Origin of the sequence: Granulicella arctica (genome assembly GCF_025685605.1) — a bacterium.
Classification (GTDB): Bacteria; Acidobacteriota; Terriglobia; order Terriglobales; family Acidobacteriaceae; genus Edaphobacter; species Edaphobacter arcticus.
Window position 1 is genome coordinate 1729299 of the sequence record NZ_JAGTUT010000001.1, and the last position, 57671, is coordinate 1786969.

General features: G+C 60.9%; 52 protein-coding genes (2 of these 52 cut by a window edge). 30 read left to right on the top strand and 22 right to left on the bottom strand.

Annotated features, from left to right (window positions below; genetic code table 11):
- The 3 genes in view from OHL20_RS07025 to OHL20_RS07035 are tightly spaced (at most 60 nt apart) and all read right to left on the bottom strand, a layout consistent with a single transcriptional unit that may run on beyond the window.
- On the bottom strand, positions 1–40 hold the 5' end (the start) of the coding sequence (locus OHL20_RS07025) for a S1C family serine protease (protein WP_263382486.1). It extends 1175 nt beyond the left edge of the window; 40 of the gene's 1215 nt are visible here — the first part of the coding sequence; its start codon is at positions 38–40; the stop codon falls past the left edge of the window.
- Between the two features lie 60 nt (positions 41–100).
- The gene (gene coaE / locus OHL20_RS07030) at positions 101–742 is read right to left on the bottom strand and encodes a dephospho-CoA kinase (protein ID WP_263382487.1); all 642 of its coding nucleotides are present in this window, start codon (positions 740–742) and stop codon (positions 101–103) included.
- Between the two features lie 4 nt (positions 743–746).
- Positions 747–1703 (bottom strand): bifunctional 5,10-methylenetetrahydrofolate dehydrogenase/5,10-methenyltetrahydrofolate cyclohydrolase, encoded by a 957-nt coding sequence (locus tag OHL20_RS07035; RefSeq protein WP_263382488.1) that lies wholly within the window; start codon positions 1701–1703, stop codon positions 747–749.
- A gap of 51 nt (positions 1704–1754) precedes the next feature.
- Here OHL20_RS07035 and OHL20_RS25190 point away from each other — a divergent pair, with 51 nt between their 5' ends.
- The 4 genes from OHL20_RS25190 to OHL20_RS07050 all read left to right on the top strand — a co-directional run bounded on the left by OHL20_RS25190 (position 1755) and on the right by OHL20_RS07050 (position 5571).
- Positions 1755–1919, top strand: coding sequence for a Trm112 family protein (locus tag OHL20_RS25190; protein ID WP_396272543.1), 165 nt, complete (start codon positions 1755–1757; stop codon positions 1917–1919).
- Positions 1920–2238: 319 nt separating this feature from the next.
- Complete coding sequence (locus tag OHL20_RS07040) at positions 2239–2481, top strand: hypothetical protein (protein WP_263382489.1); 243 nt, start codon at positions 2239–2241, stop codon at positions 2479–2481.
- Between the two features lie 89 nt (positions 2482–2570).
- On the top strand, positions 2571–5036 hold the full coding sequence (locus tag OHL20_RS07045; protein ID WP_263382490.1) for a patatin-like phospholipase family protein: 2466 nt from the start codon (positions 2571–2573) through the stop codon (positions 5034–5036).
- A gap of 64 nt (positions 5037–5100) precedes the next feature.
- Entirely contained in the window at positions 5101–5571 is a 471-nt protein-coding gene (locus tag OHL20_RS07050; protein ID WP_263382491.1) for a nuclear transport factor 2 family protein, read from the top strand.
- Here the strand turns inward: OHL20_RS07050 and OHL20_RS07055 are convergent.
- The 3 genes from OHL20_RS07055 to OHL20_RS07065 all read right to left on the bottom strand — a co-directional run bounded on the left by OHL20_RS07055 (position 5568) and on the right by OHL20_RS07065 (position 7818).
- On the bottom strand, positions 5568–6617 hold the full coding sequence (locus tag OHL20_RS07055; RefSeq protein WP_263382492.1) for a DUF2235 domain-containing protein: 1050 nt from the start codon (positions 6615–6617) through the stop codon (positions 5568–5570). The genes OHL20_RS07050 and OHL20_RS07055 overlap by 4 nt on opposite strands.
- A gap of 215 nt (positions 6618–6832) precedes the next feature.
- Positions 6833–7564, bottom strand: coding sequence for a DUF5995 family protein (locus tag OHL20_RS07060; RefSeq protein ID WP_263382493.1), 732 nt, complete (start codon positions 7562–7564; stop codon positions 6833–6835).
- A gap of 32 nt (positions 7565–7596) precedes the next feature.
- On the bottom strand, positions 7597–7818 hold the full coding sequence (locus OHL20_RS07065; RefSeq protein ID WP_263382494.1) for a hypothetical protein: 222 nt from the start codon (positions 7816–7818) through the stop codon (positions 7597–7599).
- 85 nt (positions 7819–7903) lie between these two features.
- On the opposite strand from OHL20_RS07065, the gene OHL20_RS07070 reads away from it, so the two are divergent.
- The 4 genes from OHL20_RS07070 to OHL20_RS07085 all read left to right on the top strand — a co-directional run bounded on the left by OHL20_RS07070 (position 7904) and on the right by OHL20_RS07085 (position 14649).
- Complete coding sequence (locus tag OHL20_RS07070; RefSeq protein WP_263382495.1) at positions 7904–8530, top strand: hypothetical protein; 627 nt, start codon at positions 7904–7906, stop codon at positions 8528–8530.
- Positions 8531–8652: 122 nt separating this feature from the next.
- On the top strand, positions 8653–11502 hold the full coding sequence (ppc, locus tag OHL20_RS07075; protein ID WP_263382496.1) for a phosphoenolpyruvate carboxylase: 2850 nt from the start codon (positions 8653–8655) through the stop codon (positions 11500–11502).
- A gap of 222 nt (positions 11503–11724) precedes the next feature.
- A complete protein-coding gene (locus OHL20_RS07080; protein ID WP_263382497.1) occupies positions 11725–12552 on the top strand; it encodes an energy transducer TonB in 828 nt (275 codons plus the stop codon).
- Between the two features lie 93 nt (positions 12553–12645).
- Complete coding sequence (locus tag OHL20_RS07085) at positions 12646–14649, top strand: CocE/NonD family hydrolase (RefSeq protein ID WP_263382498.1); 2004 nt, start codon at positions 12646–12648, stop codon at positions 14647–14649.
- Between the two features lie 45 nt (positions 14650–14694).
- Here the strand turns inward: OHL20_RS07085 and OHL20_RS07090 are convergent, their stop codons facing one another.
- Genes OHL20_RS07090 through OHL20_RS07100 form a run of 3 tightly spaced genes read right to left on the bottom strand, consistent with a single transcriptional unit; the run spans position 14695 to position 18215 of the window.
- Complete coding sequence (locus OHL20_RS07090; protein ID WP_263382499.1) at positions 14695–16035, bottom strand: amidohydrolase family protein; 1341 nt, start codon at positions 16033–16035, stop codon at positions 14695–14697.
- A gap of 46 nt (positions 16036–16081) precedes the next feature.
- Positions 16082–16819: a hypothetical protein gene (locus OHL20_RS07095; RefSeq protein WP_263382500.1), complete on the bottom strand. Its 738-nt coding sequence runs from the start codon at positions 16817–16819 to the stop codon at positions 16082–16084.
- 58 nt (positions 16820–16877) lie between these two features.
- Positions 16878–18215, bottom strand: a complete 1338-nt coding sequence (locus tag OHL20_RS07100) for an MFS transporter (protein WP_263382501.1) — start codon at positions 18213–18215, stop codon at positions 16878–16880.
- 5 nt (positions 18216–18220) lie between these two features.
- Here OHL20_RS07100 and OHL20_RS07105 point away from each other — a divergent pair, with 5 nt between their 5' ends.
- Entirely contained in the window at positions 18221–18778 is a 558-nt protein-coding gene (locus OHL20_RS07105) for a hypothetical protein (RefSeq protein ID WP_263382502.1), read from the top strand.
- 68 nt (positions 18779–18846) lie between these two features.
- Here OHL20_RS07105 and OHL20_RS07110 read toward each other — a convergent pair whose 3' ends face one another.
- Entirely contained in the window at positions 18847–20307 is a 1461-nt protein-coding gene (locus OHL20_RS07110; RefSeq protein ID WP_263382503.1) for a TolC family protein, read from the bottom strand.
- Between the two features lie 123 nt (positions 20308–20430).
- Between OHL20_RS07110 and OHL20_RS07115 the strand changes: the two genes are divergently transcribed.
- Positions 20431–21093, top strand: coding sequence for a DsbA family protein (locus tag OHL20_RS07115; RefSeq protein WP_263382504.1), 663 nt, complete (start codon positions 20431–20433; stop codon positions 21091–21093).
- A gap of 23 nt (positions 21094–21116) precedes the next feature.
- Here the strand turns inward: OHL20_RS07115 and OHL20_RS07120 are convergent, their stop codons facing one another.
- The 3 genes from OHL20_RS07120 to OHL20_RS07130 all read right to left on the bottom strand — a co-directional run bounded on the left by OHL20_RS07120 (position 21117) and on the right by OHL20_RS07130 (position 23186).
- Positions 21117–21740 (bottom strand): hypothetical protein, encoded by a 624-nt coding sequence (locus OHL20_RS07120; protein WP_263382505.1) that lies wholly within the window; start codon positions 21738–21740, stop codon positions 21117–21119.
- Positions 21741–21755: 15 nt separating this feature from the next.
- Positions 21756–22424: a class I SAM-dependent methyltransferase gene (locus OHL20_RS07125; protein WP_263382506.1), complete on the bottom strand. Its 669-nt coding sequence runs from the start codon at positions 22422–22424 to the stop codon at positions 21756–21758.
- 84 nt (positions 22425–22508) lie between these two features.
- Complete coding sequence (locus tag OHL20_RS07130) at positions 22509–23186, bottom strand: hypothetical protein (protein ID WP_263382507.1); 678 nt, start codon at positions 23184–23186, stop codon at positions 22509–22511.
- 381 nt (positions 23187–23567) lie between these two features.
- Here OHL20_RS07130 and poxB point away from each other — a divergent pair, with 381 nt between their 5' ends.
- The gene (gene poxB, locus OHL20_RS07135; RefSeq protein WP_263382508.1) at positions 23568–25304 is read left to right on the top strand and encodes a ubiquinone-dependent pyruvate dehydrogenase; all 1737 of its coding nucleotides are present in this window, start codon (positions 23568–23570) and stop codon (positions 25302–25304) included.
- Positions 25305–25387: 83 nt separating this feature from the next.
- On the opposite strand, the gene OHL20_RS07140 is transcribed toward poxB, so the two are convergent.
- The 4 genes from OHL20_RS07140 to OHL20_RS07155 form a co-directional block, all read right to left on the bottom strand.
- Entirely contained in the window at positions 25388–26458 is a 1071-nt protein-coding gene (locus OHL20_RS07140; RefSeq protein WP_263382509.1) for a radical SAM protein, read from the bottom strand.
- Between the two features lie 42 nt (positions 26459–26500).
- Complete coding sequence (locus OHL20_RS07145) at positions 26501–27514, bottom strand: PDZ domain-containing protein (RefSeq protein ID WP_263382510.1); 1014 nt, start codon at positions 27512–27514, stop codon at positions 26501–26503.
- Between the two features lie 42 nt (positions 27515–27556).
- A complete protein-coding gene (locus OHL20_RS07150; RefSeq protein WP_263382511.1) occupies positions 27557–28510 on the bottom strand; it encodes a HEAT repeat domain-containing protein in 954 nt (317 codons plus the stop codon).
- Positions 28511–28618: 108 nt separating this feature from the next.
- A complete protein-coding gene (locus OHL20_RS07155) occupies positions 28619–29353 on the bottom strand; it encodes an RNA polymerase sigma factor (RefSeq protein WP_263382512.1) in 735 nt (244 codons plus the stop codon).
- 145 nt (positions 29354–29498) lie between these two features.
- Between OHL20_RS07155 and OHL20_RS07160 the strand changes: the two genes are divergently transcribed.
- On the top strand, positions 29499–30227 hold the full coding sequence (locus OHL20_RS07160) for a ribonuclease HI family protein (protein WP_263382513.1): 729 nt from the start codon (positions 29499–29501) through the stop codon (positions 30225–30227).
- A 213-nt stretch (positions 30228–30440) separates the two neighbouring features.
- Here OHL20_RS07160 and OHL20_RS07165 read toward each other — a convergent pair whose 3' ends face one another.
- Positions 30441–32033, bottom strand: a complete 1593-nt coding sequence (locus OHL20_RS07165; RefSeq protein WP_263382514.1) for an AsmA-like C-terminal region-containing protein — start codon at positions 32031–32033, stop codon at positions 30441–30443.
- A 182-nt stretch (positions 32034–32215) separates the two neighbouring features.
- On the opposite strand from OHL20_RS07165, the gene OHL20_RS07170 reads away from it, so the two are divergent.
- A complete protein-coding gene (locus tag OHL20_RS07170) occupies positions 32216–33034 on the top strand; it encodes a hypothetical protein (RefSeq protein ID WP_263382515.1) in 819 nt (272 codons plus the stop codon).
- 11 nt (positions 33035–33045) lie between these two features.
- Here the strand turns inward: OHL20_RS07170 and OHL20_RS07175 are convergent, their stop codons facing one another.
- On the bottom strand, positions 33046–33513 hold the full coding sequence (locus tag OHL20_RS07175; protein WP_263382516.1) for a GatB/YqeY domain-containing protein: 468 nt from the start codon (positions 33511–33513) through the stop codon (positions 33046–33048).
- A 172-nt stretch (positions 33514–33685) separates the two neighbouring features.
- On the opposite strand from OHL20_RS07175, the gene OHL20_RS07180 reads away from it, so the two are divergent.
- The 9 genes from OHL20_RS07180 to OHL20_RS07220 all read left to right on the top strand — a co-directional run bounded on the left by OHL20_RS07180 (position 33686) and on the right by OHL20_RS07220 (position 42514).
- Entirely contained in the window at positions 33686–34621 is a 936-nt protein-coding gene (locus tag OHL20_RS07180) for a ferritin-like domain-containing protein (protein ID WP_263382517.1), read from the top strand.
- Positions 34622–34633: 12 nt separating this feature from the next.
- Positions 34634–35650, top strand: coding sequence for a ferritin-like domain-containing protein (locus OHL20_RS07185; RefSeq protein WP_263382518.1), 1017 nt, complete (start codon positions 34634–34636; stop codon positions 35648–35650).
- Between the two features lie 281 nt (positions 35651–35931).
- On the top strand, positions 35932–37206 hold the full coding sequence (locus tag OHL20_RS07190; protein WP_263382519.1) for a pyridoxal-phosphate-dependent aminotransferase family protein: 1275 nt from the start codon (positions 35932–35934) through the stop codon (positions 37204–37206).
- A gap of 263 nt (positions 37207–37469) precedes the next feature.
- Positions 37470–37805: a PadR family transcriptional regulator gene (locus tag OHL20_RS07195; RefSeq protein WP_263382520.1), complete on the top strand. Its 336-nt coding sequence runs from the start codon at positions 37470–37472 to the stop codon at positions 37803–37805.
- Positions 37798–38520, top strand: a complete 723-nt coding sequence (locus OHL20_RS07200) for a hypothetical protein (protein ID WP_263382521.1) — start codon at positions 37798–37800, stop codon at positions 38518–38520. The genes OHL20_RS07195 and OHL20_RS07200 overlap by 8 nt, the downstream gene beginning before the upstream one ends.
- A gap of 216 nt (positions 38521–38736) precedes the next feature.
- The gene (locus OHL20_RS07205) at positions 38737–39090 is read left to right on the top strand and encodes a hypothetical protein (protein WP_263382522.1); all 354 of its coding nucleotides are present in this window, start codon (positions 38737–38739) and stop codon (positions 39088–39090) included.
- Positions 39090–40328 (top strand): glutathionylspermidine synthase family protein, encoded by a 1239-nt coding sequence (locus tag OHL20_RS07210; protein WP_263382523.1) that lies wholly within the window; start codon positions 39090–39092, stop codon positions 40326–40328. Before OHL20_RS07205 ends, OHL20_RS07210 begins: the two co-directional genes overlap by 1 nt.
- 132 nt (positions 40329–40460) lie before the next feature.
- Positions 40461–42077, top strand: coding sequence for a phosphoglycerate dehydrogenase (gene serA, locus OHL20_RS07215; RefSeq protein ID WP_263382524.1), 1617 nt, complete (start codon positions 40461–40463; stop codon positions 42075–42077).
- Positions 42078–42175: 98 nt separating this feature from the next.
- Positions 42176–42514 carry an FmdB family zinc ribbon protein gene (locus OHL20_RS07220; RefSeq protein ID WP_263382525.1) on the top strand — a complete coding sequence of 113 codons (339 nt, stop codon included), beginning with the start codon at positions 42176–42178 and terminating at the stop codon, positions 42512–42514.
- Between the two features lie 24 nt (positions 42515–42538).
- Here OHL20_RS07220 and OHL20_RS07225 read toward each other — a convergent pair whose 3' ends face one another.
- The 3 genes from OHL20_RS07225 to gatB form a co-directional block, all read right to left on the bottom strand.
- Positions 42539–42802 carry a DUF6496 domain-containing protein gene (locus OHL20_RS07225; protein ID WP_263382526.1) on the bottom strand — a complete coding sequence of 88 codons (264 nt, stop codon included), beginning with the start codon at positions 42800–42802 and terminating at the stop codon, positions 42539–42541.
- A 66-nt stretch (positions 42803–42868) separates the two neighbouring features.
- Entirely contained in the window at positions 42869–44437 is a 1569-nt protein-coding gene (locus OHL20_RS07230; RefSeq protein ID WP_263382527.1) for a hypothetical protein, read from the bottom strand.
- 29 nt (positions 44438–44466) lie between these two features.
- A complete protein-coding gene (gatB, locus tag OHL20_RS07235) occupies positions 44467–45945 on the bottom strand; it encodes an Asp-tRNA(Asn)/Glu-tRNA(Gln) amidotransferase subunit GatB (protein WP_263382528.1) in 1479 nt (492 codons plus the stop codon).
- A 50-nt stretch (positions 45946–45995) separates the two neighbouring features.
- Here gatB and OHL20_RS07240 point away from each other — a divergent pair, with 50 nt between their 5' ends.
- The 8 genes from OHL20_RS07240 to OHL20_RS07275 form a co-directional block, all read left to right on the top strand.
- Positions 45996–46877: a formate/nitrite transporter family protein gene (locus OHL20_RS07240; protein WP_263382529.1), complete on the top strand. Its 882-nt coding sequence runs from the start codon at positions 45996–45998 to the stop codon at positions 46875–46877.
- 123 nt (positions 46878–47000) lie between these two features.
- A complete protein-coding gene (locus OHL20_RS07245) occupies positions 47001–47960 on the top strand; it encodes a zinc-dependent alcohol dehydrogenase family protein (protein ID WP_263382530.1) in 960 nt (319 codons plus the stop codon).
- A 136-nt stretch (positions 47961–48096) separates the two neighbouring features.
- Positions 48097–49365, top strand: a complete 1269-nt coding sequence (locus OHL20_RS07250; RefSeq protein WP_263382531.1) for a glycoside hydrolase family 18 protein — start codon at positions 48097–48099, stop codon at positions 49363–49365.
- A gap of 12 nt (positions 49366–49377) precedes the next feature.
- A complete protein-coding gene (mfd, locus tag OHL20_RS07255; protein WP_263382532.1) occupies positions 49378–53112 on the top strand; it encodes a transcription-repair coupling factor in 3735 nt (1244 codons plus the stop codon).
- Positions 53113–53226: 114 nt separating this feature from the next.
- Positions 53227–53700: a cupin domain-containing protein gene (locus OHL20_RS07260; protein WP_263382533.1), complete on the top strand. Its 474-nt coding sequence runs from the start codon at positions 53227–53229 to the stop codon at positions 53698–53700.
- Between the two features lie 93 nt (positions 53701–53793).
- Entirely contained in the window at positions 53794–55551 is a 1758-nt protein-coding gene (locus OHL20_RS07265) for a DUF885 domain-containing protein (protein ID WP_263382534.1), read from the top strand.
- Between the two features lie 125 nt (positions 55552–55676).
- Entirely contained in the window at positions 55677–56555 is an 879-nt protein-coding gene (gene galU, locus OHL20_RS07270) for a UTP--glucose-1-phosphate uridylyltransferase GalU (RefSeq protein WP_263382535.1), read from the top strand.
- Positions 56556–56650: 95 nt separating this feature from the next.
- Positions 56651–57671 carry the 5' portion of an alkene reductase gene (locus OHL20_RS07275; RefSeq protein WP_263382536.1) on the top strand. The gene runs 35 nt beyond the window's last position, so the window shows 1021 of its 1056 coding nt (coding positions 1–1021); its start codon is at positions 56651–56653; its stop codon lies beyond the right edge, outside the window.

Below are 57671 nucleotides of genomic sequence, written 5' to 3' on the forward strand. Positions count from 1 at the left end.
AGAGCAGCAGCAGGACCAGCAACACAGGACGCAGCTTCATAGTTGAGACACTCACTTCTAATATTGAGCGGAAAGTAGCCGCTCGTGCTCTCTATTGTAGTCAGGAACCGGCTATCGTGGCCTTGACGAGCTCGCTCCAGACCTGTCGTACCTGTGCCTCCAGCGCCGCCAGATCGCCGTCATTTCTCAGCACGAAGTCACACTGCGGAGCCTTCACCTCATCGGTAATCTGGAGCGCAAGCCTGCGCTGCGCCTCGGCCTCGAACGCCTGTTTCGTCTCGGCAGAGGCCCCTGCTCGCTCCACAAACCGCACGACCTTCAGCGAGTCAGGAGCTGTCACCAGCACCAGCCGATCGAACCGCTCCCTCCACCCGGACGGCCCACCATACTTCGTCTCAAAGAGCAGCGCCGACTCAATCACGACAACGGAGTTGGCGGCCAAACCACGCATCAACTCCTCCTGCCGCGCGATCACCGCAGGATGAACGATCGCATTCAGCGCCTCCACGCCGCCCTCCGCGAACGCTGCACGGGCCAGTGCCGGTCTATCCAGACGGCCATCAGCCATCACAAAGGCGCTACCAAAGCGCTCCACAATCGCCCGATAGACAGCCTGACCCGGCTGCATCAGCTCTCGTCCAATCGCGTCCGACTGCAGCACCACCGCGCCACACTCGCCGAACATCTGCGCAGCCGTTGACTTCCCCGACCCCAATCCTCCGGTGAGCCCAACTCGCAGCATCGTTCTAGCCCACCATCGCGGCAACGAGCGGGCCAGTCTCCAACCCGCGCCGCAGCTTCGCAGCCATCACCGTGTTTGCCATCAGCATGGCAATCGTCAACGCGCCGACACCACCCGGAACCGGGGTATACGCCCCAGAGATCGCAAAGGCCGATGGGTGAAAGTCCCCCACAACAACCGAACCGCGCTTCGCGAAGGTAGCCGCCCGCGCAGCATCGCCTGGAAACAGCTCTTCAACGCGCGCAGCATCCGTGATCCGATTGATGCCTACATCGATCAGCGTAGCGCCCGGCTTCACCATGTCGGCCGTAATAAAGCCAGGCTGCCCAATCGCAACCACAAGCAGGTCCGCCTCCCTCGTGTAGCGGGGCAGGTTCTTCGTCAGATGGTGACAGACCGTTACCGTTGCCGAGGTATTCAGCAGCATCACCGCCGTAGGCTTGCCCACGATGTCCGACCGGCCAACCACAACAGCGTTCTTTCCAACAACTGAAATCTCGCTTCGCCTCAGGATCTGCATGATCCCCGCCGGCGTACACGGAGCCAATCCCGGCTGTCCACTCAGCAGGCGACCCGCATTAAGTGGGTGAAACCCGTCCACATCCTTATTCGGCATCACCGCCTCGAGCAGACGTCGCGTATCGACATGCTTCGGCAAGGGCAGCTGGATCAAAATGCCATCAATATCGTCGCGAGCGTTCAATCCCTCAACCAGCGACAGCATCTGCTCCGTCGTGATCGTCTCCGGAGGCGTCAGCATCTCGCTGTAAATACCAAGCTCGCCGCAGGTCTTCACCTTGCTCCGCACATAAATCTCGGAAGCGGGGACGTGGCCCACCAGGATGACCGCCAACCCGGGAATAATCCCCTGGGCCGCCAACTCCCTAACCTCTACCCCAACCTCTGCCTTGATCTCCGCAGCGATCAAAATTCCATCGAGAATCTTTGGACCTACACTCATACCCCCTATCGTACCGTGGAGACATTGAGAGCATTTGACTACACTGGCTATATGAGTGTTCGCGACTTCACCCAGGACGATCTCCACTGGCTCGCGTGCCCCCTGTGCCACGGATCACTGCATTTGGACCTGCTCGCTGCAGTTGTCCAGTGCGAGACATGTCGTTGTACGTACCGTGTGAAAGACCGCATTCCGGTATTAATCCTTAGCGCGTAAAGCAAGCGCAGGCACTCCCGCGTTGTTACTATAGTTACTCTAGTAACCAGATTAAGGTGACTATTAGGCATTTTGGTTGTGACTTTTGTCGCGCACTGTGTTCCAATTGGGGACAGTCGAGTTAGCCCTACAAATAAACTTGACTTTGTTGATCACTAAAGACGGGAAAGAAGAATTTTCGCTCTTGCAAGAAATTTTTTCTAGAAGCGAATCCAAACATCCCGTCCTCTCGTAACAGTGTTAGAACGTTACGGAAGACCTGCTACTCGAGCTTCATAACAGGTTCAAATCGATCGCACTTACCCTTAGGCGGATCTCAATGAGTCAACAGCTGAAGATTGAAAAGTTCGCCGCTACTGATCTCACCGACTTGCGCAGGGAACTTCAGCAGTCCGGCCTCGATTCCTGGCAGGCTGCCGAACTTGTAAGCGCTTTCCTTTCAGGCCGTGGCTATGGCGTCGCAAGTGATGAACTCCGCACCGCCACAACGCGTATCGACTGTTTTACCTGTTCCATTCAGCGCATTCAGGAAGAACTCGAAAAAGTCGCTCTGTTCATGTAGCTGAATATTGCATCACTGCTGCCCTGGCAAGCCCTCCCCTATGTCTGGTCCCCCAATAAACCGCACTGTTCCGCTGTAGAAGCGACCGAATGACCCCTCATCCGGTCGCTCGCTCCCGCTCTGGCTGTAGCTTTTCATGGCGATGCTGCATCCTTATGAATATGAGCATCATCCGGGCCGCCATCGTCGCCCCTCGCAACTTCTCCTCCATCGTTAGACTCACGACGCTCCTCCTTGTCGCCTCGACACTTGCTGCCCAATCGCCCGCCAGCAATCAGAGCCTGCCCGCCGCTGATAAGTCCGTGCTCCCCACTGCCTCCTCTCGCGCAGAGACGGACACCACCGGCCAGCGCGGAGCCACCTTCAATTCCATGGCTCCTTCCGTACCTCCCGCTCCGCCTGCGGGACGGCCAAGCATTGGCCTGGCTCTCGGCGGTGGGGGCGCTCTCGCCATGTCCGAGATAGGCGTCCTTCAATGGTTCGAAGAGCACCATATTCCAGTCGACATGATCGCCGGGACCAGCATGGGCTGCATGGTCAGCACCCTATACGCCTCCGGCAAGACCATCGACCAGCTCAAAGCGGTCATGAACGACGACGTCTTCAGCTCCGTCTTCTCCCTCGGCACCTCCTACAAGGCGCTCAACTATCGCCGCCGCGAAGATAATCGCGCCCTCCCCAACGCCATCACCGTCGGACTCAAGCATGGCGTCTCCTTCCGCAACAGCGTTCTCATCGATCAGGGTCTCAACGCCTTCCTCGACCGCCAGTTCCTGCCCTACAACGACCGCACCGACTTCAACACTCTCCCGATCCCGCTTCGCTGCAAGTCCACCGATCTTACCGCCGCAAAGTCCGTCACTTTCACACGCGGATCGCTTCCCGATGCCGTACGGGCCAGCGTCTCCATACCCGGGATCTATCGCCCGTACGCGATCGGCAATCACGAATTCGTCGACGGAGCCGTCCTCGAAAACCTCCCCACGCAGACGATCATCGGGATGAAGGCCGACGTCGTCCTCGCCATCAGCCTGCCGCTCTCCCCCGTAGGTGCAGGGGACCTCAACTCAATCCTCGGCGTACTCCAGCGCAGCTTCTCGGTCGCCATTGAGGCCAATGAGGAACAATCCCGCAAGCTAGCCGCCGTCGTCATTGAGCCGGACGTCAAGGGCTTCACCGCAACCGATTACCTCAAGACACCCGGCCTCTCTGAGCGCGGCTATCAGGCTGCCGAGGCGCATAAAGCCGAGCTTCTGAAATACGCAGTGGACGATCAGCAATGGGCCGCCTACCTCGCCCAGCGGGCCTCGCGCCTCCCCGGACCTCCCGGAACCGTCCTCCATGTCCATATCAAGTCTCCCAACCAGCAGGTCACCCGTGCCGTGCAGAAGTCCTTTCTTCCCATCGTCAACAAGCCGGTCGACGCGAAATCTATCGAAGCCCTCCTCGACCAGGTGCGCAGCGACGGTCGATACGACGCCGATTACACCGTGGGTTACGAAACCACGCCAGACACCGGGCAGGCCGAAGCCGTCACCAACCGGCCCGTCGTTACGGTCACCATCGAAGACAAGAAGACCGGACCACCCTTCCTCGAGGTCGGCGCCAACGTTGAAGCTCAGACCGGCGGCGTCACCCGCGCTACCCTCGAAGCCACCCTCGTCGATCAGGACCTTGGCGGCTATGGCTCCGAGCTCCGCGCTCACTTCGCGATCGGCTTTCTCACCGACCTTACCGGCGAGTACTACCGCCACATCACCTCGCTCGGCAAGACCCAGGGCGGCCTCTTCATCGCTCCCCAGGCCGTCCTCCACCGCGAGCCCTTCTATATCTACCAGGATCAGCACCGCATCTCCGAGCGGCAGTTGCAGCACGCCGGCGGTGGCGTCGATATCGGCTGGAGCGACCAGCGCATCCAGGAACTTCGCGTCGGCTGGCAGGGAGGCCAGGAGCGCTGGCAGACCGAGACCGGCTCCGACAATCTTGCACCCGCCAACCTTATCGGCACCATGCAACGCGCCCGCGTCCGCTACACCTTCGACAATCAGGACCGCGCCCTCGTTCCGCAGTTCGGCTTCCGCTTCACCACGGAGGCGGGCTACCTTTACAACTCGGTCGCCAGCCCCAACACCCCGCAGTTCACCACCCGCATCAGCTACTCCCACCAGATCGCCACCAATATCTTCGTGATGGCAGCCGAGGGCGGCACCATGCTGAACCGGAACGTCGCCCAGCCCTTCCGCTTCACGCTCGGCGGTCCGCTGCGCCTCACCGCCAGCGCCATCGACGAGTTTCGCGGCACCGACTACTTCCTCGTCGAACCCGCCTTCCTTCGACGCGTAGCCAAGCTTCCTTCACCGCTCGGCCAAAGCATCTATCTCGGAGCCGCTTACGAGGCTGGCCAGATGCGCTCTCCCGACGCCCGCACCATCACCCGCCAGGACGTCTACTTCGGCATCGTCGCTGAAACGCCTCTCGGCCTCATCACCATAGCCCCCGCCATCGGCGACGACGGCCACCGCAAGTTCGTCTTCACCCTCGGCAAGCTCTTCTAAGCGCGCAAGCTCGTCGTCTTTGCCTCGCCCATACCGCCGCGAAATGAGCGACAATCGCAGCACTATGTCCGAATCCAGACCACCATTTCCGCCCTTCACCCTTGAAACTGCCACCCAGAAAGTTCGCGGAGCCGAAGACGGCTGGAACTCCCGCGACCCCCGGAAGGTCTCCCTCGCCTACTCCGAGGACAGCCGCTGGCGCAATCGCCACGAGTTCGTCACCGGTCGCGAGCAGATCGTCGCCTTCCTCACTCGCAAATGGGCTGGCGAACTCGAATACCGCCTCATCAAGGAGCTCTGGGCCTTCACCGGCAACCGCATCGCCGTCCGCTTCGCCTACGAGTCCCACGACGCAGCCGGCCAGTGGCACCGCTCCTACGGTAATGAGAACTGGGAGTTCAACGAGGCGGGCCTGATGACCTACCGCCACGCCAGCATCAATGACCTCGCCATCGCCGAAACCGACCGCCTCTTCCACTGGCCCCAGGGCCGTCGCCCTGACGATCACCCTTCCCTCAGCGATCTCGCCCTCTAAAGCTCATTGGGCGGAATCACCAGAGCCTCGGCGTACTTCGCGATGTCCATGTCCATCGCTCCCGGCTTATACGTCGCCATCCCCGATAGACGCAGCCTCACCGTATTCGAAAGAACGGCGTTTGCCGGGATGGTGCGGTGCTTCGGCAGTCCCCAGGGAATCAATCTCCATTCATCATGTGCTGTGCTCAACGGCAAAAAGGGCTTTGGTGCAAGCGACGCCTCCACCGCCTTATCGTCAAAGACAAGCCCACACGCCCTCGCGTTATCGATCATCCAGCGAAGCGTGATGTTCGAAAGTCCACAGTCCGAGTAGCTGCCACCCACATCGCAGTGAACCCCCGGAAACCAGACCTGCGTCAACTGCGCATCGTTCGCCCGGGGACTCCCATCCGGATTCGTCCATAGCGTCGGCAGAAACGACGCGCGCCGCTCATCGATGGAGATCGCGTGATAAGCATTCTGGACGCATTTGCTCAACGTAGTGTCGAGAAAGCCGTACTTTGCCTGGTCGAAGTTGCCGAAGAGATGCCCTGGAACCCCGAGCGCTCCTACCGTATCCCACACCCCAACCATCCGAACGTCGACATCGGTAAGGCCATACTCCGCAACGAGGGGTTCCTTGGCTGCTTTTCTTTGATCATGGTCGCTGATCCGGTAGACATCGAAGATGCGCTTGACCATTCGGTTGTCGAGGTTTTTGGTAGGCACGCCAAAGAGAGCAATCATACCCGCAAGACTTCGCGCGGTGTACGCTCCCCGGCTGAACCCGAAGATGAAGATCTCATCCCCCGGGTCCCAGACATACGAAAGAAACGCGTACCCGTCTTGAACCTTCTCAAAGAGTCCTTCGCCCATCGTTCCGCCGAAAAAGTGTTCAAAGGCAGACCCGTCCGTACCCACGCCACTGTCGTAATACTTCAATTGAGACGCATCTTCGTTCAGCATCAGGTAGAGCTTCCGAACATTGGTATCGTTCGGCACGGCGAGCGGCCCATGTGGTGTATTCCACGTTCCATCGGCACACAATATGATCTTCTTGCTCATAGTCTCCTCGTACGGCTTGCATCTTCGGTTTTGCGACGATCCCTTGTAGGTCACGAAAACCCAAATTGCAATTAAATTCAGGGAGAACCAAATGCGCTTCAAGGGTCGCCCAAGTCTATAGGGAGACTCGCCACGCCGCTCATCGCCTCAACCAGAACCTCGCGATTAAGCCGCTGGTGCGAGTCATTGCCGAACAAAGCCTACGGCTTCAAACCTTAGGCAGCCATCAGGATCGCTCGTCCCAGCGCGCCCGTAAGCCCATCTTGCGCATCGAGAGCCGCATTCCGAACCGGGCCCGCAAGCCCGCGAAGATGGTCCGCGAAGTTCCACGCGAGATCGCGAGCCTGGCACATATTCCAGTACGCGAGCACACGACCAGCCTTCCCGGTGTCCTCCGCCAGAACACCCAGCGTATCAACTGCCAGCATCGTCAACGCCGCAGGCATCACCAGGTTCAACAGCGTATTCACGGATTCGTAGTCCGCGTACTCCGCGCTCGTCAGCGAAGGCACAATACCCATCTCGGCATCCGTAACCAGCAACGCAAGCGCAAGGTCATGGTTGATATGCGCGTTCATCCCTGCCAGCGCGAACTGAACGCGATCAATCCCCACCACGAAGCGTGCCTCGAACAGGGCCTTCCACGAAGAAGCAACGGTACCGCCCACGAGGTAGTCCGCGACAGCCGTAAAGTAAAGGTTCGCAAAGGTCACATCTAGTTGCGTAAGCCACACGGGACTCTTCCAGCCGCCACCCGGAGGTTGCAGATCAACCTGTTGCGTCACCATCAAGTAGAGTCGGTTGAACCACTTCAGCCCATCGCCATTCGCCAGCAGGTCGTCGATCGCCTGCATCTTCGCAATTACCTCGGCGATGGTCGCGGGCTTCTGCTCAGTCAGCACCGTGTAGAGCGCCAGCTCATCAGCGGAAAGGGTGGCTGTGGACATGTTGCCTCCTGACGTACTGGAAGAGCTCGGCCCTAGCTGTCTTTGCGGTAGAGCAGATTCTTCATCGCGTCCCTGCGAGCCTCATTCGCTTCACTCGCGGACTTGCGCTCTTCGGCATCCATCTTGCCTTTGCCTACGGCCTCGCTCGCCTCAGGCGAACTGCACTCCGGACAGCGATTGGCGAATCCCGGCTTATCCGGCTTCAGTTCGAACTCTTCAGAGCAAACGACGCAAACTTTGATCGGGAAAGACATACCCCATCATCTTAAACCGAGTTCGCCATTTGGCATAGCTGGCAGCTCTCGCACGCGCCGTGCGCCCAGGCAAATTGCAGTCGCGATGAAACGCCAATCGCCCCACCTTCACCATCCTTCCCGTAAGACCAGCGACAGCTCGCCTGCTATACGGGCAGCTCTCATTCGTAACCTCATGGAGGCCTTTGTGGCGAATCACCCAGCAAGAACAGAATCACCTGCCGTCGCCGAGTTGGCACGCGCCCTGCGAGGCGTTATCCCGGAGCTCGGCGGGAACGCCATCGGCACCGTCCGGGACGATGCCTCGCGGCACACCGCCGGTCTCGCGATCGACATCATGCTCAACAGCAAGGATCCCTACCAGAAGGGCATCGCCGACGACATCATCAGCGCCTTGATCGATATGCAAAGCAAGATCCGCTGGCACGACATCCTCTATACAGACTGGCCGGACACCACACCCGGGGTGCCCTTTCACTTCCATATTCCCGGCGGTGGCGGAGGCTACGGCGGTCATCTCCTCCAGAAGAATCCCAACCACAACGTAGCCCTTGGCCGCGCCCACGAGAACCATATTCATGTGGACTGGGTCGACTTCTCGCTGCGCATCCCCGGAGACAGCAAGTTCGTCTACGACTGGCCGTCCGATGCACGCACCATGGGCTTTGCTGACGGAATCCAGAGCCGCCTGATGCTAAGCTCGCGAACCTGACCGAATCTCGACGTCACTTACCTTCCCCAGTCAATCGACATCCGGGAATCGCCCTCGCCCCACACAGTGATTCCCGGCCTCGTTTGGTCCTGAACCGGGCGGCGAATGCCATAATCAAAATCATGCCGTCCCTCTGGACCCCTACCGCCTGGACCGAACGCCTCGCCGAACTCGAAGCCCGCTCCCCCGAACTCAAGGAAGCCCCCCTCCGTCGTGATGTCCGTTCCCTCGGCATGCTCCTGGGAGAGGTCCTTCGCGAGCAGGCCGGCGAGCCGCTCTACGACGCCGTGGAAGCTCTTCGCCGCATCGCCATCGCTCGCCGCGAAGCCGACGCCGCGAACGACACTGCCGCAGCCCGCAGCCATCTCCAGCAAGCTCTCTTCAGCGTTCACGCCCACGCCGAAGACGCCACACAGGCCTATCAGCTCGCCCGCGCCTTCAGCTTCTACTTCGAGCTGATCAACCTCGCCGAGACCAATCACCGCAAGCGTCGACGTCTCGCCGGTTCGCTCGATCAGCAGGCGAAGAACGTCCAGCGCGGCAGCCTTCGCGGAGCCCTGCGCCAGCTCAAGCTCGCGGGCATCGACGCCCCGGAGGCCCGCGCGCTTCTCGGCAAGGTCTGCATCTCGCCCGTGTTCACCGCGCACCCCACCGAGGTCGCCCGCCGCAGCGTCATGTTCAAGCGCCGCCGCATCTCCGACCTGCTCGAACAGCTCGACCGCATCCCCGTTCCCGCCACCGACCTCGAAGCCCTCGAGCGCGACCTCACCGCCGAGATCACCGCCCTCTGGCAGACCGACGACGTCCGCTCCGAGCGCCCCACCGTGCGCGACGAGATCCGCATGGCGCTCGACTACTACGAGTCCTCCCTCTTCGATACCCTGCCCGTCCTCTACGCCGAAGTAGCGCTCGCCCTCGCAGCCGAATACCCCGAAGCAGGCAAGCCCTGCCTCGCCGACCTTCCCCAGCTCGTCTCCTTCGGCTCATGGATCGGCGGTGACCGCGACGGCAATCCCTTCGTCACACCCGAAGCCACCCGTGAAGCTCTCGCGATGGCGCACGCCCTGCTCCTCAACCACTATCGCCGGCGCCTCCAGAACATCTTCGAGCAGCTCGGCAGCTCCACCCAGCAAGTCCCCATCACCCCCGAGCTGCGCGCCCTCCTCGACCAATATCTAGACCAGATGCGCGCCGCCGGCCAGCCCGCACTGGAGCAGCGCTTCCCGCACGAGCTCCTCCGTCTCCTCATCGCCTGTATCATGATGCGGCTCGGCGCCACACCGCAGTCGACCGTGCCACTCCCGGCAAGGCCTGCGCTCGCACCCTACACCCGCGCCGCCGACCTTCTCAGCGACCTTACCGTCCTCCGCAAATCCCTGATCGCCAACCGGGGCCGACGCCTCACCGAACTCCTCATCGACCCGCTTCTCCTCGAGGTCCGCACCTACGGCCTGCACCTCCAGACCCTCGACATCCGCCAGCATGCCAAGGTGCACGCCGCTGCCATCACCGAACTCGACGCCTTTCATCCCCAACAGAACAGCCTGGAACTCCCCCCCGCTCTCACCCCCCAGACCACTGAACTCCTCGACACCTTCCGCACCATCGCCGACCTCAAGCGCTCCAGCGCGCCCGAGTCCATCCGGCAGTACGTCATCAGCGGTGCCACTTCGGCCGAGGACATCCTCAACGTGCTCTGGCTCGCTCGCCTCGGCAGCGTCAAAGTCGAAGCCGAGGGAGACGACCCCGGCCTTCAGCCCGTACCCCTCTTCGAGTCCATCGAAGACCTCCAGAACGCTTCCGCCATCATGCGCGAACTCTGGTCGAGCGAAGCCTACCAGCCACTCCTCGCCTCGTGGAACCACCGCCAGGAGGTCATGCTCGGCTACTCCGACTCCAATAAAGACGGCGGCATGATCACCAGCACCTGGGAGATCTATCAGGCCCACCGCGCCCTCTACGACGTGGCGCGGGACTGCGGCGTCACCCTCCGTCTCTTCCACGGTCGCGGCGGTACCGTAGGCCGGGGCGGCGGGCCCACCCACCGCGCCATCTTCGCCCAGCCCATGGATTCCTTCTCCGGCGAGTTCCGCATCACCGAGCAGGGCGAGGTCCTCAACTGGAAGTACTCCGACGTCATCCTCGCCGAGCGCAACCTTGAACTCATGATCGCCGCCTCCCTCGACGCCCTCGCAAGGCCGGACGCTCTCCTCCAGAAGGGTGCGGCCATTCCCCACCTCACAGGCGAGATCCTCCCTCCCTGGGAGGCTGCCATGAATCAGCTCTCGGCAACCTCCTACACCTTCTACCGCGCCGAGATCCTCGATAACCCCGAAACCTTCACCTACTTCGAGCAGGCCACGCCCGTCGCCGAGCTCGAACACGCCCGCATCGGCTCCCGCCCCGCGCGCCGCGCCAGTAAGGACGCCAAACGCTCCTTCGCCGGCCTCCGCGCCATCCCCTGGGTCTTCGGCTGGATGCAGTCCCGTCAGCTTGTTCCCGCCTGGTTCGGCGTAGGCCACGCCATCGAGCTCTTCCTCAACGCCGATCCGGCCAACCTCGCACTCCTCCAGACCATGGCCCGCGACTTCCCTCTCTTCATCGACATCATCCGCAACGTCGAGATGGCGCTCGCCAAGGCCGACTTCGGCATCGCCCGCCTCTACGCCTCACTCGTAGAAGATGAGCAGCTTCGCGACCGAGTCTTCAACACTCTCGAAACCGAGTTCAAGCTGACGCTCCGCATGATCCTCGCCGTCACCGGCCAGACCGCGCTGCTCGAAAAAAACCCCGTCCTCGAGCAATCCATCCGCCTCCGCAATCCCTACGTCGACCCACTCTCCCTCATTCAGGTCGAACTAATCCGCCGCAAGCGTGCCGCCGAAGAGACCGGCGCAGACGCCACCGAACTCAACCGCGCCATCACAGCCACCATTAACGGCATCAGCGCCGGCCTCCGCAACACGGGCTGATGAAAACTGCACATCAGGCGCACTACTTGTCTTTCCTCACAGAGCAGGATCGGCTACAGTCGCACTCATGTTCCTCATGGTCCTTGTCGAACTCAATGTTGAAGTTAAGTTCGAAATCTTTTAGATTCACTCACGCTCCTAACCCGTTTTAACGCCTATTTCAGCCTCAAAGCCGACTTCCTACATCTATCGCCCCCGCTACCGCATCAAAAATCGAAGATTATGCGAACGCTCAGGCATCTTGTTCTTCCTCTGCTGTTCTGTATCCCCGCGATCGTAGCGGCACAGTCCAACCAGCCCACGCTCGAAGCGCGCCTCATCAACAAGCCGCTCTACCTGCGCGGCCTCTGGCGCAACGACAATCTACGATTTGACGGCCTGGGCCGCCTCACAACCCCCTCCGAGACCACCTCCTTCACCCTCGCCGGTATGGACGTCACTCGCGTCTACCTCCAGGGCGACGGCCTCATCATGGAAGGTCGCCGCGTCGGCCTCGAACTCGAGCAGCAGGACGCCCGCACCCGCGTCCCCATTCAGGTCAACGGAGCCGACGAGCCGATCCGTATCGAGATCACCCTCGCCCCGGGTGCCGACTACAACCACGCCCTCTCCGCCATCTTTGTCGAAGATCTAGCCAGCCTCGTCCCCACGCTTCCCGACTACTGGCAGGTCTATGCCACCAACAACTTTCTCGCCCCCGGCAATCAGCGCCCGCTCCACTCCGAGGCGTCCGAAAAGATGCTCGACAAGCCCATCAACAAGGGAGGAAAGGAGTCCATTACCAAGCCCACCCTGGCTCGCTCCGTCGCTCCCGAGATCACCCCCGCCGCAACCAACCTCCGGTACAAGGCCAGCGTGATCATCAGCCTGATCGTCGAGAAGGAAGGCGTTCCAACGCATCTCCAACTCCTGCGGCCCGCCGGTCTTGGTCTCGACGAGCAGGCAATCGCCGCCGTCCAGAAGTACATCTTCCGCCCCGCAACGCAGAAGGGTAAGCCCGTTCCCGTCGACCTCAACGTCGTCGTCGACTTCAACGGCGGCAACCGCTAAGGCCGAAGCCCCACGCATCGCGAAGGGTCCGCAAGGCAACTCCTGGCCGCGTACCTGCTACCCTGCTTCTATCCACTTTTTCTGGGAGCATCCATGCGTAGCCTTCGCCAAGCCGTCACTGCAGCCCTTTGTAGCACCCTCTGTATCGCTGCCGTCGCTCAACGCCGCGCCCCGCTCACCGCAGAAGAGGCCGCCGCTCTCATCACCAAGCGGGAAGGCATCGAGAAGCAGTTGGAAGACGTCGCCGTCATCGACCGCAAGGTCATGATCCCCATGAAGGACGGCATCCGCATCGCCGCCGACATCTACCGCCCCAAAGACACCTCGAAGAAGTATCCGATCATCCTCTCCCGTACCCCCTACAACTTTAACTTCTGGGACGTCAAACTCGGCACCTGGCGCGACATGACCACCGAACTCGACGCCGTCAAGCGTGGCTACGTCCTTATCGAGATGAACGAGCGTGGCCACTTCTTCTCCGAAGGCAACTACGACATCCTCGGCACACCCCTTACCGACTCCGACGAAGAGCTCGACTGGATGGGCGCGCAGCCCTGGTCAAGCGGCAAAGTCGGCATGATCGGCTGCTCCTCCACCGCCGAGTATCAACTGGCCGTAGCCTCACGCGGCAACAAGAATCTCACCACCTTCATCCCCCAGAGCTTCGGTGCCGGTGTCGGCAAGGTCGGTCCCTACAACGAGCAGGGCAACTGGTATCGCGGCGGTGCCGTGCAGATGCTCTTCATCGACTGGATCTACGGCGAGCAGAATCAGGTCCGCCCCATGTTTCCCCCGACCACCTCGCAGGCTGACCTCATCAAGGCCTCGAAGATGTTCGACCTCGCCCCGCAGATGCCCCCCGTCGACTGGGCCAAGGCCTTTACCCACCTCCCCGAGAAGGACATCATCTCCGCGGTAGACGGCCCCAAAGGCATCTACTCGGACAAGATGCCCGTCGATACCGGCGGTGCCATGATCGAGCGCACCCCCAACGATCCCGCATGGCGCAAGGGCGGCATCTGGCAGTCCGACACCATGCCCATCAATCTCCCCGGCTTCTGGTTCATGACCTGGTACGACGTCTCGACCGGCCCCAACCTCGCCGCCTACAACTTCGTGCGCTCAACTGCCAAAGGTGAAGTGGCGAACGAACAATACGCCGTCATCGCCCCCACCCTCCACTGCGGGTACAAGCGCGCCACCGAGCACACCGTAGTCGGCCAGCGCGACATGGGCGACGCCCGCCTCGACTGGGACGGCATGACCTACGCCTGGTTTGACCACTTCCTCAAGGGTGAAGACAACGGCTTCCTCCAGAAGACGCCGAAGGTCCAGTACTACACCATGGGCATGAACAAGTGGCAGCACTCCGAGGTCTGGCCTCCAGCCACCGCCAAGCCTGTCACACTGACCCTCACCAGCGGCGGCCACGCCAACACCCTCCACGGCGACGGCGTCCTCTCCATGGCTCCTGCAGCACCTGCCCCGAAGGCAAAGAAATCAAAGATCTCCCCTGACCTGGCCGACCTCTTCGTCTACGATCCCATGAACCCCACACCCTCCTATGGCGGCAACGTCTGCTGCGCCGCCAACTCCATTCCCGGCACAGGCGGAGCGCTCGACCAGCGCAAGATGGAAGAGCGTCAGGACATCCTCGTCTACACCTCGCAGCCCTTCAAAGACGGCATCGAAGTCTCCGGCCCCATCACCGCGACCCTCTACGTCTCCTCCGACGTCAAGGACACCGACGTCACCGTCAAGGTTCTCGACGTCTACCCCGACGGCACCGCCTACAACCTCGACGAGACCATCCAGCGACTCCGCTATCGCGATGGCGACGACAAGATCGTTTGGATGGAGAAGGACAAGGTCTACAAGGTCACCCTGACCCCGATGAACACCAGCAACTTCTTCCTACCCGGCCACAGCATCCGTCTCGAGGTCGCAGGAGCCAACTTCCCCCGCTTCGACCGCAACCTCAACACCGGCGGTGACAACTTCTCCGAGACCACCAGCGTCATCGCCCACACCCGGATCCATCACACCCCGCAATACCCCAGCACCCTCACCCTCTCCGTCGTAAAGCCAGCAAACTAGGCTTCAGATCTGAAACCGCCTGGGCACTTCTTAGAGGTGCTCAGGCTAGGGCGCATGCGGACCATCACTCATCTTCTTGCCGTCCTTCCAGACCGCAGCAATCAACTCCGTATTCCGAATGTCCTCACTCGGATCTTTGTCCAGCACGACGAAGTTAGCCTTCAGCCCCGGCTTCAACATCCCAAACTCGCTCGAAGCCCGCAGCAGTGTCGCCCCGTTCTTCGTCCCGACGGTAATCGCCTGTAGCGGTGTCAACCCAGCCTGAACCAGTAGCTGCAACTCCGTATGCTCGGCAAATCCAAACGGCCGAATCGGCGTTGCCCCGGAGTCCGTACCGAGCGCCACCGGGATCCCCGCGTCGTACACCTTCTTCAGATTCTTCAAGGCTATCGGCAGCGCCGCACGCTCCGCAGCCGTAGCCTTTGACGCGTTCTGCGTCTCCTTATACTTCGGATCGGTAATCATCGCGAACACACCCGGCTCCAGCGCATCCCGAAAGAACGGCTCGTTGAGCCACGCCGGATCACCCGCATACGCCACCGCAAAATCATCCAGCGACAGCGTACCGATGTACGTCACATGTTTCTGTTTCATCTCGGCAATCAACGAATCTGGAATCTCCTGATCCCGCACGCTGTGCGCCATGATGTCCAGCCCGGCATCCACCAACTGCTGGGCATCCTCCTCATGAAACAGGTGCGAAGCTACCCGAAGATGCTGCTTGTGCGCCTCGTCGATGATCGCCGTGTAGACCTCCGGCTTCATCTTCGTGAACTGTCCATAAAAGTCGTCGACCCACATCTTCACCACATCCGGCTTGTGCTTCGCAAGCTCCCGCACATCCGCCCGAGCCTCTTCCGCCGTCGCAGGCCGATAGACCTGGTCCATCCCCATCGCCAGCGGCGGCATCCCCTGCGGCGCGCCAAATCCCTTGCCGGCTGTATACAACAGCGCTCCCGGCAGCGTCCCCGCATGCGACTCCGCCCGCCACCCATAAGCCTCATCATGGTCGGTCCCCATCACCAGCACCGCGCCCACGCCATAGTCCTGGTATTGCATCAACTCCCGCTGCTCGTTCTCTTTGGAGTAGTTCGCCGAAGCCGTCTTCGTCCCTTTCAACAGCCCAACATGTCCATGCGCGTTGATGATCTCGGGCATCACCGTCTTACCCGCCATATCAAGAACAGTCGCGCCCTTCGGTACCGCGGCGCCGGTATCCGTGACCGCACGAATGCTGCCGCCATCAATCACCAGCGCAGCATGGTGTCGAGGCGCTCCACCCTCCCCGTCGATCACCGTCACATCGCGCAGCACCGTAATCTGCGCTCCTGCTGCACTTGCCCCAAGCACAGCACCCAGACCTGCAACGCCACAAAACTTCAACATGCCAGCACCTCCTCTGCCTGAGATGCGCCGTCGGCCAGAGTTGGCCTCAATATCCCTGGTCGGCCCGGAACGCCGTCACATGATTCTTCACAAACGTAACCGCAAACGGCTTTCCTAGATTCGCAAACACCACCATCCGATTCCCATACGCATCGCTCGTGCTCTTCGACACCTGTCCCAGCGCCATCTGCACCTGCCGCTCGTTCATCCCGAGGATCACGCGATGCTCATCGATCGCCTTCCACGTCTCCGGTCCCCAATGCTTATACAGCTCGTGCGGATCGTCATAGAAGAAGATCTCATCGACATAGAACGTGTACCCGCCAGCCTCTTTGTACCCAACCGGCACCGCATACTCAACCGTCGGCGAGGGAGACTGCGGCAGCGTAAAAACCAGCAGCACCTGTTTCTCGCCACCAGGAATCCGAAACGTAGCCGTCTTCGGCGCAACCTGCTCAAACGCGTCCTTCACCACCAGCGGAACCGCCGCCAGCAGCACACCCTTGCTCTTGTAGTCCGTCCGGTGTCCCGCATACGCGTAATAATCCATCTGCCCGCCAGCCGAGACCCACAGGGTCGAGCCCACCAGCTCCTTCGCGTCCGCCAGAGACGATTGGCGCTTCTTCTTCAGGAAGACTAGGTCGTCATCATCGGTCTTGTAGTACGGCTTCGCCACCGCCTTCTCCGGCGCATTCCGCTCCCGATAGATCATCCCAACACGTACGCCAACCACCACCAATACCAGCAGCGTCGCTCCGATTCCCGCCTTAGCCCCATTTTGCATCGGTCAAACCTCAGTAGCAGTTCTAGTGTGTCCACGCTCCACACGCAAGTCGCACAGGCTAATCGATTGGCTCAGCCATGCTCTGCTCGCGGTTCGCTTCCATCAGCGATTCAGCCGTGAGCGAATCCGCATTGCGCAGCCGCGGGAAGAGAGCAGCAGCCGTGCCCGTCACCATCATCGAGCCGATCCCGCCGATCACCACAGCCCGCACCGCGCCCCACCAGTGAGCCGTCAGCCCGCTCTCGAACTCGCCAAACTCATTCGACGCGCCGATAAACAACCAGTTCACCGCACTCACTCGACCGCGCATCTCAGGCGGTGTCGCAAGCTGCAGGATGCTCGATCGAATCACCACGCTCACCATATCGCTCGCGCCAATCAAGACCAGCGCCACCAGGCTTATCCAGATGCTGCGCGAAAGCCCGAACACCACCGTAGCCGCGCCAAAGATCCCGACACACACCAGCATCGTCTTACCCGCGTGGTGCTTGATCGGCTTCACCAGCATGGTCAGCGAGACCACCAGCGCGCCGAGCGAAGGCATCGCCCGCAACAGCCCAAGTCCACGCGGTCCGGCATGAAGAATGTCCGTCGCAAAGATAGGCAGCAGCGCCACAGCGCCGCCCAGCAGCACCGCAAACAGGTCGAGCGAGATCGAGCCCAGCAGCAGCTTCGCCTTCCACACGTACTCCAGCCCGGCCAGCATCGTCCGGACGTCGAACGCCTTCTTCTCCGCCATCACGACCCGCGTCCGGATCATGCCGATCATCACCAGAAAGCCCGCCAGCATCACTAGCGTGAACGCGTAAACCACCGCAGCGCCGTTCCAGTGGGCCAACGCCCCCGTAAGCTGCAACGTAAACAGCAGGCCACCAACCGCCGGTCCCGCAATATTCGCGATCTGGTAGATCGATGCGCCCCAGGTCACCGCATTGACGAAGTGCTCCTTCGGCACCAGGCTCGGCAGCATTGCCGACGACGCCGGTCCGCTGAACGCCCGCCCCATACCAATGCCCACCAGCACCGCATAGATCGGCCAGATTCTGTGCCCGTTGCCGCCCGTCCCAAAAAACGCAAACCAAAGCAGCGCTCCCGTACACACGAACTGCAGACCGTAGCAGATCAAAATGATGCCACGCCGGTCATACCGATCCGCTGCATGACCCGCCGGAAGCACGCAGAATAGTCCAGGCAAAAAGAGCGCCAGCCCCGTATACCCAAGGTCAAGCGCCGAATGTGTAATCTGATAAACCTGCCAGGCCACCGCGACCGACTGCGCCTCAGCGCCAAGAATCACCAGCAGCCGCGCTACCTGGTACAGCCGAAAATCCCGCGATCGAAAAGCGCTTCCCGCGTCGAGCGCCGGCTCTACTGTCGTACTGCCACCCTCTGCCATGCCCTATGCTTTCACACTTCGGTGAACGTCATTTCACAGAAGCTGCGACATTCTCAGGCAATCGAGGTATCGCCATCCTGCCTTACCTCACCCCAATGCTCAGAATGGATCGGTTTGGAGCTTTGCCATTCGCGCAGAAGGATCTTGGGAGCTTCAGCTGGCGTTACAAGCTGTCGTATCCGCATCGCTACCTGCGAAGGATAGATGAGCATGCCAATAAAGAATCCGAGATTGAAGCCTTGTCGGAAGACAAACAGGAAAAGGCAGACAGCTATCAATCCAAAACTGAACCACCTCCAAAATGGCTTTTGCACCAGTGTTCGAACTCGATCAAGCTCAGCTTCGGTCCACAGCTCATCATGGATGCCGCGTCTCAGGCGTCTCTCTGCCCAGAATGTTGGAGGCAGCCCGATCAGAATCGGCCCCATGTAACCAAGGCAACGGAGAGAATTGCGCCAGAGAGTCGAACCGATGCCGTGGCCGGTCACCTCTACGAGGGGAACGTGGATAAAGCTGACAAAAATAGTGGCGGTCGCAAGCAGGGACCCCGCCAATGCCACTAGCGCGAGTCGCGACGGGTTCGGCTTATGCTGCACCATGCCCGCAGAATACACCGGCTTTATTCCAAGATCTACTTGCCCAGGAACTCGCGATACCGCGTCTCCACCACACCCGTATTCCGGGCGAGCGTCAGCTTCGCGGTGTTGTACTGATAGAGCGTCTGCACCAGTCGCGTCTCCGCTCCAGTCAGTGTAGCCTGGGCCTGCACCACCGGCAGATTGTCATCTACGCCGGACTTGAAGCGTTCCGTCGCATCGTCCAGCACCTGCTGCGACAACACCACGTTGCTCTGCGCTACCCGCACCAGGTCGTGGGACGACTCGACATCCAGCATCGCTTCGCGTATCTGTTCGTCGATCGTGTCCCGCAGACTGGCAATCTGCTGCCGCAAGCCGATCATGTTCGACGCCGCCACCTCACGCTCGCCGCGGAACTGCGCCTCATGGAAGACCGGTATGCTCACCTGTCCCTGCGCCGCGAAGTCGCCGTGATACAGCCCATGCGTCTCGCCGAGCACGCCGTAAAATCCACCAACCGCCACCGTCGGTGCATACTCATACCGCACCGCCTTCTGCGACCGCGCGGCAACCTCAAGCTCCGAGAGCAACTGCAGATAATCCTTGCGCCGGGTATACGCCAGGTCCCGCGCCTGCGGGAGAGGCATCGTCACCAGATCCTCATACGGCACCGGGTCCACTAGCGTCAGCTCCTGCTCCGCCGGAATCCCCATCAGCCGGTTCAGCGCAATCTTGTCCTTGGCCAGCGTATTCTCATTCTGAATCAGGAGTTGCTGCTCCTGCTGCATCTGGACCTTCGCCCGCAGCACATCGAGGTTCGTCCCGACACCCGCATCGTGCGAGTCGACCGCCTGTTGCAGCACTACCTGGTCAGCCTTCAGCAGCGCCTGCGCGTTCTTGATCTGTGCTGCATCTGCCAGCGCTCGAAGGTAGCCAGAACCAACAGACAGGGCCACCGAACCCCGTGAGTTCAACGTCGCAAACGAAGCCGCATCGACCGCCTTCTGGGCAGATCGATACAGATAGTACGCAGGCACGTTGAACAACTGCTGACTCACATTGAGTTGCGCACTTGTCTGGTCCACCCTGACGATCGGATTGAAGTTAGCAATCCCGAACGCCGCCAGTAACGAGGGCTGGAACCCCTGCGCCGCCAGGTTAAGCTGCTTCGTGTTCGTGTACGCCTGCGCGGTAATCGTCGGGAGAAGAGCATTCTCGACGGTCAATACCTCGCCCTTCACCCGCCGCTCATTCTCGCGCCCAAGCGTGATCTGAAGGTTCTTCTCCAGTCCGAAGGCAATTGCCTGATCAATACTGAGGGCCAGAGGACCAGCTGAAGCCTTCTCCACCACTACATCGCTTGGCAGCCGTGTCGCCGTAAACGTCACGTTTGCAGGCACCGGCGCCGAAGGAAGGCTCGAGCTATCCTGCGCCCATGCGGACACCGTCACGCAGGCTGCAAGTCCCAGCGGCCAAACCTTTGTCCGTCCGAATATTCGTGTCAATGGATTCATGGTGCTTATCGTTAGAGTGCCATGCCGCCCCTCTGGTTGCGAAATCTGCCCCAGAATCTTCAGCCGCACCACGCCCAGACCTGGGTGCCGCCAATCCTCCGCTAAAATACAAAGCAGAACCCTATGCGTCCTACCTCTATGAACCGTCTCGTCCTCGCTGCCGCACTCCTCGCCATCGTTCCAGCCGTCGCCCGCGCCCAGGCCTCCGCCCCGCCGAACACCGCCAACAGCTTCCGCGATACCTCCATGATCAAGCCCCCGGTCGGCGCCAAGGTCGCGATCTACGAGTTCGAAGACCTCGAGTGCCCGGCCTGTTCACACGCCTTCCCACTCGTCCACTCCGCCATCGAACGCTACAAGATCCCGCTCGTACGCCACGATTTCCCCCTGAAAATGCACATCTGGAGCTTCGACGCTGCCGTCACCGCGCGCTACATCCAGGACAAGATCTCGCCCCAGGCCGCTGAAGAGTTCCGCCGCGCCGTCTTCGCCAGCCAGACCTCCATCGCTAGCAAGGATGACCTTCAGGCCTTCACACAGCGGTACTTCCAGTCCCACGGCCGCACCATGCCCTTCGTGATGGACCCCGCCGGCCTCTTCACCCAGGAGGTCAAATCCGACTACACCCTCGGAGAGCGCATCGGCCTCACCCAGACCCCGACCATCTTCGTCGTCACCAACAAGGGTTGGACCCAGGTCACCGACATCAACTATCTCTACCAGACCATCGACACCGCAATCGCCTCGACCAGCACCCCGGCAACCACCACGCACGCGAAACGGTAGTTCCGCACCGGCGGCAAGGCTCTCTAGGGGCCTTTGCCGCTGCTCCCGGCGATCCGCACCGATCCCAGCACCCCTGCAAATTGAGCGCGAATCATCCGCCATCGCGCAGGAGCCAGCGCCTTTGTTGGGCCATCGAGACCACCCAGCGCATCCACAGCCTGACTCACAATCACCGTCTCGAACAAATAGCAGCGGCCCCGCCGATACGTAGCCACAATCTCATGGCTGTCCTCCGTTCCGGCGACTGAGTACTTCGCCTCGAGCCGTCGCGCGGCCAGACCATTCCAGGTCACCGCCATCGGCTTCTGCTCATCTCCCGCGATCGGGTCGAGCGCCTCATAGCAATGCTCTGCTGTCTTTCGCGGACTCACCACATAGGCAAACGCCCCAGCCTCAAAGTCCGTTCCTTTGTATGGCCCCGCATCGGCAAAGTTGCCCTCAAGCTGAACCACCGCCACCGGCTGTGCCTCACTCACGATGCGCAGCTTGGCCGTGGCCGCATCGTCATCCGCGTTCAGCAGCCAGTTCGCCGGATACGAAAAGCTCACCCCGCTCGGACCATCCGCATACAGTCGCCGTGCCGGTCCCGTCTGCGCTGCCAAACCACTCGCCAGCACCAGGACCAGAACTCCCGAGATCCTCAGCATCCCACCTCTTCATCCTTATTTAGCTTCAAAGATCAGGAAGTAATCCTGTCCATCCGCCTTTGTAAAGTCATACGTCGAGACCAGCTTATAGCCCGCCTCGCCCATCTCCTTCTGCACCACCTTGAGGTCAAGCCCGTGATCGGCCCCATTGCCATTCCGGTCGATAATCCCGACCCGGCCATGCGCCTTCAGTGAAGCCCTGATCTGCTGCATCACTGGGATAGGATGCGCGATCTCGTGATACACCTTCAGCAGCAGCACGGCATCGACGCTCCCCGGCAGCAGCTTCGTATCATCCGGCGTCCCCAGCACCGTCTTTACATTCGACAGCTTCTCGCTCGCCGCCCGCTTCTCGATATAGTGGATCGCCTGCGGATTGATATCCTCCGCAAACACCGTCCCGCCCTCGCCCACCCGCCTTGCCGCCCGCACCGTAAACCACCCCGAACCCGCGCCAATATCCGCCACACTCTTGCCCGGCGTAATCTTAAGCAGGTCCATCACCCGGTCAATCTGCAGCCGCTGATCCCGCCCCGGCGTCTCAAAGATCGAAAGGTCCCCCGCATACGGTGTACTGGTCGCCCGAGGCTCCTGCGCCCGCATATCGCGAGAACCACTCATCACGCTCACAGCCACAGCCATCATGCAAACCGACAGCCACCCACCAAGTCTTCGCATCGTCATACTTAAAGCATCTGCCACAGACCTCGGCTTGACAACCCCACGCAATCATCTGGTTGAAGCGCCACGCACGTAGATCACGGATGCCTAATGTTTGGCTGCTCCCGGCGTCTTCTTCGAATGCTTCGCATCCCACGTCGCCTTGGTGACACCAACATCATCCGTACGCTTGCGAGACCATTCCCCTATCGACTTTGGCAAAGCCGCAAATGCTGTTTTAAAATCCTCCCAATGGCTGTTGAACTCGTCGCCGACCGCTCCTGTCTCCTGGTTAATATCAAAATCGGGTAGAGCCTGCGTTTTCAGGTAAGTGATGTAATCCTCGCGATGGCATGACTCGTGGAACCCCAGGCTTACGTTGCCAGCCTTGCGATCATCGGCTGTCGTACCCCTGCCGTAACCTGACAACACGTTTTCCAAGTGCTTCTTTTTGTAGACTGTCCTGATCACCAGCGCGCCCGATGCCTGCGGAGCCGTGGTTACCTTCGAAACTATCGCCAGGCCACTCGACATATCGTAAACAGGAACAGGCGCCTTAAGGTCATACGTCTTCCAACTGATGCCCGTTTCACCATCCGAATCGGCAGTCGAATCTATATCATCGGCAAGCACCTCCAGGCTGATGGCACACGCCATCCCCGACCGAAGCTTCACCTTGATGTCGACCGGGCCTGCCTTCGTGATCGGGGCGCGATTGACCTTCTTTGGCTTGATCGTTGCGCCATCGCCACCACCAAAATCCACAGCGGCTGTAGACGGGATCACCCGCGGATGACAAGACGGCGGCGCAGGACTCCGATAGCCGACGGATCGACCGCAGCGCGCCTCCGGGTGCCACGATGGAGCACACGAGCCTAGAGGTTCTGCGGACCGGAATGCCCCAGGACCGAGCCACTCAGTGCGAAATTCAACAAGCCACGCACGCACCTCATCCTCAATACTCATTCCCGGCAATCGAGCCGCTTCGGGCCTGCTCAAGACAGGCAAGTTGCCTGCTACAAAACTAACCACATCGTCACATTGCTTATTCGCGACCATAAACCGTTAGTGAGTTCAGGTTGCGAACCGTTACACCACTCTGCGTTGCGACGTTTGCCCTCCAAGATACCGGCGCACGTTCCCCGCCGCCCGCGCATCAAAACCCGTATGGCCCTTAGGAATCCCTTCAACAAGATCTCTGACGTATTCGTCGAAACCCTCGTCCGCGCCGGCGTCAAGCGCGTCTACGGCGTAGCTGGCGACTCGCTCAACGGCCTCACCGACTCCATCCGCGCCCACGAAGGCATCGACTGGCTCATGGTCCGCCACGAGGAGGTCGCCGCCTTCGCCGCCGGGGCCGAATCCCAAATCTCAGGTGAACTCACCGTCTGTGCCGGAAGCTGTGGCCCCGGCAACCTCCACCTCATCAACGGCCTTCACGACTGCCATCGCAGCCGCACCCCTGTCCTCGCCATCGCCGCCCAGGTCCCCAGCAACGAACTCGGCACCAACTACTTCCAGGAAACCCGTCCCGAGCACCTCTTCCTCACGTGCTCCGACTTCTGCGAGGTCATCTCCACCCCCGAACAGCTCCCCCGCGTCCTCGCCATCGCCATGCGCACCGCCATCGCGAAGCGCTGCGTGGCCGTCATCGTCATCCCCGGCGACATCCTCACCCGCGAAGCCTCCAAACCAGCCATCGACCTCGGCATCAGCGGTCCCGCCGGAAGCGTCCTACCCCCCGCCACTAACCTCCACGCTGCCGCTGAAATCCTCAACACCACAAAAAAAATCACCATCCTCGCCGGAGCAGGCTGCGCCAACGCCCGCGACGAAGTCATCGCCACCGCCGCCATCCTGCAGGCTCCCATCATTACGGCACTGCGCGGCAAGGAGTACCTCGAGTACGACAATCCCTTCTACGTCGGTCTCAACGGTCTCATCGGCATGACCTCCGCCTACCGCGCCATGCAGGAGTGCGACACCCTCCTCATGCTCGGCACCGACTTCCCCTACTCCCAGTTCTTCCCCGAAGGTAAGAAGGTCATCCAGCTCGACATACGCGGCGAGCAGATCGGCCGCCGCACCACCGTCGACGTCGGCCTCATCGGCGACGTCCGCTACACCCTCCAGGCTCTCGCCCCTCTGCTCGACAAGCACAAGAGCGGCCACCTCGAGGACTCCCTCAAGCACTTCCGGAAGGTCCGCAAAGAGCTCGACGACCGCGCCACCGGCGAACCCGGCAAGACCCCCATCCATCCACAGTACTTAACGAAGTGCCTCAGCGACCTCGCCGCCGAGGACGCCGTCTTCCTCACCGACGTCGGCACCCCCACCACCTGGGGCGCACGCTATCTCCGGATGAACGGCAAGCGCCGTCTCCTCGGCTCCTACAATCACGGCACCATGGCCAACGCCATGCCCCAGGCCATCGGCGTGCAGGCAGCCGAGCCCAGCCGCCAGGTCGTCACCCTCTCCGGCGATGGCGGCTTCTCCATGCTCATGGGCGATCTCCTCACCCTCCACCAGCTCAAGCTGCCCGTCAAGATCGTCGTCTTCAACAACAGCGCACTCGCCTTCGTAGAGCAGGAGATGAAGGCCGCCGGCATCGACAACTACGGCACCGCCTTCGCCCCACAGAACTACGCCAACATCGCCACCGCTGCAGGAGTACGAGGCTGGCGCGTCGAGACACCCGAACAGGTCATCCCGGCCCTCACCGAAGCCTTCGCCCACCCCGGCCCGGCGCTTATCGACGTAGTCGTCAACCGGCAGGAGCTATCCCTGCCCCCAACCATCACCGCAGGACAGGCCGTCGGCTTCAACCTCTACATGATGAAAGCCATGCTCCACGGAGACGGCCACGAAGTCCTCGACATGGCCAAAACCAACCTCTGGCGCTAGCTAAATTGTTGAAGAAGTACTGATGCCCCGCCCTTCGCAGCATCACCGCGAAGTGTGGGCTTGTCCGAAGTCCACGCTGGAAATTACTGAATCTGTACCAACTCCGCAGCAGCCGCACCATGACCAGCATTCGGGCTCACAAAGGTCTTCTGCGGAGCGCGCCAGTGATCGATATAACTCACCTGGTGGACGCAACTGATCGTGCAGTTCGGCGAGCAGGATTTCTCCGTAAGAAACTCCCGCTTCACATCCGCAGTCTGGTACCCCGACAACGGAACGCCCGGATAGCCACGCTGCTGTGAGCAGTAATGCACCAGCCCAAGCTCACAAATGTAGAGATAACGTCCACCCGCACGGCATCGCCAGTGGTTCGGCTTGCCATTCGCGATCGCCTCCTGAAAATGATTGAAGCGCGAATAGCTCCGCCGCGTCAGGTTGCGAACCTTGTCCCACACCTGCCGCTCCGCTTCACCTAACGGCTTCAACTGGCCCGAACCATCATGAATGATCCCGATGGTTGAACTGAACCCAAGCGCCAACGCCCGTTCACTCACCGTCAGCGCAGCGTTAGGATCGGCAATGCCACCGCCAACCACCGAGTTGATATTCACATGAAAATCAGCGTGCTCCGCCAGCATCTGCAGCTTCTTGTCGAGCACCTTGAGGCTCTTCTTCGAAACTTCGTCCGGCATCACGTTGTCGATCGAGATCTGCATGTGATCGAGCCCTGCCTTATTCAGCCGCTCAATCCGATCCGGCATCAACAAATAGCCATTCGTGATCATGCCCGCAATCGCGCCGGTCTTCCGAATCCTCGCAATCACCTGATCGAGGTCAGGGTGCAGCAGCGGCTCGCCGCCGGAGATCGTAATGACACTCGTCCCGAGCCTGCCAAGATCATCGATGCGGCGCAGCATCTCGTCGATCGGTACCGGGTCAGAAAAATCATCAAACTCGTTGCAATAGGTACACGCCAGGTTGCAGCGGCGCATCGGCACTATATGCGCCATGTACGGATGACCCGTCGACGCCACCGCAGACGCAATTGATGCCAGCTCCCGCACCTTGCGCGTCACCTTCTTCCAGCGTCGTTTCAGAGTGACTGGAGCAGGAGCAACAAGCGGCGGCGGTACGAAGGTGGTGACAGAGGACATGGCTCTTTCATTGAATCACAGTGAGGCAGCACAACGCGAACGTCACTCCACCCAGGTAGGTGCGTTTACGAAGCCATACGCTGGATCAGGATGAGCCTTGGCACCCGGCCAAAGATGCGGCATCACACCCGACCGCTTCTTCGTATCCGGCGTCAGCGTCAGGATCTGCTCCTTACGATCACGCAGCACCACGATCGGCAGCGGCTTACCCCGGTTCTCATGGACCGTCTTCATCCAGTACGCACTGCTCACGATCGGCACCGCGTTAACCTTCAGCACCACATCCCCTGCCCGCATCCCAGCCACGGCAGCCGGGCTGTTCGGATCGACCGCACGCACCAGCAGACCACCCTGCGCACCAAAATAATCCGCCAACTGCGGTCCCATCAACTCGAGAAGTGCCCCCGTATACGATGAATTCAGCACCGTCGTCCCCAGAAAGCTATGCTTCGGCTCGGGGATACTCGGTCCGCCACCGCCAAAGAAGCCGCTACCGTGCACGGGCGAATCTCCGGCAGGCTCAGGGACCGTCATATGCCGCTCCCACGCCTCCTGCCCAACCGTGTCACGATTCGCAAGCAGCGCCGAAAGCGTCTGCTGCTGCCCATCGCGGCTCAGCACGAAATTCACCACCCGACCCGCAGGCGTCTCATGCAACATTCGCCGCAACTGCTCATCGCCTTCGACAACCTGGCCGTTCATCTGCAGAATGACATCGTGTTCGCGCAGCCCCGACTTGAACCCCGGCCCGTCGTGGTCCACCAGGATAATCTCTGCCCCACGAGCCTCTTTCAGCTTCAGCACAGCCATCTGCTCATCACTGACATCCCGAAAGTTGATCCCCAGGTACCCCTGAGAGTTCCGGTTTGCATGCCCGCCGCCGCCAAGTGGCTGCAGAGGCGACAGCGCCCGCAGCGCCGGGCCAGCCAGCATCACGCCCACCACAAGCCCTGCAATCCCCAGCAGCACACGCCGATTCAGAGTGGCACGCACCACAACCTTCACCACCTTCGCGGCAGCGACAACGTCAACTTCGTCTTTGAGATTCGCAAGCATCGACAGCACACCTGAATATTCTGCAAGGAATTGTAGAACCGTTTATTGAATCTCAGCCGAACCCTGCAGCGCTTGGAACGAGGCTGTGCGGATATAAGGATTCTCATCCTGCGTCGACACCGTGCGCAACACCTGCCGCACGCTGGAGTCCGATTGCACCGGCGTCAGCAGGCTGATCGCCGTCTTGCGGACACCCGCGTTCTTGTCGCTCGACACCGCCTCAAGAATCGCATCCCGCACATGCTGATCCTGCCCGACATACGGCTGCAATCCTTCAAGCGCCTTCAACCGTACCCCGGCGTCTTTGTCGTAGCGCAGCGACACCAGCAGCGCACTCCGAATGCCCTTACCATCCGTCTCGGCCGTGCAGGCATGTCCGACCTTGCACTCATTCGAGAGCAGGTTGACGGACCGCTCATGCACCTCGGTATTCGCCCCCTGCGCCATCCCCTTCAGCAACAGTTCGCGAATCTCCTTGTTGTCGAGCGAGCCCTGCATCGTCTCCGGAACAACGCGGTTATAGTTCACCTGCACGACTTCAGGATCGGGAGTCTGCACTATCCCTGTAACATTCGCCACCGCGCCGGTCGTCGGATTCGTCATCACGATTACGCCCGCGTCCTGTCTGGGCTGATGCGCAACCTGGTACCGATAGGTAAAGTTCCCCGCCAGAAAGCCAACTCCTAAAAGGAGCGTCGTCAGCGCAGGCGCACCTTGTACATGGTGCATCCAGCTTGAAAAATTGCTTCGCAGGCGCGTCAGAAAGCCGTGCGGCGGAATCTGGTCCAAGGCCTCATCGAGTCGCATCCGGCTCTGCGCCAGAAGATTCGGCGACGGCTCAAGCACCGGATTGAGCGCAAGCTGCGCCTCGAGAGCCTGCATCGCCGTCCACTCAAGCCTGCACTCATCGCACCCAGTCAGGTGACGCTCAAGCGCAACCCTCAACTCGTCGGGAAGCTCGCCGTATACCGCTAGAACTACGTTCTCCTGTGCCATGTCACACTTCATCTGCGTTACCTCGCCCAGCCTCAAAATTGATCGTGCAGCCGTTTGGATCTTTGCCCTTCACGGCTTGTAGTTCTCTAAAACTTTGCTGATTTCGCTTTACCGATTCCGCGCTGTCTTCAACTGCTCGCGCAGCTTTCTCGTTGCCCGGAAGAGCGTATTCTTTGCCGTCTCTTCCGTCGTGCTCAACATCTCGCCAATCGTGCGCAGCTTCAATCCCTGGTAGTGCTTCAACTCAAAGACCGTTCGTTCCCGAGGCGTCAGCTTATCCAACGCATCCTTGATCTGTTCGCCCATTACCTTCCGTTCAAGCTCCCGGGCCGGATTCGCCATCGAGCGCTCATCGGAGATATTCGCCATCAGATCCATCTCATCGCCGCTCGAGTCGAGCACCGTAGCCGGATCCTCGCGACGGCTCTTGCGCCGCCGAAGCTGATCGAGACAAAGGTTCGTCACAATCCGGTACAACCACGTGTAGAACGAGCACTCGAACCGAAAGTTCCCCAGGTGACGGTACGCCTTGATGAAAGCTTCCTGGTGAACGTCCTGCGCGTCCTGCTCATTTCCAAGCATGTGCAGCGCCAGCCGAAGCACCGACTGGTCGTACCGCCGCACCAGCGCGTCAAACGCCGTTCGCTCGCCCGCCTGCGCCTCGCGGATCAGGTCGTCGTCTTCAAGCCGCTGCTGAGCCCGCGCTTCCATCTGCGCCGGGGTCAGCTTCCCGCTGCGGGTTCCGGATTGCGTCACTGCCTTCGACATCGCTGGCAGTGATTCTACCGCCGCACGCAGTATGGAGGTACTGCCAACACCATCCCGGCCCAAGCCAGGATTCATTCCTAACGCTTCTGCATTCATGCCGTCTGACTCCGGAGTCAGTTGATTGTTGCACTTGAATAGACCGCCGATCTCACGGAAGGTGAGCAGAATAGCCCAACCGCGTCGTTAGAATCCAGCCCTGATCTCCAGTAAACTGACCGCTATGCCACCACGCCACACCACGCCAAGCCTTTTCTCAAGCACGACCCCCGACCCGGCACCGGAATCCGCCCCGCAGTCCGCAAAATCCAGCTGGATCTACGCCCACTGCGACGGTGGCGCACGCGGCAACCCCGGTCCCGCAGGCTTCGGCGCGCTTGTGCAGGATGAAGCAGGCAGCGTAGTCGCCGAGCTCTCCGAGTTCCTCGGCATGCGCACCAACAACTACGCCGAGTACTCCGGCCTCCTCGGCTGCCTCCAGTACGCCCTCGACCAGAACTACCGCCGCCTCAAGGTCGTCTCCGACTCCGAACTCATGGTCAAGCAGATCCAGGGCAAGTATCAGGTCAAAAGTCCCGACCTCAAACCCCTCTACGACGAGGCAAAGCGCCGCATCGCCAAACTGGACGGCTTCGAAATCTCCCACGCCCTCCGCCACAAGAACAAGGACGCCGACCGGCTGGCCAACGAAGCCATGGACCGCGGCATGAAGCGTCCCGGCACCCCCACGCAGCCTCCCACACCCCCAAAAGCCATCCCCTACCCAGTCAAGGCGGAAGCCCCACCCATCCCCATCTCCTTCCCAAACCGCCCCGCAACACCGGCCTCACCGCCAGCACTCCCACCAAAAGCCGACACCATGCTCCGGGGCTTTACCCGCGACGGCGTCATTCACGTCCTCGGCGGCACCACCCTCCCCGACGGCGTCTTCGTCAAAATCATCCGCGAATAGTGACGATGTCGAGTCGTATCCCGAAGGCGATTTCAGCGAGCCTTTTGTTCGTCATTCCGGAAGGGAATCTGTGTTGCTCCGCCCCTGATCAGTGACATCCGCACTGATCCGCGTAAGCCTTACCTCCCCACCCCATGAACTGTCATCCTGAGCGAAGTCGAAGGACCTGCGGTTCGCGTCGGAGGGGAAGAGACGCCCGAGACGAGCGGCCTCCTAGTCCGATTTACCCTTAGTTTCGTCCTTATCCTTGTGCCCCAAGTCCAACCCGAACTTCGGCTCAGACTTCGTCCCGCTGATCTTCACAGGAATCTCCGTCGATCCATCCTTCCGGAAGAACGGATCGACCGGCTTCAACAGCAGCGACTTCCACCGCGACGCCACCATCTGCGAGATCTTCGCCTCCATCCGCACCTTGCCATGAAAGTCGAACTGCGCGCCATCCAGCGAGTACACGCCTTCCATGTCGATGTTCCCGCCCGGCAACACATACCCAAGCTTGCTGAAGTTCAGCTTGCCGCCATCCATAGTGAACGTGCCCGCGAGCCTCGACCGCACATCCTCCGCTCCTGGCTTCGCCGCCTTCGGGTTACCCTGCGCCCGCTCACTCAGCATGTCGACCTTGTCCTGCACCGCCGGGTTCGAAAAGTGGATCTCCTGCACCGTAAAGTCACCCTTCAGCCCCAGCTTCTCCGCCACCCGCTCCGGCCCCGGCCGGATGTGGATCTTCGCCTTCATCTGCAGGCTTCCATTCATGATCACCGGCTCCGTCTTGATCGCAAGCTGAAGGAAGTCCTGGATGCGGCCATGCGGTACATCGACATCAAGCTCGATCCGATGCCCCTTGCCCTTTTCGCTGATGACGGTGCCCTTCGTCATGAAGTTCGTGCCACCCAGCCGGGCCTCCACCTGGTTCAAATAGGTGTCACCGCTCGTGCCGTCCACCACCGCCGCAAACTTCGTATGCAGCGGCATCCCATGGTTCGCCGTATCCAGCGAGAAATTCGGCGTCTCCGTCGTCCCATTGACCGCAATTCGGTCCAGTTGCCCCGTAAACTCCCCCACCGACGACAGCATCCCCCCGATCCCCTTGATCGTGTTCAGGTCTGCATTGTCGAACGTGTATTTCCCTGTCACCGACGAGTCACCCGGACTCTCCGTAACCCACGGCCCAAACGTCCCTGTCGCGTGGATATTCCCCTTCGGAATCGCATTCACCAGCGTCGCGTCATACTGCCAAGGCGCGTCCGGGCCGATCTCCCGCATCACGATATGCCGCAATTCGAAGTCCTTCGGATCCTTACCCGGCTTCTCCGTCCCGATAATCAGCCGTGAGTCGTCGCAGACAATCTCATCCACCACGATCTTCATCTTGCCCTTGCGGGGCGCGGACGCCGCCTCCTTCGCCCGCATCTCCTTCGGCGGAATATTCACCGCCAGCCCGGTCACATGCACCGTTCCCACATGCATCGGCTTAACAAACAGCCCCATCAACCCGCTGTGAAACTCAAAATGCTCGATCCCGATCACCGGCAGCGTCGCTCCCGCCGCCACCACCTCATCCGGAGCAAAGATCCGCAGCCCCTCACCCGAAACCTCAAGTCCGCGCAGCAGCGAGACATGAAACTCATCCATCTCCACCCGGCTGCGAAACCGTGTGCTCAGCGTCTCAATCACCCGCCCCTTGAGGATCGGACCAGCACGATGCACCATGATCTGCCCTACGATCGCTAAAACGATCACTGCCAACAGAACGGAGATCATGAACCAGCCCCAGAACCCGCGCCGCTTTGCTCTTTTCTCAGCCACTCCCGCAATATTCTCCAATCAAACTTAGGCCACGCGAATTTTGATGAAGCTACACGTGGATAGCTTCGAAGAATGTTACGCCTGCTCGGACGCCGGGTGGAAATCCCGGCCCTTTATCAACTTATCCGTACTATTCCAGACACTTGCGAATCCATCGGTGGTCTAACCGCGTCTAAGACAAAATGCGGACCTTCAAGCAAACTTCTTTCCTGCGCGGCACGGCCATGCTCTTCTGTGCGTCACTTTGTTGCGCGGCAAACGCTCAGTCCGCCATCAATGACTCAACCCGCACAGCCATGGCGGCGACGCTTGAGGACGCGACAGTAGCAGACACAAGCACCTCGTCAAGCTCCCGCACCGACCTCCCCGACGCCCCACAGTCCACTGATCCGGCTTCCACCCATCAGGACGGACAGACCAAGCGCATCCTCGGCATTATCCCGAACTTCCGCGCCGTCAGCGCCGACGTCAAGCTCCCACCCCAGTCGGTCAAAGAGAAGTTCATCACCGCTTCGCAGGACTCCTTCGACTACTCCTCGATCCTGCTCCCCGCAGTCGTCGCTGGCTACTCGCAGATCACCAACGCCACCCCCGAGTTCCACCAGGGAGCCGCAGGCTACGGTCGCTACTTCTGGCACTCCTACGTCGATCAGGCCAGTGAAAACTACTTCGTCGAGTTCATCGGACCAGCCGTCTTCCGTCAGGACAGCCGCTACTACACCATGGGCAAGGGCGGCTTCGTCAAGCGCACCGAATACTCCCTCAGTCGCGCGGTCATTACACGCAACGACGCTGGCAAAGAGGTCTTCAACGCCTCCGAAATCATCGGCGCAGGCGCATCTGCCGGACTCTCCAACCTCTACTACCCCTCTGCCGAGCGGACCTTTGGCAACACCGCTGGCAAATGGGGACAAAGCGTCGGCATCGACGCGGCCACCTTCATGTTCAAAGAGTTCTGGCCTGACATCAACCATCACCTCTTCCATGGCCACGCCGACTAATCAGCTTTCGCCTACTTGGCCAACTCCCGCTTCACCATCTCGCTGACCATCCTTCCATCGGCACGTAAATTACTCGCGAGCAGCCTCTGCTGAATCACCCGCATCGCCGGCCCCATATCCTTGGGGCCTGGCTTCGTGCCGCCCTCTGCCAGGTGAGCTATCCCGCCCTGCACCACGGCGAGCACCTCCTCCTCGCTCGCCGCCTGCGGTAAAAACCCCTCAATCATCAGGATCTCCTCCGCCTCCTTGGCTGCAAGCTCAGGTCGATCACCCTTCGTAAAGGACTCGACCGACTCGCGCCGCTGCTTGATCAGCGTCGTCAGAATCTGCGTCTCCTCCGCCTCCGTCAACGGCTCCCGCTTATCGATCTCCTTGCTCTTCAACGCGGACTTCACCATGCGAAGCGTTGTCAGGCGATGTTCACTTCTAGCCTTCATCGCTACGATTATTTCCTTCTGAATCGCCTCACCAATACTCATTGCTGCTCCTGTCCTTTGTGTCGCCATCAAACCTTAATATGCGTTACGTGGACAACCTTTCAAGACGTGAAATTAAGTTTGTAGATTATTCCCGCGTCCCTAAATCCAATCATCCCACTACTTGCGTCACTGTGTCATAGGTTCAGAAGTTAGCAACATGGAGAGGTTCATTGTGGAAAAGAAACTGAAAGATCTCGTTGATAAGGCTCTATCCCGCCGAAGCTTTCTAGCCGGCGCGGGAAGTGTGGCAGCAGGTACCCTCATTGCCGGTTGCAGTGACAGCACCCCTGCAACAACCACCCCGGTGGCAACAACAACAGCAGCGCCCGCTGCCCTTACCGATGCTGACTACCTCAACTTTGCTCTGAACCTTGAATACCTTGAGGCTGAATTCTATCTTCATGCAGCAACCGGAACAGGTCTCTCAACGACTGACGCCGGAAGCGGCGCTGGTTCGGTTACCGTTCCTGCCGTCACCCAGCTCACCGGCCTGACCGCCGTTCAATCTGCCTACCTGAACGAAGTCGCGCAGAACGAGCTTGACCACGTTCGCCTTCTCCGTAGCGCCCTCGCCGGAGCAGCCGTTCCACGTCCCGCAATCGATCTCACCTTCTTCGGTACTCTGGCTATGGTCGCCGGGATCACGAAGGATACCTCCTTCACCCCCTTCGCCAGCTACCCGACCTACCTCATCGGTGCCTTCATCTTCGAGGACGTCGGCGTAACCGCATACCACGGTGCAGCTCTGGTCCTGACCAGTAAGGCAAACCTGACCGTAGGCGCTGAGATTCACGCAGTTGAGGCGTACCACGCAGCTTCGATCCGCACCCAGATCGTCGCAGCCGACTTCCTCGCCAACACCGGCACCAACACCTACACTAACATCGCCAACCAGGTCTCGACACTTCGCGGAACCCTCGGCGGTGGAGCCGAAACCATGCTCAGCCAAACCACGATCGTCGCCTCCGACAGCAACTCGATTGGCTACAAGCGTAGCCCGGATCAGGTTCTGCACATTGTCTATGGTGCCGCAGGCGGAGCGGGCGTTTCCAAGGGCGGCTTCTTCCCGGCAGGCCTCAACGGCAAGATCAGCGTAACAGCATCGTAAGGACGGAGAAACATGGCAACCCTAGAGACACAGCAACTCGATGAAATCATCGTCAACTCGCGCCGCAAGATGCTCACACTTGGCGGCGCAGCACTCGCCGGACTCGCCTTCTCGTCCGTTGCGAAGGCGCAAACCACAGCCCTCGGCGATGCCGATTACCTGAACTTCGCCCTGAATCTGGAGTACCTCGAGGCACAGTTCTATACCCTCGCCGTCTCCGGACAGACCATCGATCAGCAAGGCGTCAGCATCATTGGCGGCGGAACTGCCGGCGGTTCTGTCACCGTAAAAAGTGGCGGCCCCACGGCGTGCAAGGTTCCTTTTGCCAACACACTCGTGAAGGCATACGCCACCGAAACCGCAGGTGAAGAGCGCAACCACGTCACGTTCCTCTCCAGCGCTCTCTCGACCGCAGCCGTTTCCCAGCCGAACCTCGACCTGGTCAACAGCTTCAACGGTCTCGCAAGCCTCCTCGGTCTCGGCCTTACCGCCTTCGATCCCTTCGCAGACGACGCCAGCTTTCTCATCGGCGCGTACATCTTCGAGGACGTAGGCGTCACGGCATACACTGGTGCGGCTCCTCTTCTCACCAGCAACACCTTCCTCGATAAGGCAGCAGGCATCCAGGGAGTTGAGGCTTACCACGCTGGCTTGATCCGCACCACGATCTACGGTCTGGACCAGGCAGCAACCACACTCGGCGCTGCCGGCACGCTGATGAAGATTGCCACCGCAATCTCCGCTCTGCGCGCCAAGGTCGACGGTACCGCAACCTCCGCAACCCGCACCCAGGCTGATGATATCGGTCTCGGCACGCAGCAGGTCCAGTTGAACGGAACCAGCAACCTAACCGCATCAAGCATCGTCAACGCGACGACCACTGGTTCGATCAACACGGCAGCCGCAGGCGGTACCGCTGGATCGCTCACCTTTGCCCGCACCGCAGCTCAGGTCCTTTCGATCGTCTACGCAGGCGGTTCCGGCAAGGGCGGATTCTATCCAAATGGCCTCAACGGCAACGTCAAGTAGCCACTAACCCGCAACAACACACCATCGGCGGACTCTACTCCAGTAGAGTCCGCCTTTTCACTGCCGTTCACATACACTCCCATCCTGAGCGAGGTCGAAGGACGTGTATTTGCCCTCTCATTGTTGTCCCGAATGAAATTTGCCTCTGTATTTAAATCCGCCTTCCTCGGCAACAATCCGCGGCAACCTTCAGCTCTTGATCGATGTCATCCGCACTGGCCAGTGTTTGGCCGTTTTCACACCCACACCCTCAATCCCATCGCCCTCGCTACAATAAAAGCATGATCCGCAAGACACGCCTCTTCACTCCCGGTCCGACCCCCCTCCTGCCCGCCGCCCAGTTCGCCATGGCCGCCGCCGATATCCACCACCGCACCGCAGAATTCCGCGCCCTCTACACCAAGGTCCTCGCCCAGCTCAAGGACTTCGTCGGCACCAAAAACGACGTCATCATCCTCTCCAGCTCCGGCACCGGAGCCATGGAAGCCGCAGTCTCGAACCTGACGTCTCCCGGAGATCGTGTCCTGGTTCTAACCGCCGGCAAGTTCGGCGAACGTTGGACCGCCCTCGCCAAGGCCTTCGGCTGCGCCGTCGACGTCGTCAGCGCCCCCTACGGCCAGACTTTCTCGATTGACGCCGTCAAAGCCGCGCTCAAGCTCGAAACCCGCGTCGTCTTCATGCAGGCCAGCGAGACCTCGACCGGCGTCCGCCATTGCGTCCCCGCCATCGCGCAGCTCCTCAAGGATCAAAACCACGAGGCGCTCCTCGTCGTAGACGCCATCACCGGCCTCGGCACCTCGCACCTCGACATGGACGCATGGGGCGTCGACGTCCTCATCGGCGGCTCCCAGAAGGCCGTCATGATTCCCCCGGGCCTCAGCTACCTCGCCGTCAGCGATCAGGCATGGGACCGCATGGAGGCCAGCTACAACCCGCGCTACTACTTCGACCTCCGCAAGGAGCGCAAGAACGCGAAGAACGGCGAGTCCGCCTACACCCCCGCCGTAGCCCTCATCGCCGCCCTCGGAGCAGCCCTCGACTACATCGCCGGACAGGCAGCTACTGCTGAGAATCCCGCCGGAAACCTAGCCGAAGGCCGCAAGATGCTCGTCGAGAATGCCGAAACGATCGCCGCCATGACCCGCGCCGCCGTTCAGGCACTCGGCATGACCCTCTTCGCCCCCGACGCACCCGCAGCTGCCGCGACCGCCGTCATCCCACCGGCTGGCGTCGACTCCGGCGTCGTCGTCAAGGAGCTGAAGTCCCGCTTCGGTGCCATCATCACCAACGGCCAGGGCGAGATGAAGGGTCAGATCTTCCGTATCGCCCACCTCGGCTTCTTCGACTACATGGACACCATCGCCCTCATCGGTGCCCTCGAGCAGGTTGTCGCCAAGTCCTTCCCACCCGCCGGATTCGCCTTCGGCAACGGCCTCATCGCCGCCCAGAAGCTCTACGCGGAACGCTCCCCCACCGCAGCCGCCGACGCCAAATGCATCTGCGGCCGCACCGACCACGCCTGCTCCCTCCAGAACCCCTCCTTCGGCACCAAATAAAAATTCGTAAGGAACCCTGAACAAGCCCCGCCTTGTTCAGGGCATAGCTTCCGACGCGCCACAACCCTATGCCGTCGCATCCGCCATGCAAAATCCCACACGGTGAATTCCTCCAACAAGCCGCCTTATTAAGGGCACGGCTTCAGCCGTGCCATAGTCGCATCATGGAACGTGGCTTTAGCCACTGAGGTACGTCTCCGTCCGCTGTGCCACCAATCAAAGACTTGACACTGTCCATATAACTACTACATCGTAGTAGTTATATGGCCCTGCCTTCCTCCCTTGGCGAATTCGAACAAATCGTCCTTCTCGCCATCCTGCGCCTCGGCGAAGATGCCTATGGCGTAGGCATCCGCCGCGAGATCGCTGCCTGTACGCAGCGCGAGGTCTCCCCCGGCGCGCTCTACACCACACTCGATAGGCTTGAGAAAAAGGGCATCGTCTCCGCACTCGACGGCGCACCTACCCCCGAGCGCGGCGGTCGCGCCAAACGCTTCTACAAAGTCTCGAAGACCGGCCACACCCTCCTCACCGAAGCGCAGCGCTCCTTCCAGCGCCTCATGACCGGCCTTAATCTCCTGGAGGAAACCCATGGATAAAGCTCATATCGCCGAGTGGCTTCTAGCCCGCGTCAGCACCAAACGCCGCGCCACCGAAATCATAGGCGACCTGCTCGAAACGCCACAGTCGCCCTTGGCGTTCTGGTCCTCCATCACCCGAATCTTCTTCGCTCTCGGCTCGCGCATCCTCCTGGCCCCGCTCTTCGCACTCTTCTCGTTTGCCATACCCCTCGTGGCGTTCCGCCTGTCTGCCAATGCCTGGCATCACGTGCCGCACCACTTCGACCCCTGGATGCGCGTCTCCGCTCTCCTCATGATCGCCAGCATGTTTCTCTGGACCGTCCCCGCGCTCGCACTCATCCGCTTCGGCCGCCGCGACCCGGTCACCCTCATCGCGTTTCCACTAGCTCTCCTGCTCACGCTCTCCTCGACCTTCGCCTGGCTACCGCTCGCCTTCTATGGCATTGCCGCCGCATTTACGCTAGGCATCCTCGTCCTCTGCCTGCATCGCACCTGGCGCAGATCGCTCCTCTGCATCCTCGGAACCGTCGCAACCTTCGCACTTCTCACCTCAGCCGCAACCAGGCTCGCCCTCTCCATCAGCACCATCCGCGAGCACGACAACGATCTATCCAGCTTCCTCATCTGGTCGGTCGGCATCTGCATAGAAGCCTGGGTCCTGAACTACCTCCACGCCAGCCTCCTGCCCGATCCCGCAGCACCCGCCCCCTCAGTTTCATCCGCAACTATTTGACAAATCTCCACCCCAGAGACCCCCCTCACTCCTCTGACGAACCCCGCAGACCTTTGGACCAAGTCCAGACCTAAAGTGTCTCGTTACACGACTTTAGGACTTATGAGAAAAAATAGTTTTTGCGTGAGAGGACCCCTCCCAGCCAAAAACCTGTCATCCTGAGCAAAGCCGAAAGGTCTGCGGTATCCCCGCATAAGCTAGTCTTCCAGGTAGCCCATGAAACGCTCCGCCCACGTCGCCGCTCCCCTCCTCGCCTCAGCCGCCCTCGCCATCCTCGCAGGCTGCCGTCAGCAGGAGATGCAGCGCTGCGTCGACGAGAACAACAAGGTCGTCGCCGACAATCTCTGCGGCAAACCCCAGCAGGGCATGCGCTCCGACGGCCACGGCGGCTTCATCCCCTTCATCATCCCCTACCGCTACTACTACGGCGGAACCGGCGGCTTCGGCCTCGGCTCGACCGTCGGCGGCGGAGCCTTCAACCCCACACCCGGCCGCAGCTACGCCACACCCTCCACCCGCGGCGGCTTCGGCAGCACTATGTCCGGCGGCGGTGAAGGAGCAGGAGAATAATGCAGCGCAACACCATCGCACCCCGCCCCGACTGGCAGCAAAAGGTCGAAGCCGTAGGCCTCACCTTCCACACCCTCGACAACGGCGACCCCTACTGGGACGAGTCCGCCTGCTACCAGTTCAGCGCCGCCGAGATCGACACCCTCGAAGCCGCCGGCAACACCCTCCAGGAGATGTGCCTCGCCGCCGCCCAGCACGTCATCGACGAGAAGCGCTACTCCGAGCTCGACATCCCCGAGCAGGCCATCGAAGCCATCGAGTGGGCTTGGAACAACGAGCCCCCCGCCCTCTACGGCCGCTTCGACATCGCCTGGTCCGGCTTCGGCACTCCCAAGCTCCTCGAGTACAACGCCGACACCCCGACCTCACTCCTCGAAGCCGCCGTCGTCCAGTGGGACTGGCTGCAGAACGTCTCCCCAGCACTCGAAGCCGCCTCGCACTTGGGAAAACCAGACCAGTTCAACTCCATCCACGACCGCCTCATCGCCAAGTGGAAGGACCTCGACCCCTATCTCTCCAAGCCCGTCTACTTCGCCGGCGTCCAGGCACCTGAAGACCAGCTCACCCTCGCCTACCTCCGCGACACCGCCCAGCAGGCCGGCCTCGAAACCCTCCAGATGTACATGGAAGAGATCGGCTGGAACGACGAGCGCCAGGCCTTCGTCGACCCCAACGAAGACCAGATGTTCTCCATCTTCAAGCTCTACCCCTGGGAGATCATGCTCAACGAGGAGTTCGGCGCCCACACCCTCGCCACCTACCCCGACATGCGCTGGATCGAGCCCATCTGGAAGCTCCTCCTCTCGAACAAAGGCATCCTGCCCATCCTCTGGCAGCTCTATCCCAACCACGACCTCCTCCTCGAAGCCCACTTCGCCGACCCCGCACCAGCCCAGACCACCTCGTCAGCCTGGCAGCAGGTCGACCCGAACGGCCCACCCACAATCCTCCCCGCCGTCACCCACAACCTCCGCGACTACGTCCGGAAGCCCCTCTACTCCCGCGAAGGAGCGAACGTCACCATCGTCCGCGACGGAGCCACCATCGCCTCGACAGAAGGCCCTTACACCGGTCGTCAGATCATCCAGGCCCTCGCCCCCGAAGCCGTCTTCAACAACCGCCACCCCGTCCTCGGTCTCTGGATGGTCGACCAGACCTGCAGCGGCCTCGGCATCCGCGAATCCGCCACCCCCATCACCGACAACTACAGCTCCTTCATCCCCCACTTCTTTGTATAAGCCCTCATCAGAAAAGCTGGGCTACTCACTCAGCCAAGACAATTCTCTGTCGCCACGGGACGGGCACACTCACATAACTCATCATCAGTGGTCTGCCAGCCATTCACACGCGTCCCGTAAACTAGGAACTATATGAAGATCGTTCTCGCCGAAAAAGTCTCGCCAGCCACCCTCGCCGTCTTCCAACAAGAGCCAGGCTGGAACATCGTCACCCCCGACCAGATCAAGAACGGTCTCGCCGCCGAGCTAGCCGATGCCGACGCCCTCGTCGTCCGCTCCGCCGTTCAGGCTGATGCCGCCCTCCTCGCTGCCGCCCCCAAGCTCCGCGTCATCGGCCGCGCCGGTGTCGGCGTCGACAACATCGACACTGCAGCCGCCACCCATCGCGGCATCGTCGTCATGAACACCCCTGGTGCCAACGCCGTAGCCGTCGCCGAGCTTACCCTCGGCCTCATGATCTCGCTCGCCCGCTCCATCCCCCGCGCGAATGTCACCATGCACGCGGGCAAGTGGGACAAGAAGACCCTGCAGGGCTCCGAACTTCGCGGCAAGACCCTCGGCATCGTGGGCCTCGGCCGCATCGGCCTCGAGGTCGCCCGCCGCGCCCTCAGCTTCGGCATGACCATCATCGGCTACGATCCCTTCGTCGCTCCCGTAATCGCCCGCGAAAATTCAGTCACGCTCGTCCCCATCGACGAGATCTTCAAATCCTCCGACTACCTCACCCTCCACGTCGGCCTCACCACCCAGACCGAAGGCCTCGTCAACGCCACCTCGCTCGCCATCATGAAGAAGGGCATCCGCATCATCAACTGCGCCCGCGGCGAGCTCATCGTCGAGCAGGCCCTTGCCGACGCCGTCAAGTCCGGCCACATCGGCGGCGCTGCCCTTGACGTCTTCCACCAGGAGCCCCTCAAAGAGTCGCCCTTCTACGGCCTCGATAACGTCATCCTCTCGCCCCACATCGCCGGAGCCACCGACGAGGCGCAGGAGGCCATCGGCATCCAGCTCGCCATGCAGGTCCGCGACTACCTCAAGCTCGGCGTCGTCCAGAATGCCGTCAACCTCCCCTCGCTCTCGCATGAGGAGTACCTTGAAGTCGCTCCCTACATTGAGATGGCCGAGCGCCTCGGGCGTTTCCTCGCCCACGCCACTCCCGGCAATCTGGAGAACATCCAGCTCACCTACTCCGGTCGCATCGCCACCGGCAAGACCGACCTCATCCGCAACGCAGCCGTAGCCGGCATCTTCGCCACCTCCGAAGGCACCTCTGAGGTCAACCGGATCAATGCTGCCGCCATCGCCGCCGAGCGCGGCATTCGCTTGCAGGAAGATAAGAAGGAGTTCGTCACCGGCGGATCAGGCTCCGTCCTCAAGCTCGTCCTCCACTCCTCTGAAGGAGATGTCAGCTCCTCCGCCACCGTCCTCCACGGCACCTCACCCCGCCTGCTTACCTACGATGGCATCGACATCGAGGCACCCCTCAACGGTACCCTTGTCGTCATCCGCAACCACGACGTCCCCGGCGTCATCGGTCGCATCGGCACCATCCTCGGCGAGCACTCCCTCAACATCGCCAACTTCGCCCTGGGTCGTTCGGTCCACTCCCAGCGTGTTCCGCAGGGCCAGGCACTTGCCGTTGTGCAGATCGATGTTCAACAAGCCACTGCCGCCACTGCCGCCATCGATGCGCTACGCAAAGTAGAAGCGATTGCCAGCGTCCGCCTCATTGAACTAGGCAAGCTCTAGAGGGCAGCTCCGGCCGCGGCCGCCCACGCAGCCCGAGGCCGGAGCGAACCCTTTACCATGGAAGCTGTACGCTATACACAGGGAACACCTAGACACCTATGCCGCTCTACGAGTACGAATGCACCGCCTGCCACAAGCACACCGAGAAGATCCAGAAGTTCTCTGATCCGGAGATCACCACCTGCCCGCACTGCAGTGGGACCCTCAAGCGCGTCATCACCGCACCGGCCATCTCCTTCAAAGGCGGAGGCTGGTACGCCGATGGTTACGGCAACGCCAAGCCTGCAGGCGACAGCAAGACGACGCCCGCCGTATCGTCGAAGACCGACAGCGCCTCGTCAAGCTCTGACAGTAGCAGCGCGACACCCGTCGCCGCTCCCGCAGCAGCCCCAGCCGCAGCACAGGCCGCTACCACTTCTACTTCAGACAAGAAGTAGCTGTCTGCCCGCCGAAGCTGAGAGCTAATCCTTAGCGGGCGGCGGTGGCACTTTCTTACCAGCCTTCCGAGCCTCCGAGAGACCGATCGCAATCGCCTGCTTGGGATTGGTCACCTTCTGACCGCTGCCACTCTTCAGCTTGCCCTGCTTCATCGCCTTCATCTCAGTCTCGACACTCTTGCTCGCAGCCGGACTGTACTTCCGTGCCGCAGTTTTTCTAGCAGGAGCCTTCTTTCCCGCAGACTTTTTCGCCGGAGCCTTCTTCGATGCGGCCTTCTTCGTAGCCATGGGTGAGTCCTCCGCTCGTAGGAGTTGAACACCGCTCGAAGAGTTGCACCAGCAGAAGTGCAGAGCCTAGCGCCGTCTGCGAATCAGCCAACCGACGACGCCCAGCGCCAGCACAAAGCCGAAGATCTCCAGCCCGATTACGACGCGATGTCCCCGCCCATGCGTCCGCCGCAGCGTTCCCTCGTCCCAAGCCGATCGCACGCTCACAAGGTCGGCCGTCAGGCCCGGGATCGTAATTGCCTGAAGATCCGTCGTAGGCAGCGAACCGAAGATCCGCTCCGGCTGTGGCATCGCACCCGCGCGATCCTTTGGAATCGCCGCAATCAGCTTGTTGATCTCGGCATCGCGAGGATCGTTGAAGAACACCGTATCCGCCGTATTCGGAAACAGCGTAGCCGTTCCTGTCATCTTCTTCTCGATCGCCGCAACGCTATCCTGGCAAACACCCAGGCCGTAGTAGCCGCCAAACGGCATCGCCGGATGCCGCATATGCAGATGCGCGTAAGCGACCATCATCCGGCCCGTCAGCCGCGTCACCTCGACCGCATCTGCACCGCGATACTCATGCGCGTGCCGCCCAAGCACCCAGGGCTGATTCAGCTCATCCATCGTGCGAAACTCAGCCTTACCGTCGATCCCGAAGTACCAGGCGACACTCGCGTTGATCTTCGGCCCACGAATCGTCCACTCGTACTCTGCATGGCTCACCGGCACCAGCAGGGGCCGCGTCGTATGCGGAATCAGGATCTGGGAGTTGATGAAGAACGGCATCATCACGTCCTGCCCCTTGTAATGAAAGTGGCCGAAGTTAGCAAAGTACCGCGCATCCGAGACCACGACATCGTGGCCCGTCGCAATCAGCGCCTGCACCAACTCCTCTGGCGTCGTCGCCTTACCGCCTGCGATCGAAGCTGTCGCCGAAGCCGTTCCACTAAGTCCGTTCATCGCCAACCGGTTCAGCACCTCGGATAGCCGCTGGCTCTCGGAGTGCAACGGTGCAAGCGCAGGATCGGCTCCATCGCCACGCACAACGCCGTCGCCAAGCGCACTTGTAAGCCCCTCGGTCGAGAACCCAGGTCGATCCGAAGGCTGATCCAGATCAGCAGTCTCGCCTCGTTCGAGCGTGTACGGCCCAAGGTCGAGATACTCCTTCATCTGCTTCGTCGAAGCCTTCTTCACCGGCCCGCTCGGCGCACCGCCCGCCGTCGCTGTCTCTTCGACCTTCGCATCTTTTCCGGCAACATGCCCGACCACGCGAACCGTCGGATTGATCTCCCGCATCGTCCAGCCGGGAAAACGATTCAGCCCCTCCCAGTCCTTGCCGAGAATCATCTTCCGCATGTGGTCTATCAACGCCGGGGTTAGCAGCGCCGGCCCGCGCTTCTGTCCCTCGTTCAACTGGGCGAGCATCGCCTCCGTAAACCCCGGCTGCGACGAAAGCTCCTGCATCATCTGCGAAAGCAACACCGTATTCGGCGGCATCGGCCCGCTCGGCACAACATACTTGGCATCGCTCCGACACCCGGCCAACGCCCCGACAACCGCCGCCGCGAGCACCCATCCCGCGCGACGCGAACGAACATAGCTGGACAACTGCAGGCCGACATAACCGGAGAGCGAGGATCGCAGACTCATCCCGTTATTAGAACCCACACAAGGCCGCTCTAGCTATCCAGCTTCTTGACAACCAGTTCATTCAGCATCGCCGGATTCGCCTGCCCCTTCGACAGCCGCATCACGTTGCCGACGAAGAACGCCGCAACCGTCTTCTTGCCGCCGCGATACTGCGCAACCTGGTTCGGATTCGCCGCAATTACCTCATCGATCATCGCCTCAATCGCCGCCACATCCGAGATCTGCTTCGGCTTATCCCGCTCGTACACCGCAGGAAAGTCCTTGCTCTCCGCGAACGAAGTATCGAGCAACTGCTTCAGCATCTTGCTCGAAAGCTCACCCGACTCCGCCAGATCCGCCGCCATCACGATCCCCTCAAGCGAGACCGGCGACTGCTCCAGCTCAAGCCCCGCAAGCCGCAGCCGCATCGTCAGTTCACTCTGGATCAGGTTGGCCACCCGCTTCGGACTCTTCGCCTTCTTCGCCGCAGCCTCAAACCGATCTGCGAACTCCCGCGTCGCCGTCAGCGTTGCCGCATCCTGCGCTGTAATCTCGTACTCCGCAATCATGCGTTCGCGCCGCGCCTCCGGAAGCTCCGGCAGCATCGACAAAATCTCCGCCTGCCACGCCGCGCCAACCACAAGCGGCGGAAGATCCGGCTCAGGAAAGTAGCGGTAATCGTGCGCCTGCTCCTTCGATCGCATCGAGAACGTCCGTCCCTCAGCGTTGTTCCAAAGCCGCGACTCCTGCACGACGCGCCCGCCATCCTCGATCACGCCGATCTGCCGCTCAATCTCATACTCCACCGCCGAACGAATGTATCGAAAGCTGTTGACGTTCTTCACCTCAGCCTTCGTACCGTACTCCTTCGCACCTTTCAGCATCACGCTCACGTTCGCGTCGCAGCGCAGCGAACCCTCTTCCATGTTGCAGTCGCTAACGCCCGTATAGAGCAGGATCTCCTTCAGCTTCGTCAGGTACTCGAAGACCTCGTCCGCGCTCCGAAGATCGGGCTCACTCACAATCTCAACCAGCGGTGTGCCGCATCGATTCAGGTCGATGTACGTCCGCGACGCCGAGTCCGCAAACCCATCGTGGATGCTCTTACCCGCATCTTCTTCCATGTGCAGCCGCGTCACGCCGATCCGCTTCGGCGCGCCCGCAGCATCGAGAACGTCAATCCAGCCGTTCTCGGCAATCGGCTTATCGAACTGGGAGATCTGATAGCCCTTCGGCGAATCCGGATAGAAGTAATTTTTACGCGAGAACACACTCGTCTCCCGAATCTCGCAGTTAACCGCCTTCGCCGCCAGCACGGCAAACTCGACCGCTCGCCGATTCAGCACCGGCAGCGCGCCTGGCAACCCAAGACACGTCGGGCAAACATGCGTATTCGGCTCGCCGCCATACTGATTGACGCACCCGCAGAACGCCTTCGAGGCAGTCAAAAGCTGAACGTGAACCTCCAGCCCGATCACAGGCTGGTACTTGGCGAGAATCGCAGGCGAGAGTGCAGTCATAGTGGCCATTCGAGACGATTCTACCAAGTCGCACCAGGTGAATCAGCATCTCATGCTTCATGGTCTTCCAACTTCGTCGCCGCCAGCCAAAGCAGGAAGCTGCGTCCAGCAACGACGCCCAGAAAAACCTGCAGCGCCCGAGCGCACAGGAGATCTACGAGCAGGTCGCCAACAACGCCCGGCAGGAACTCGGCCGCTCCACCGTATCGCTCATCATCTCGGGCCTCGCCGGCGGCATCTTCATGGGTCTCTCCGCCCTCGGCACAGCCATAGCCCTCTCGATGCTTGGCCCCTCGACGCAGGCGCAGTTCGTCGCGAAGATGTTCTACCCGATCGGCTTTATCGTGGTCATCCTCGGCCGCTCCCAGCTCTTCACCGAAAACACACTTTACCCCGTCGCTCTCGTTCTGGCCGAAAAGAAGCATTTCTGGCACACAATGCGGCTCTGGGCCGCCGTCCTTCCTTCAAACGTCGTCGGCGCACTCTCATTCGCCTCCCTCGCGGCCCTCACTGGAGCCATCAGCCCCGAGATTGTCCGCTCTCTCAGCCAACTCGGTCTGGACGCCACGCACCATCCGCCCTCCACCATCTTCTGGAGCGGCGTCATGGGCGGCTGGATCATCGCCACCGTCGCGTGGCTTGTCTCCGGCTCGCACTCCATCACCGGCTCCGTCATCATTATCTGGCTGCTCGCATTCGTAGTCGGCCTCGGCAACTTCGCCCACTGCATAGCTGCCAGCGGCGAAGTCTTCGCAGCCATTCTCACCGGCCAGCTTCCATGGCTTGCGTTCCCGAAATGGTTCCTGCCCGCAGTCGCCGGCAATATCTGCGGCGGCGTCGGCATGGTCACCCTGCTCGAATACGGTCAGGTCATCTATGGAGGAGACGCCGACGCCGAAGCCATCCCTGCTCCTGAGAAGACTGAAAACGAGTCACTCTAAATTGAAGTGAGCTGGAGTATGCTCGCTTTCTGCGACCGGAATCGCCTCGGCGAATCCAATCCGCAAGAAGAGGTACTCCCATGTCCGCAGCAACGGCAAAGATCGTCCGCTTCCACGAAACCGGTGGCCCCCAAAGTCCTCAAGCTTGAAGATCTTCCGATTCCCGAGCCGGGACCCGGCGAAGTTCGCCTCCGCGTAAAGGCGCTCGGCCTCAACCGTGCCGAGGTGATGTTCCGCCAGGGTCAATATCTCTACGCTCCCGAACTGCCCTCGCAGCTCGGCTACGAAGCCTCAGGCACAGTTGAAGCCGTCGGTCCCGACGTCGACGCCACGTGGCTCGGCAAGACCGTCAGCACCGTCCCCTCGTTCCGCCTCACGGACTACGGCGTCTACGGCGAAGTAGCCATCGTGCCAACCTTCGCTCTGGCCGAGTACCCCGTCAACCTCTCCTACGAGCAGGGAACCTCCATCTGGATGCAGTACATCACCGCCTACGGCGCACTCATCCACTTCGGCAAGCTCAACAGCAATGACTTCGTCCTCATCACCGCCGCAAGCAGCAGCGTCGGTCTCGCCGCCATCGAGATCGCCAACGCCGGAGGTGCAATCAGCATCGCGACGACGCGGACCTCAGCCAAGAAGGCAGAGCTTCTTGCCGCAGGAGCCGACTACGTGATTGCTACCGATGAGGAAGACCTTGTCGCTCGCGTGAACCAGATTACCGCAGGCAAAGGCGCGCGGATCGTCTTCGATCCCATCGCCGGAAAAGGTCTCGAAGCACTCGCCGCAGCGACAGCAGTCAGCGGCATCATCTTCGAATACGGTGCCCTCGCGACCGACCCGACACCCTACCCGCTCTTTCCAGCGCTCAGCAAACACCTCACCATCAAGGCCTACACGCTCTTCGAGATCGTTCCCTATCCAGCGCTCCTCGCCAAGGCGAAGCAGTACATCTACGAGCATCTCGCGGCTGGCGACTTCAATCCCCGCATCGACAAGAGCTTCCCGCTCGAGCAGATCGTCGAAGCGCATCGCTACATGGAGACAAACGCCCAGATCGGCAAGATCGTCGTCACCGTCTAGCACCCTGCTTCCAGTTACGTCGTGAGAACTGCGTCATTGTTGTACAGCGTCGACATGATCCGGCGACTCTGTACAACAACCGCCGTCTAACGGTTAAGCGCGTTGATTGCTCATGCAGCTTAACTGGTGAATGTGGATGCCCCTTTTTCGTCTCGTCATGGCTGCACTTCTGGCCGCGGCCTCCGTGCTGGAGCCGTCGGTCGCCCATGGCCAATCCTTACCAGCCGCAACGAGTCCCGCCACAGCCCCATTGCTCACCGGCTACTTCCCCCAATGGGGCCTCTATAACGATCCCCAGTACCTCGTTAAGAATCTCGTCACCAACGGCGGCGCAGCCATGCTCGACCAGGTGAACTACGCCCAGGGCTTCGTCACCGGAGGCCACTGCTCCATCGCCGACCCGAACGCCGACCTCAACTACACCTTCCCCGCAGAGCAAAGCGTCAACGGCATAGCCGACGATCCGAAAGAAAGCTTTCGCGGCAATCTCCACCAGCTTGTTGAATTGAAGCGCCGTTACCCAAACCTCAAGCTGATCATCTCGCTCGAAGGTCGCGGTTCGAACTTTGCCGAAGATACCCAGCCGCTGAATCGCGACGCCTTCGTCGACTCCTGCATCGACATCTTCATCAAGGGAAACTTCGCTCCGGGCATCACCGTACCCGGCCTCTTCGACGGCATCGACATCGACTGGGAGTATCCCCACAAAGACGACGCTGTAAACTATCTCGCCTTACTCACCGAGTTCCGCCACAAGATGGACGCACTCCGGCCCGGCCTAAGGCTGAACATCGCCGTGGGCACAAGTCCGCAGCTCTATGAAGGCACCGACATGGCAGCCGTCAGCAAGCTGGTCAACCAGATGGCCCTGATGACCTACGACTTCGCCGGTCCCTGGAGCAAGATCACCGGGCTCATCGCGCCGCTCCGTGCAGGCACAGCCCACAACACGGGCACGGTAGAAGATACGGTCGACGCCTACCGCGCTCTCGGCGTTCCCGCCGCAAAGCTTTTCATGGGAATCCCTTTCTACGGCTACGGCTGGCATCAGGTCACCGAAGACGACAACGGCATGTTTCAGGAAGGTCAGCCCATCCGGGGCGATCACCCTTATCGTGACATCGCGCCGATCATCGCCCAGTCAACCATCTACCGCGACTCCGCCTCCCAGGCCCCATGGCTCTTCGACGGCGATATCTTCTGGACCTACGAAGATCCCACCTCCATCGCTCACAAAGTGGAGTATGCCCGCAAACAGCACCTCGGCGGGATGATGATCTGGGAACTCGGCAGCGACACCACCGATGCACTCCTACTTCGATCCGCTCACAATGCTCTCGCCCCAACAGCCACCACCGCAACGCAAACTTCGTCATCGCCCACGGCACCGCCCAGCCTCCGCTAGAATCAAACGAGCATGGTTCTCCCCTTCGTCCGCGAACTACTGGCGGACCTCGAACACTCAGACGCCTTCGAACGTGTACGCCGCCACCTCAGCGGAGGCACAGGGCGCAGACGTGTCTCCGGCCTCACCGCCACGGCGCGCGGCCTATATCTCCCACTCTTCGTCCGCGCCTCTAACGCACCAGCCGTCATGATCGTTGCGGACAACAAGGCCGCAGAAGCTCTGCACGCAGCCGTGCTCAGCGCCTGCGAGCTAACCGGAGCGCTCCCCGCCGAGACCGTCCTTCGGCTACCGGGTCACGACGTGCTCCCCTTTGAAAATCTCTCGCCGCACCTTGAAATCCAGGAGCATCGCGCCGCCACCCTCTGGAAGATCGCCACCGGTCAGGCCCGCCTCGTCATCGCTCCCCTCGAAGCCGCGAGCATGAAGCTCTTCCCACGCGACTACTACCGCGCCCTCGCCCTCCATCTCCGCACCGGCGAAGAGTACCTTCCCGACATGCTCGTCGAGCACTGCCTCTCCGTCGGCTACACCCGCGTCGACGTCGTCGAGATGCCCGGCCAGGTCACCATCCGCGGCGGCATCATCGACGTCTACTCGCCAGAGATGGACCGCCCCGTCCGCATCGACTTCTTCGGCGACGAGATCGAGTCCATCCGCAAGTTCGACCCCGAGACGCAGCGATCCAGCTCCCACCTCGACGACGCTCTGCTGCTCCCCCTCACCGAAACGCCCGTCACCGAAAAACTCCTCACCGCCATCAACGCCCGCCTCACCCGTTCCGGTCTCGCAGGTGCAAACCTCGAAGGCGGCGAACTCCCCGCCGAACTCCAGACCCACGTACACATTTCAGGTGCCCCATCCTCGACAGCCTCATCGTCGCGGGTGGGATCGACCGAGGCCACCATCTTCCCCGGCTGGGAGTTCTTCGCTCCCGTCGCCGGAGCCAATCTCACCCTCCTCGATCTCCTCTCCGCCTCCGGTCCTGCGCCACGCGTCTTCATCGAAGAGCCCAGCATGGTCAAGAATCAGGGTGAACGCTGGTGGAACAAGGTTGAGCAGCGGCACGAGCGCTCCGGCATCGGCAATCTCGTTCGCCCCGAAGACATCTATCTCTCCCCATGGGACCTCGACGACCGCCTCCGCAAGTTCTGCGGCTGCGAACTAGACCAGCTCGGCCTGGTCGACGTCCTTGATGCCGACCGCAGCGACCTCTCCGAGGTCGACTTCGCCACACGCCCCACACAGCGCTTTCACGGCAGCATTCCCGCCCTGATCGACCAGTTGAAGCTCCTCATGACGCAGGATGCCCGCATCCTCCTCACCGCCCCCAATCAGGGCGAGGTCGAGCGACTCGCCGGGCTCTTGCAGGAGTACCAGGTTCCCTACCGCCTCGGCTCCCGCAACGAAGCCCCCGGCAGCGCCACCGTCTACTCCGAATCCAGCTATCTCGCGGGAAATCTCAGCACCCCCGTGATCGTCAAAACCCCCATGGCCAGTGGCGTCCAGATCCTTGACCTCACCCGGGCCACTGCCCGCCAGATCATCATCTTTGGCGCACAAGACCTCACCGACGACGCCGACGTCACCGCCCGCCCGGCCCGTCGCAGCAAGTCCAAGACCTCTGCCTTCATCTCCGACTTCCGCGACCTGCAGGTCGGCGACTACGTCGTCCACGTCGAACACGGCATCGCGCAATACTGCGGCCTTAGAGTCATCGAAGAGAACGACCAGCCGCCCCTCGAACTCATGATCCTGGAGTTCGCCGACGACGCGAAACTGTACATTCCGCTCACGCGCCTCGACCTCATCCAGAAGTACCGTTCCTCCGACACCGGCCCCGCGCCCGAGCGCAACAAGCTCGGCACGCAGGCATGGCAAAAGACCAAGGCCCGCGTCAAGAAGGCCATGCAGGACATGACCGGCGAGCTGCTCAAGCTCTACGCGCAGCGCAAAGCCGCACAGGGAACGCCCTTTTCGCCCGACACCAACATGCAGCATGAATTCGAAGACGCCTTCGACTTCAACGAGACAGACGACCAGCTCTCCGCCATCGCCGACATCAAGCAGGACATGGAATCCACCCAGCCCATGGACCGTCTCCTCTGCGGCGACGTCGGCTACGGCAAAACCGAAGTCGCCATGCGCGCAGCCTTCAAAGCCGTGCAGGATTCCAAACAGGTCGCCGTCCTCACCCCGACGACCGTTCTCTCCTTCCAGCACTACGAATCCTTCAAGCGCCGCTTCGCCAACTTCCCCGTCAATATCGAAATGATCTCCCGCTTCCGCACCGCCAAGGAGCAGAAGGGCATCCTCGAAAAGGTCGAAGAGGGCAAGGTCGACATCCTCATCGGCACTCACCGCGTCCTCTCGAAGGACCTCAAATTTCAGGATCTCGGCCTCCTCGTCGTCGACGAAGAACAGCGCTTCGGCGTCCGTCACAAAGAGCGTCTGAAGCAGATACGCTCTGCCATCGATGTCCTCTCCATGTCCGCCACGCCCATCCCGCGCACGCTGCACATGTCGCTCATCGGCCTGCGCGATATGTCCGTCATCGAGACGCCGCCCAAAGACCGCATGGCCATCCAGACCATCGTCGCCAAGTTCGACGAGAAGCTCGTCCGCACCGCCATTGAGATGGAGCTCGAACGCGGCGGCCAGATCTACTTCGTCCATAACCGCGTCGAAACCATCTACGACATGGCCACCATGATCCGCGAGCAGGTACCAAGTGCCCGCGTCGTCATCGGTCACGGTCAGCTTCCCGAAGCCGAGCTCGAGCGCGTCATGCTCGCCTTCATGAACCACGAGTACGACGTTCTCGTCGCCACCAGCATCATCGAGAACGGCCTTGATATCCCGCTCGCCAACACCATCATCATCAACCGCGCCGACCGCCATGGCCTCTCCGAGCTCTACCAGCTTCGCGGCCGCGTCGGTCGCTCCAACCGCCGCGCCTACGCCTACCTCCTCATCCCACCTGAAAAAGAACTTACCGAGATCGCTCGTCGCCGCCTCGCCGCCCTCAAGGAGTTCTCCGACCTCGGCGCCGGCTTCAAGATCGCCGCACTCGACCTCGAACTCCGCGGCGCAGGCAACATGCTCGGTGGCGAGCAGTCCGGCCACATCGAGGCCATCGGCTTCGAGATGTACACCACCATGCTCGAGGAAGCCGTCCGCAAGATGAAGGGTGAGGACGACAAGCCCGCCCACGCCGGAACCGTCCTCAATCTCGGCATCTCCGTCCGCATCGACTCCGACTACATCCCCGAGGAGAACCAGCGCCTCCGCATGTACAAGCGCATCGCCGGAGCCGAGGACTTCGCCACCCTCACCGACGTCCGCGCCGAACTGCAGGACCGTTACGGTACGCCGCCCGAAGCCGTCCTCAACCTGCTCGCCGCCGGAGAGATCCGCCTTCACTGCGAGCAGTTAGGGATCGCCCAGCTCGACCGCAAGCGCACCCAGATCGAGCAGGGAAAAACAAAGATCTTTGTGGAGATGCTGCACATCAAATTTGCAGAGCGCCAGGCCGGTGGCGCACCTGCTACTGCCCCCGGGGAAGCGCCAGCACGCGAGCGCACCATCGATCCCGGCATCCTCATGAAGATCGTCAGCCGTAACGCAAAACGAGGCGCACAATTTACGCCTCAAGGCATTCTCCGTTGGCCTCTAACGTCATCCAAAGCTGAAGAGGTCCTCGCGGAAACCCGGGCACTCCTCGACTCTCTTGACACCTCTATGTAACTAACGTGACAAACCGCGGACTTCTCCTTTTCGAACAAAGGCATACTATCGAAGCCGACAAGCTTTATAGCTGGAAAGGTCTCTGAGATCACAATACCCATCCAAGTCGCTGGCTTGACCATCACCTTTATCAAGAGCCGGCATGAGACCGCCGGATGCCTTGACGCCTTCGAAGTAACGATCCCGCCCTCGGTTCACCTCGTCATTCCTCACTTCCACCGCCACTACGACGAGACGGTCTTCGGCGTCGACGGCATCACGACCTGGACCATCGACGGCGTCGTGACGCAACTGCATCCCGGCCAGCAACTCTTCGTTCCCCGCGGCAGTCACCACACATACGCAAATCTTCACCCGCACAGCTCGCGCATGATCTGCCTGGTTACACCCGGGCTGCTCGGTCCCGAATACTTTCAGGAACTCTCCTACGCCATGGATGAGGACGGGCCGATGGACCACGCGGCGATCGGCCTCATCATGAGCCGCTACGGAGTTATTCCCGCCGCTATCGTCGACCCGATTATCATGCCCAAGTACTCCCCCAAAGTGTTGCCCCAGGGCACGCAGAGTAGCCTGCTCGGGAACTAAGGGCGGTTGTTCAGTCTTCCGATGCAGAACTCTCCTGCCTGGATACTCGCTGGCGGGCTCCCAACGAGACTGCAGACCGGTTATGATGCGCAGATGCGCAAACTTTGCAGCCTTGCAGCCCTCGGAGTCCTCATGCTCTCCCCTGCTCTCCCCGCCCAGCATGTCTCCGCAGACGGCTCCATGCAGACCTTCAACACCCTCTCCGAGCAGTTCTTCTCCGACGTGTACTTCCACTTCTCGCCCACTGCGGGCACGTCGACCGGGCTGCACCAGTACGACACCCAGCTTGAGGATTATTCCGCAGCGGGTGTGCAAAAACAGGTTGCCGCCTTGCACCTCTTCGAGAAGAAAATCGACGCCATCGACCCTTCCGCACTCGATGCACCCGTAGCCGCCGACCGCGAGATCCTCCTCAACAACATCCGCAGCAGCCTCCTCTCGCTCGAAGTCATCCGCGGGTGGGAGAAGAATCCCGATAACTATTCCTCCGGCATCGCCGGATCGATCTTCGTCATCATGAGCCGCGACTATGCGCCGGTCAACACGCGCCTGCACGCCGCCATCGAGCGCGAAAAGCTGATGCCGCAGGTGCTCCTCGAAGGCCGCAAAAATCTCAAGAATCCACCAAAGATCTACACCGAGATTGCCCTCGAACAGATCGACGGTCTCGTCAGCTTCTTCCAGAACGACGTACCCTCCGCCTTCTCCGCGGCGACCGATCCCGACACCAAGGCAGCCTTTGCCACGTCAAACGCGGCCGTGATTGAAGCCCTCAAATCCTACGGCGCATGGATGAAGTCCGACCTGCTGCCCCGCTCCAATGGTGACTACAAGTTCGGAGCCGACACCTTCGCAAAGAAGCTCAAATATGACGAGATGGTCGACATCCCTCTCGATCGTCTCCTCGAAATCGCCAACGCTGATCTACACAGGAATCAGGCCGAGTTCGCCCGCGTCGCCAAGGAGGTTGACCCCTCCAAGACCCCGCAGGAGGTCCTCGCCCAACTGGCCACCGTCCACCCCGCACCCGATAAGCTTCTCCAGGCCTTTCAGGACCAGTTCGCCAGCCTGATCGCCTTCATCGACTCTAACCACATCATCACCATTCCCTCCAAAGTCGAGCCGACCCTCGAAGAGACGCCGCCCTTCATGCGCGCCACCACCCAGGCCTCCATGGACCCTCCGGGAGCCTTCGAGACCCACTCCACCAAGGCCTACTTCAACGTAACTCTGCCCGAGAAGGACTGGACCCCGGCCCATATCGCCGAACACATGGCCGCCTTCAACGTCGGCACCATTACCTCGACCGCGGTCCACGAAGCCTACCCCGGTCATTACGTCCAGTTCCTCTGGCAGCCACAGTTTCCCAGCAAGATCCGCAAACTGATCGGCGCGAACACCAACATCGAGGGCTGGGCTCACTACTGCGAGCAGATGATGCTGGATGAGGGCTACCTTCCCCCCAATACCGCCGCATCCTCCCGCGAGGCTAAACTCATTCGACTCGGCCAGCTCCAGGACGCCCTCCTCAGAGATGCACGCTTCGTGAACTCCATCAAGCTCCACATGGGAGCATTCACCTTCGACCAGGCGGTCGACTTCTTCGTCACCGAGGGCTACCAGTCCCACGCCGTCGGCCTCATGGAGACCAAGCGCGGCACCGCTGACGCCACCTACCTCTACTACACCCTCGGCAAGCTTGAAATCATGAAGCTGCGCGCCGACCTCAAGACGAAGCAGGGCGCAGCGTTCAACCTGCAGCACTTCCACGACGACCTCATGCGCCAGGGCTTCGCACCCATCAAAATCATCCGAAAATCCATGCTGCACGACGACTCGTCTGTCCTGTAACGACGTTTCCGCATCCTACAAAGATCACAGCCGCTTAGGAGTGAAGGAATTTGAACCTGTCTCCTTCTCTGACGGTCTGCTAGGATTGTCGGAATTCTGCTTGGAATGAGGTACTCACAGCTCCTATGGCTTCGATGAAAATACGCAAGGCCGTCTTTCCCGCCGCCGGCATGGGAACCCGTTTCCTTCCCGCGACCAAAGCGACTCCGAAGGAGATGCTCTGCCTCGTCGACAAGCCACTCATCCAATACGGCGTTGAAGAAGCCGTAGCCGCCGGATGTACCGAGATCATCATCGTCACCGGTCGCGGCAAGACCACGATGGAAGACCACTTCGACAAGTCCTACGAGCTCGAAGCCTCTCTCCAAGCCAAGAACAAGACCGCTCTCCTCGAGATCGCCCGCTCCGTCTCGAAGCTTGCCAAAATCGTCTACGTCCGCCAGCCAGAGCCCCTCGGCCTCGGCCACGCCGTCCTCATGGCCAAAGAAATCGTCGGCAACGAGCCATTCGCCGTGCTTCTGCCCGACGATATTGTCGATGCCACCGTCCCCTGCATGAAGCAGATGGTCGAGGCCTTCTACGAGACGCAGTCCACCATCCTCGGCTCCGAAGTCGTCGAAGGTCCGGCAATCTCTGCCTATGGCTGTCTCGACTGCACCCCGGACCCCACGAACCCGAAGCTCCTCGCCGTCCGCAACATGGTCGAAAAGCCAAAATACGAGGAAGCTCCTTCGCAAAATGCGATCATCGGCCGCTACATTCTCACGCCACGCATCTTCGAACTGATCGAAAACCTGACCCCGGGTGCTGGCGGCGAGTTGCAACTGACCGACGCCATTAAAGCCCTCCTCCAGTACGAGAAGGTCTACGGCTTCAGCTACGAAGGCAAGCGCCACGACGCCGGCGACAAGCTCGGCTTCCTCAAGGCCACCGTAGAGTTCGCCCTCAAACGCGACGACCTTGGACCACCCTTCCGCGAGTGGTTGAAGAACTTTCCCATCTAATCACCGCCGGTTTGGAAGATCCTAGCCGGGAATCCTTGAACCATTCCGGTCATCTATTAAGTAGACGTACGCCTTATTCAGGCGCAGGAGTCCCAGTGCCCAGCCTTCTCGATCCGATTCAACTCGGAGATCTCTACCTCCCCAACCGCGTCTTCATGGCCCCGCTGACCCGCCTTCGCGGCACCCCAGATCACGTTCCCACCTCAATCATGGTCGAGTACTACACCCAGCGTGCCAGCGCCGGTCTCATCATCTCGGAAGCCACCCCCGTCGACCCTTTTGGCGTTGGCTACGCAAACGTCCCCGGCATCTGGTCGCAGCAGCAGACAGAGGCGTGGATGCCCATCACCAAGGCCATCCACGATCATGGCGGCCATATCTTCGCCCAGCTCTGGCATGTCGGCCGCATCTCCGACCCCATCTTCCTCGACGGCCAGCTACCGGTCGCACCCAGCGCCATCGCGCCCAAGGGTATGGTCAGCCTCGTACGTCCCCAGCGTGAATTCGTCACGCCTCGCGCCCTCGAACTCTCTGAGATCAAAGGCGTAGTCGAGGCCTTCCGTCGCGGCGCTCAAAATGCCCAGATCGCAGGCTTTGACGGCGTCGAACTCCACGGCGCCAACGGCTATCTCCTCGACCAGTTCCTGCAGGACGGCTCCAACCACCGCACCGACGAGTACGGTGGCCCCATCGAGAACCGCGCCCGCCTCATGCTCGAGTGCACCGACGCCGCCATCTCGGTCTTCGGCCCCGGCCGCGTCGGCATGCATCTCGCTCCGCGTGGCGACTCCCACGGCATCTCCGATTCCAACCTCGCCGCCACCTTCAGCTACGTCGCCCGCGAACTCGGCAAGCGTAAGCTCGCCTTCATCGCAGCCCGCGAGCACGTAGCGCCCGACAGCCTCGGTCCAACCCTCAAGGAACTCTTCGGCGGCGTCTACGTCGCCAACGAGGCCATCCACCAGCAGGCCGGTCAGCAACTCCTCGACGAAGGAAAGGCGGACGCCGTCGCCTTCGGCAAGCTCTTCATCGCCAACCCGGACCTCCCGCTTCGCTTCTCGCGGCAGTCTGCCCTGAACGCTCCCGTCCCCTCCACCTTCTACGCGCCCGGCGCCG

Bases quoted from the DNA above. Each gene is read 5' to 3' on its own strand.
- OHL20_RS07200 (WP_263382521.1), top strand. From the start codon at position 37,798: ATGGATAAAGCTCATATCGCCGAGTGGCTTCTAGCCCGCGTCAGCACC.
- OHL20_RS07155 (WP_263382512.1), bottom strand. From the start codon at position 29,353: ATGAATCCTGGCTTGGGCCGGGATGGTGTTGGCAGTACCTCCATACTG.
- OHL20_RS07185 (WP_263382518.1), top strand. From the start codon at position 34,634: ATGGCAACCCTAGAGACACAGCAACTCGATGAAATCATCGTCAACTCG.
- OHL20_RS07055 (WP_263382492.1), bottom strand. From the start codon at position 6,617: ATGAGCAAGAAGATCATATTGTGTGCCGATGGAACGTGGAATACACCA.
- OHL20_RS07240 (WP_263382529.1), top strand. From the start codon at position 45,996: ATGGTCTTCCAACTTCGTCGCCGCCAGCCAAAGCAGGAAGCTGCGTCC.
- OHL20_RS07230 (WP_263382527.1), bottom strand. From the start codon at position 44,437: ATGAGTCTGCGATCCTCGCTCTCCGGTTATGTCGGCCTGCAGTTGTCC.
- OHL20_RS07095 (WP_263382500.1), bottom strand. From the start codon at position 16,819: ATGCAAAATGGGGCTAAGGCGGGAATCGGAGCGACGCTGCTGGTATTG.
- OHL20_RS07110 (WP_263382503.1), bottom strand. From the start codon at position 20,307: ATGAATCCATTGACACGAATATTCGGACGGACAAAGGTTTGGCCGCTG.
- OHL20_RS07140 (WP_263382509.1), bottom strand. From the start codon at position 26,458: ATGTCCTCTGTCACCACCTTCGTACCGCCGCCGCTTGTTGCTCCTGCT.
- poxB (WP_263382508.1), top strand. From the start codon at position 23,568: ATGGCCCTTAGGAATCCCTTCAACAAGATCTCTGACGTATTCGTCGAA.
- OHL20_RS07250 (WP_263382531.1), top strand. From the start codon at position 48,097: ATGCCCCTTTTTCGTCTCGTCATGGCTGCACTTCTGGCCGCGGCCTCC.
- OHL20_RS07080 (WP_263382497.1), top strand. From the start codon at position 11,725: ATGCGAACGCTCAGGCATCTTGTTCTTCCTCTGCTGTTCTGTATCCCC.
- OHL20_RS07175 (WP_263382516.1), bottom strand. From the start codon at position 33,513: ATGAGTATTGGTGAGGCGATTCAGAAGGAAATAATCGTAGCGATGAAG.
- galU (WP_263382535.1), top strand. From the start codon at position 55,677: ATGGCTTCGATGAAAATACGCAAGGCCGTCTTTCCCGCCGCCGGCATG.
- OHL20_RS07145 (WP_263382510.1), bottom strand. From the start codon at position 27,514: ATGCTTGCGAATCTCAAAGACGAAGTTGACGTTGTCGCTGCCGCGAAG.
- ppc (WP_263382496.1), top strand. From the start codon at position 8,653: ATGCCGTCCCTCTGGACCCCTACCGCCTGGACCGAACGCCTCGCCGAA.
- OHL20_RS25190 (WP_396272543.1), top strand. From the start codon at position 1,755: ATGAGTGTTCGCGACTTCACCCAGGACGATCTCCACTGGCTCGCGTGC.
- gatB (WP_263382528.1), bottom strand. From the start codon at position 45,945: ATGGCCACTATGACTGCACTCTCGCCTGCGATTCTCGCCAAGTACCAG.
- OHL20_RS07105 (WP_263382502.1), top strand. From the start codon at position 18,221: ATGCTTTCACACTTCGGTGAACGTCATTTCACAGAAGCTGCGACATTC.
- OHL20_RS07085 (WP_263382498.1), top strand. From the start codon at position 12,646: ATGCGTAGCCTTCGCCAAGCCGTCACTGCAGCCCTTTGTAGCACCCTC.
- OHL20_RS07160 (WP_263382513.1), top strand. From the start codon at position 29,499: ATGCCACCACGCCACACCACGCCAAGCCTTTTCTCAAGCACGACCCCC.
- OHL20_RS07210 (WP_263382523.1), top strand. From the start codon at position 39,090: ATGCAGCGCAACACCATCGCACCCCGCCCCGACTGGCAGCAAAAGGTC.
- OHL20_RS07220 (WP_263382525.1), top strand. From the start codon at position 42,176: ATGCCGCTCTACGAGTACGAATGCACCGCCTGCCACAAGCACACCGAG.
- OHL20_RS07065 (WP_263382494.1), bottom strand. From the start codon at position 7,818: ATGTCTTTCCCGATCAAAGTTTGCGTCGTTTGCTCTGAAGAGTTCGAA.
- OHL20_RS07050 (WP_263382491.1), top strand. From the start codon at position 5,101: ATGTCCGAATCCAGACCACCATTTCCGCCCTTCACCCTTGAAACTGCC.
- OHL20_RS07070 (WP_263382495.1), top strand. From the start codon at position 7,904: ATGAAACGCCAATCGCCCCACCTTCACCATCCTTCCCGTAAGACCAGC.
- OHL20_RS07060 (WP_263382493.1), bottom strand. From the start codon at position 7,564: ATGTCCACAGCCACCCTTTCCGCTGATGAGCTGGCGCTCTACACGGTG.
- OHL20_RS07120 (WP_263382505.1), bottom strand. From the start codon at position 21,740: ATGCTGAGGATCTCGGGAGTTCTGGTCCTGGTGCTGGCGAGTGGTTTG.
- OHL20_RS07125 (WP_263382506.1), bottom strand. From the start codon at position 22,424: ATGACGATGCGAAGACTTGGTGGGTGGCTGTCGGTTTGCATGATGGCT.
- OHL20_RS07190 (WP_263382519.1), top strand. From the start codon at position 35,932: ATGATCCGCAAGACACGCCTCTTCACTCCCGGTCCGACCCCCCTCCTG.
- OHL20_RS07035 (WP_263382488.1), bottom strand. From the start codon at position 1,703: ATGAGTGTAGGTCCAAAGATTCTCGATGGAATTTTGATCGCTGCGGAG.
- mfd (WP_263382532.1), top strand. From the start codon at position 49,378: ATGGTTCTCCCCTTCGTCCGCGAACTACTGGCGGACCTCGAACACTCA.
- OHL20_RS07225 (WP_263382526.1), bottom strand. From the start codon at position 42,802: ATGGCTACGAAGAAGGCCGCATCGAAGAAGGCTCCGGCGAAAAAGTCT.
- coaE (WP_263382487.1), bottom strand. From the start codon at position 742: ATGCTGCGAGTTGGGCTCACCGGAGGATTGGGGTCGGGGAAGTCAACG.
- OHL20_RS07205 (WP_263382522.1), top strand. From the start codon at position 38,737: ATGAAACGCTCCGCCCACGTCGCCGCTCCCCTCCTCGCCTCAGCCGCC.
- OHL20_RS07100 (WP_263382501.1), bottom strand. From the start codon at position 18,215: ATGGCAGAGGGTGGCAGTACGACAGTAGAGCCGGCGCTCGACGCGGGA.
- serA (WP_263382524.1), top strand. From the start codon at position 40,461: ATGAAGATCGTTCTCGCCGAAAAAGTCTCGCCAGCCACCCTCGCCGTC.
- OHL20_RS07265 (WP_263382534.1), top strand. From the start codon at position 53,794: ATGCGCAAACTTTGCAGCCTTGCAGCCCTCGGAGTCCTCATGCTCTCC.
- OHL20_RS07170 (WP_263382515.1), top strand. From the start codon at position 32,216: ATGCGGACCTTCAAGCAAACTTCTTTCCTGCGCGGCACGGCCATGCTC.
- OHL20_RS07150 (WP_263382511.1), bottom strand. From the start codon at position 28,510: ATGGCACAGGAGAACGTAGTTCTAGCGGTATACGGCGAGCTTCCCGAC.
- OHL20_RS07045 (WP_263382490.1), top strand. From the start codon at position 2,571: ATGACCCCTCATCCGGTCGCTCGCTCCCGCTCTGGCTGTAGCTTTTCA.
- OHL20_RS07115 (WP_263382504.1), top strand. From the start codon at position 20,431: ATGCGTCCTACCTCTATGAACCGTCTCGTCCTCGCTGCCGCACTCCTC.
- OHL20_RS07195 (WP_263382520.1), top strand. From the start codon at position 37,470: ATGGCCCTGCCTTCCTCCCTTGGCGAATTCGAACAAATCGTCCTTCTC.
- OHL20_RS07040 (WP_263382489.1), top strand. From the start codon at position 2,239: ATGAGTCAACAGCTGAAGATTGAAAAGTTCGCCGCTACTGATCTCACC.
- OHL20_RS07090 (WP_263382499.1), bottom strand. From the start codon at position 16,035: ATGTTGAAGTTTTGTGGCGTTGCAGGTCTGGGTGCTGTGCTTGGGGCA.